We start from the raw sequence: 57,671 nt of genomic DNA, 5'->3' as shown, positions 1-57,671 counted from the left end.
GAGCCCCTCGCCGTTGTCGCCGGCCTGAGTGAACAGCTCGTAGGCGGGCTTGCCGGTCTTGGCGAGGATCGTCGCGCCATCCGCCTTCAGCTCCTCCCAGGTGATGGGCGGCGAGTCGGGGTCGAGACCGGCCTCCTCGAACAGCGTCTTGTTGTAGATGTAGCCGAGGTTGTTGGCTGAGACCGGTACCGAGACCTGCTTGCCGTCGATCGTGCCGAAGGAGGTCAGGGCGGGGTTGATGTCGGAGAGCACGTCGGCGGGCAGCAACGGGCCGAGGTCGGCAAGGGTGCCGATCTGGTTGATCTGCGGCACCCAGACCAGGTCGCCGATCGCGATGTCCGGCAACGTGTTCGAGGTGGCCGAGGCGCGCAGCTTGGTCAGGAAGTCGGCGTTGGGCACGTTCGAGGCCTTGATCACCACGCCCTCGTGGCTGGCGTTGTAGTCGTCCACCATGGCATCGAAGGTGTCGGCGTTCGTGCCATCCCAGTAATGCCAGACGGTCACCTCGACGTCGCCATCGCCCGAGCCGCCCCCGGCGGTGCAGCCGGTCAGGGCGAGCGCGGCGGCTGCGCCGATCGCGGCGAGCCTCAGTAGTGTGCGGTGCATCATTGCTCCCTCATGTGATTGTGGCCCTAGGGGGCCGTGGATTCCAGCTGTGGTGCTGGTGAACCCGTGCGGGCTCGGTCCGCCGACCGCGCCGCCGAGCCCAAGGGCACTCGGACGACGCTCAGCCAGGCGGCGCTATTCGCAGGAACGATCGTGCCGCTCCCGAAACTCTCCGAACCGAGCACCAGCTCGGCCCTCCACTCCCCCGGGACCGTCAGGTCGTGGTCGCCGAAGTTGACGACGCAGATCCCCGCACCGCGTCTGAGTGCAAGCAGCTCGGGATGCCCCGACTCCAGCCACTGCACCGACTTCTCCTCCCCGAACACCGCACGCCTGGCACTGATCGCCTTCCGGTACAGAGCCAGCGTGGATGCCTCGGACGCCGCCTGGCTGTTCGCCGCGTAGTCGCCGAACTCCGCGGGTTGCGGCAGCCAGGGGGCGGCGGTCGCATCGCTCGGGCTGAACCCGAAGGTCGGGGCGGTGGCATCCCACGGCATGGGCACGCGGCAGCCATCGCGACCGAGTTCCGCGCCACCCGAGCGCAGCCAGATGGGGTCCTGCCGCGCATCGTCCGGCAGGTCGAAGACCTCGGGCAGGCCGAGCTCCTCGCCCTGATAGAGGTATGCGGCCCCGGGGAGCGCGAGCTGCAGCATGATGGCCGCCTTCGCGCGCCGAACCCCGAGGTCGAGGTCGGCCGTGCCCTGTCGCCGGGCGGCCGCGATCATATCCGTCGGCAGCGGTGCGTCGAGGTGCTGCTCCTGCCCGTATCGGGTCGCGGTGCGATGCACGTCATGGTTCGACAGCGTCCAGGCGGGCGGCCCGCCGACCGCCGCCGCCTGGCCGAGCGCGCGCTCGATCGCGGCGGTCATCCGCGACGACTCCCAGGGCTGCACGAGCAGATCGAAGGTGAAGGCCTGGTGCAGTTCGTCAGGCACCAAGTACGCCGTCATGCTCTCGAGACTCGGCACCCAGATCTCGCCGACGAAGTACTTTTCGGGTTCGTTTTCGTCGCCGATGGCCCGCCAGCGGCGGTAGATGTCGTGCACCTCGGGCTGATCCCACATGCCGTAGTTGTGACCGTCACCGACGGCGTCTGGCATGTCGGCGGCCTTGAACAATCCGTGGGCGACATCGATGCGGAAGCCGTCGACACCGCGCTCGAACCAGAATCGCAGCACGCCGTCGAAGTACTCGACGACCTCCTGGTTGCGCCAGTTGAAGTCGGGCTGGCTGGAATCGAAGGCGTGGAAGTACCACTGCCCATCGGCGACCCGGGTCCAGGCAGGGCCGCCGAAGACGCTCTGCCAATTGTTCGGCGGGAGTTCGCCGGACTCCCCGCGGCCATCGCGGAACAGGAAGCGCTCGCGAGCCCGGCTCCCGGCGTCGGCGACGAGCGCTTCCTGGAACCAGGCGTGCTGATCGGAGCAGTGATTGGCGACCATGTCGAGCAGCAGCCGCATCCCGCGCGAGTGCGCTTCGGTGACGAGTCGCTCGAGATCTGCCACGCTGCCGTACGCCTCGTCGATGGCGTAGTAGTCGGCGATGTCGTACCCGTGGTCGCGCTGCGGCGACCGGTAGCACGGATTGAGCCAGAGCGCGTCGACGCCGAGGTCCTGCAGGTAGTCGAGCCTCGAGATGAGTCCGGCGAGGTCGCCGACCCCATCACCGTTGGCGTCGGCGAACGACCGCAGGTAGATCTGGTACACCACCGCGTCGTGCCACCACTGTGTGCTCATGCTCGCCTTCGAGTCAAAGTTTAGTTAACCGATACACTAAACAATCCGGATGAGGAATGCAAGTGTCGACAAGGCCCGCCCCGCGGATGCAGGACGGGCCTTGTCACGGGCTCAGCGCCCGCTCCCGGGCCGCGCGAATGATGCTTGCGGCCGCGCGACCGAGGTCTCCGTTCAGAAGGTCGGATAGATGTCTATGACATCCCCGCCCGTTCCCGTGTAGTTGCCGCCCGTCGACCAGGTCGCATCGTTGATGAGTGGCTTGAACTCGAAGGTCACCCCGTCGGGGATCCGCTCGAGTTCGAACTCCCACACGTCGGAGGCGACATTGCGCGCGGCCCTTCCCGCCGTCCAGCTGAACGGATAGGTGTCGCCACGAATCGCGATGTTGTTGCCGAGCCCGACGTTGTAGTGCACCCGAACCGTGGTGGTGTTGCGCGCCTCCGGCGAGTACGTCGCCGGCGATCCCGGCACGTAGACGGCGGTCTCGTGCTCCCCCAGGGTCACCGTGATCTGCTTGCCCGTGACGCCGCCCGAAACCACGGTCACCGTCTCGCTCGTGTCCATCGCGTTGGTGAGCACCGTGTTCACCGCGATCGTGCTCTCGGCTCGCAGCGGAATCGTGCGCGTCTGGTTGGTCCAGGAGTTGCTCGACAGGGTGATTGCTTCCGCCCCTGACGAGTCGTCGCGACGCGAGAAGCCGTACACGCTGGTGTCCGACCACATCTCGCGCTGCGTACCGACCTGCAACGCCGGGTACGCGGCCCGCATGGCCGTCAACTGCTGAATGTGGTTGTAGAGGTTGGAGTCCTCGTCGAAGCTGGACATGTCCTTGCGGTTGTCCTTATTGGCGATGGGATTCTCGGAGGCGTTGCCGTTGCCGTCATCCGCCTGCTCCGTGCCGTAGTAGATCACGGGGATGCCACGCGTCGTCATCATGAACGTGAGCGCCGACCGAAGCCGCTGGTAGTTGTCGTTCGCCCAGGTCAGGAATCGCGCCCGGTCGTGGTTGTCGATGAAGGTCTCCAACTTGTTCGCGTCGACGTACTTGTAGTCCTGGTCGAACAGGTCGCCAAGCGCGTTCATGTCCGTGTCGGCTGCAAAGGCACTCCGCACCGCGAAGAAGTAGGGGAAGTCCAGCTCGCCCCACTGATAATCCTGATACTCGGAGACGTAGTCGACATCGCCGACGAAGACCTCCCCGAATGTCGGAACCTCCATGGCGTCTTCGAAGTCCTCGAGCCAGGCCTTGGGCACCGAGCGCGCGGCATCCACCCGGATCCCATCGAAGCCCATGTCGACCCAGTCCTTATAGGTGTCGATCAGGTAGTTCGACACCGTCGAGTTGGACTGATCGAGATCGTCGAGCCCGCCCAGGTCGCACTGCTCAATCTGCGTCTGTGTCTCGAGTCCGTTGAAGAGGCAGTCGCCGTTGTGGTGGTAGTACGCCGAGTTGTCCAGCGGGCTGGCCGGCTTATAGGTGCTCGGCGAATACGTCGTCGCCGTGCCATTGAAGTAGTCCGCGGTGTGGTTGGGCACGACATCGAGGATCATCTTCAATCCGAGTCCATGGGCGGTGTCGATGAGGTCCTGAAGCTCCGCCGTGTCTCCGAAGTGCTCGTTGGGTGTCGCGAAGTCGCGCGTGAAGTAGCCGTGATAGCTCGCCTCGTTGTTATCCCGCGACAGCGGTTGCTGGTCGGAGACCGGCGAAAGCCAGATCGCTGTGACACCCAGATTCGCGATGTACTCAAGCTTCTCGGTCAGCCCCGCCCAGTCGCCGCCGTGGTAGAACCCGAGGTCGTCGGGGTCGTACTCGCCGTTGCTGGTGTCGTTGTTGCTCGAGTCGCCGTCGTAGAAGCGATCGACGAGCACCTGGTAGATGACGTCACCCTCCTCCAGGAGTCCCGGGGAGGGAGGCGGGTCGGCCTGTGCCGGAACGGCGACGGAGCCCAAGAGCATGACCGCCGCGGCCAGGAGTGCTGCGATCCATCGACCGGGGTGCCCGGAGGCAGCGTTCGGCTGGCGTTTTCTCTGCATAATCTGACTTCCTCGTCTGATCAGTGCACCCGGCCGCGTAGGTTCACACTTTAGTAAATCGATAAAACACCCTACGGCGAGCGCGCGTCAAGACGGCCAAATGGGGGACCGGCGGCCGCGCGCGGCTCGTCGTTCACTCGACGGACTCGGGCGAGGCTAGCGCCCCAGGAACTTCTGCAGGCTCGCGAGTTCTTCCTCGCTCGGGCCGCCGGGCTTCGATCCCAGGCCGAACCCCGAACCGGCCGCCGCCCCGCCGCCGAGCGGCTTGCCCGCCGCGAGCGCCGCATTCTCCGCCGCGCGCTTGGCGGGGTTGCCCGAGCGCGATCCCTTCTTCTTCGGCTGCTGCTTGCCGCCGCCGAACTTCTGACCGGGGATCGGCCCCATGCCGGGGATCTGCGGGGTGCCGCCCTTGGCGACGGTCTTCATCATCTTCGCGGCCTGCTCGAAACGGTTCACGAGCGCGTTGACCTCGGTCACGGTCGTGCCCGATCCCTTCGCGATGCGCAGCCTGCGAGAACCGTTGAGCAGCTTCGGCAGTTGCCGCTCCTGCCGGGTCATCGACTGGATGATGGCCTCGGTGCGCGTGATCTCCGACTCGTCGAAGTTGTCGAGCTGCTGACGCATGCCCTTCGCGCCCGGCAGCATGCCGAGCATCCCCTTGATGGAGCCCATGTTCTTGAGCTGCTGCATCTGGCCGAGGAAGTCCTCAAGGGTGAAGGTGTCGGTCGCGAACTTCTCCGCGACCTTGCGCGACTCCTCCTCGTCGAAGGTCTTCTGCGCCTGCTCGATGAGGGTGAGGATGTCGCCCAGGTCCAGGATGCGGCTGGCCATGCGATCCGGATGGAACGGCTCGAAGTCGTCGAGTCCCTCCCCCGTGGAGGCGAACATGATCGGTCGACCGGTCACGGAGGCGACCGAGAGCGCGGCGCCGCCACGGGCATCGCCGTCGAGCTTGGAGAGCACGACGCCGGTGAAGTCCACGCCGTCCTGGAAGGCGCGCGCGGTCTGCACCGCGTCCTGACCGATCATGGCGTCGATGACGAACAGCACCTCGTCGGGGTTGATCGACTTGCGGATGTCGGACGCCTGCTTCATGAGCTCGGCGTCGACGCCGAGGCGACCGGCGGTGTCGACGATGACGACGTCGTACTGGCGACGCTCGGCCTCCTTCACACCGTCCTTGGAGACCTTGACCGGGTTGCCCTTGCCGTTGCCCGGCTCCGGCGCCCACACCGGCACGCCCGCCTGCTCGCCGACCACCTGAAGCTGGGTGACGGCGTTGGGACGCTGCAGGTCGGCCGCCACGAGCAGCGGGGTGTGCCCCTCAGACTTGAGCCACTTCGCGAGCTTGCCCGCGAGCGTCGTCTTACCGGCGCCCTGGAGGCCCGCGAGCATGATGACGGTCGGCGGCTTCTTCGCGAACTCGAGCCGACGCTGCTGCCCACCCAGGATCGTGATGAGCTCGTCGTTGACGATCTGCACCACCTGCTGGGCCGGGTTCAGCGCCTTCGAGACCTCGTCACCGAGGGCGCGTTCGCGCACGCGACCGGTGAACTCCTTGACCACCTCGAGCGCGACGTCGGCGTCGAGCAGCGCGCGACGGATCTCGCGGACGGTGCCGTCGACATCCGCGGGGCTGAGCTTGCCCTTGCCGCGGAGGTTCTTGAAGGTCTCAGCGAGACGATCGGTGAGGTTTCCGAAGATGGCCATGGTGCGCCCAGTTTAGATCAGGCTGCCTGACGAGCTGTCAGGGCGGCCACCGCATTACGGTAGTGCCATGGCATTGATCATCACCATTGGCGACAACACCCCCGCCGTTCCCGACTCGGCGTTCGTCGCCCCGAACGCGACCCTCGTCGGGGATGTCACCCTCGGCGAGCGAGCGAGCGTGTTCTACGGCGCGGTGCTGCGCGCGGACACCGATCGCATCACGATCGGCGAGGGCACGAATCTGCAGGACAACGTCGTCATGCACGTCGACGACGGTGTTCCCGCGACGATCGGAGCCCGCGTGACCGTCGGCCACGGCGCGGTGCTGCACGGTTGCACGGTTGAAGACGATTGCCTCATCGGGATGAGCGCGACCGTCATGAATCACGCCGTGATCGGCACCGGTTCGCTTGTCGCCGCCGGGGCGCTCGTGACCGAGGGCACGATCGTGCCCCCGCGCTCACTCGTGGCGGGCGTGCCCGCAAAGGTGCGCCGGGAGCTCACCGACGATGAGTACGCCGCGGTGCTCGCCGGCGCGGCGCACTACCTCGAGATCTCCACGCTGCACCGCGACGCCTTCTAGCGCTCGGCCGTCGCCTGCGGCGCTAGTCGAGGAGGCCGCTCACGAACACGTGCGGGGTGAACCCCGTCAGGTCGCCGATGCCCTCGCCCTGCCCGACGAGCTTGATCGGGATGCCGGTGCGCTCCTGCACGGCGAGCACGAAGCCGCCCTTCGCCGAACCGTCGAGCTTGGTGAGCACGAGACCCGTGACACCGGCGTGCTCGATGAAGGCCTCCGCCTGGGCGAGTCCGTTCTGACCGGTGGTCGCATCGAGCACGAGCAGCACCTCGGCGATCTCGGTCTGCTTCTCAATGACGCGCTTGATCTTGCCGAGCTCGTCCATGAGCCCGCTCTTGGTCTGCAACCGACCGGCGGTGTCGATGAGCACGATGTCGATGCCCTCGCGTTGCGCCAGCTCGACGGTCTGGAAGGCGACGGATGCCGGGTCCTGCCCTTGAGCCTGCGGCCGCACGATCCGCGCTCCCCCACGTTCGGCCCACGTCGCCAACTGCTCGACGGCCGCCGCCCGGAACGTGTCCGCGGCCCCCACCACGACGCTGCGGCCGTAGTTGGTGAGGAACTTCGCGAACTTGCCGATCGTCGTGGTCTTGCCGACCCCGTTCACGCCGACGACGAGCACGACCGCGGGGCGCGCGGTGAGGTGCAGGGTGGGGTCGAGGCGGGCGAGGCGTTCCTCGAGGCTCTCGCGCAGCATCCGGCGCAGGTCGGCGGGGTCGGTGGTGCGGTACTTGGCGACGCTCGCGCGCAGCTCCGCGACGATGTCATCGGTGATGTCGGGGCCGAAGTCGGCCTTGATCAGGGCGTCTTCGAGGTCGTCCCAGGTGTCGTCGTCGATCGTCTTGCGCGTGAACATACCGCGCAACGCGTGCCCGAGCGACCATGGTTCAGCCATGCCTCAAGGTTATCGCCCGGGTCGGCCGGCATATGGCTCAGCCCTGCAGTTCGGATTCCTGCTCCTCCTCGATGCCCGTGCGCCGCCTGCGGCGCCGCGCGAGATAGTTGTCGACGCCCCAGATCGCGACGGCGACGACACCGAACGCGACGAACAGGCTGATCCAGCGCACGAAGTCGCCGGGGATGTCGCCCCAGCTGCCCGGCACCGTGAACAGCACGAACATGAAGGCGACCAGGCCGATCGCGTAGGCGATCGCCCACACCCACTTCTTCCACTTCATGAGCGTGGCGCCGTCGAGGCGCGCCAAGGGCAGCAGCGCGAGCGGCAGGGTCGAGATGCCTTCGATCGTGAGCCCGCTGAAGAACTCGGTGATGAAGACCGTGACCGCGTTGTCGCCCTTGATCGGGGTGAGCAGGCTGTAGCCGATCCAGCCGACCGCCGCGGCCACGAGACCGAAGGCCGAGCCGAGCAGGATGACGAGCGCGTCCCGCGAGAGGGCGAGCGTCATCCCGAACGCCAGACCGGCGACGAGGCCGAAGATCACGCCGGGGTTGAAGTCGAGCAGTCTCGCGACGATCACGGCGATGGCCACGACGATCAGCGACCCCCAGCGGAACTTGATGTACGGTCGCGCGTCGGGCTGCACCCGCCTCATCACGAGCTTGACGAGCGTCCAGACCCCGAGGTTGAACACCAGGAAGCCGAGCAGTCCGCTCAGCAGCACGCGCAGCGACATCAGGTTGAAGCCGAACGCCGGGTCCACGAAGCCGCCGATGACCGCCGCCGCGACGAAGCCGGGCCAGATCAGCCACCCGGGCGGACGACGACGCGGCTGCGTCGGGTCACCGGCGGCGGAGCGCCAGCACCGGCGCAGTGCCGCCGCGAGGGCGTCGTAGCGGGCTCCGATCACCGATCCGAGCAGCGAGCCCGGATACCCGACGATCAGCATGAGCATCACGGCCGAGCCGCCGAGCACGAGCCCCTGGGTGGGGGTGATCGCGGCATCCTGCATCGTCTTGAGGGTGCTGAGCACGCTCGGGTCGGCGATGCCGGTGGCGTCGTAGTCCTCGTTGACGAAGATGTCGATCAGGATGCTGGGGCCGGTCAGCGCCGGATCGTTCTCGCTGCCCACGCCGTCGGCATAGACCATCGAGACGATGTTGAGCCCGTTGCGGGCGTTCGAGAAGCGCGCGCTCGCCCATTGGGCATCCGGGCCCACGGCCGCCAGCCCGGTCGAGTCGACCTGCCCGGAGTCGCGCACGCCGTCGGCGTCGATGTAGCTGATCACGGGCGTCTCGATCCAGCCAGCGCGTTCGAACGCCTGGATCATCTCGACGTAGCGCTCGACGCTCGCATCGGTGGTCAGCAGCACGTACTGGGTCTGCTGGTCGCCGAAGCTCGTGAGCCGCGATGCGCAGTCAAACTCGAACCCGCGCAGCGGTGGCGGGAGGTACCGGGTCTCGACGGTGAAGAACTCGTAGCCGCCGCCGGCGAAGCGCGTGTCGGCGCAGGCCGCTTCGTCGGCGCGGGCCGGGGTGGTGGCGCTGAGCGCGAGCAGGGCGATGAGGGCGGCGACGACGGCGCTGACGAGGCGGGCGAGCCGTGGCATCCGGAGATGAGATTCGGTCACGCGCACACGTTAGCGAGCGCGGGGCGAGCGGCGCTAGCTCGCCCGTTCCGTGTTCACGCGCTGCCCGACGACGGCGCTGATGCCATCGGCGCGCATGCTCACGCCGTAGAGGGCATCGGCGATCTCCATCGTGCGCTTCTGGTGCGTGATCACGATGAGCTGGCTGGTGCGGCGCAGGTCTTCGAAGATGGTCAGCAGGCGCCCCAGGTTCGCGTCGTCGAGCGCCGCCTCCACCTCGTCCATGATGTAGAACGGGCTGGGGCGGGCCTTGAAGATGGCGATGAGCAGGGCGACCGCGGCGAGGCTGCGCTCACCGCCCGACAGCAGACTCAGCCGCTCGATCTTCTTGCCCGCGGGCTTCACGGTGACCTCGATGCCCGTGGTGAGCAGGTTCTCGGGGTCGGTGAGCTGGATACTGCCGGTGCCGCCCGGGAACAGCACCGGGAACACCTCGTTGAACGCCGCCTTCGTGTCGTCGAAGGCGTCGGAGAAGATGTGCTGCATCTTCTCGTCGAGCTCCTCGATGATCGTCAACAGGTCTTTGCGCGTGTTGGTGAGGTCGGTGAGCTGCTCGGTGAGGAACTTGTGGCGCTGCTCGAGCGCGTCGAACTCCTCCAGCGCGAGCGGGTTGACCCGACCCAGCTGCGCGAGCTTGCGCTCCGCCTTGGCCAGCCGCTCCTGCTGCTCGGCGCGTACGAAGGGCTTGCTCGGCATCCCCTCGCCGCCCTCGTGGCGGCCCGCTTCGCCCGCCTCTTCGCGCGCCGCTTCGCCCGCCGCTTCGCCCGCCGCTTCGCCCGCCGCTTCGCGCAACTCATGGTCTGCGGCATCCGACCCGCCATCGAGGGGGGCGGATGCCGGCGTGTCGGTGCCCGCCCCATGAGTTGCGAGAGGGGTGAGAGGGGCGGGGGTGGCGGCGTCGTCCGGCACCGGGACGGCGGGGCCGTATTCCGCCACGAGCACGTCCTCGACGAGACCGAGTTCCTCGCCGGCGCGTTCCAGCAGGGTCGAGAGGTGCAGCTTCTTCTCGTAGATCTGCATCTCGAGGCCGTGCACGTTCTCGCTGATCACCGCGAGCCGCTCCCGCAGGGCGCCTTCCTCACGACGCAGCGTCGCGAGCTCCTCGTTCTGGGCGCTGCGCTCGGCCTCCTTCGAGGCCAGTTCGACACGAGCCTGGGAGACGGATCGGTCGATCGAGTCGAGCACGGACGGCAGCGCCGCGATCACCCGGTTCGCCGCCGCGACCTGGCGGTTGCGGATCACGGTCAGGCGCGCCTGCTCGGCGGCCGCCTCGCGCTCCGCGACGAGCTGTTCGGCGAGCTGGTCGGCGCGCGCCCGTTCGGCGCGAACGCGCTCACGAATGGTCTCCAGCTGGATGCGCAGCTCGAGCTCCTTCGAGCGCGCGACCTCGACCTCCTCGAGCACCCCATCGCGTGCCGAGACGTCGAGCATGGGACGCGGGCGGGCTGCGGCCTCATCGTGCTCGGCCTTCGCCCGCTCGAGACCGACCTCGGCCTCGCGAACCTTCTCGGCGGTGACCTCGAGCCCCTGGGAGAGGCGCTCCCACTCCGCCTGCGCGGCCTCCAGCTGGATGCGGAATCGGCCGAGTTGCTCGGACTGGGCGGCGATGGCGGCGTCGTACTCGCGCAGCGCGGTGAGGGCGGTGGCGGCATCCGTCTTCGCGGTCTCGAGCGCGCCGCGCTTCTCGGCGAGCGCGAAACGGGTGCGCTCGATCTGGGTCGTGACGGTCGCGAGGCTCGCGGTGGCCGTGTCGCGCTCAGCGACGAGTTCCAGTCGGGAGCGCTTGGCGCCGGAGCCGCCGCGCAGCACGTACCGGGTGAGCACGTCGCCGGAGCGGGTGACGAACGTCGCATCGTCCGGGGCGTGCGAGAACGCGGCTCGCGCGGCCTCCAGGTCGTCGGCGATGAGCACGGACGCGAGCAGGCCCAGCACGCCGTCGGGGGCCGTGACGACCTCGGCGGCCGCCACGACGCCGGCGGCGGTGATCGCCGCGATCCTGGGCGCCTCGGCGATGACCACCTCGACGCGGCCGAAGTCCTTGCTCGCGGAGTGCGCGAGCGCATCGATCGCCGCGTCGCGGTCGTCGGCGAGCACGGCGTCGGCCAGTGAGCCGAGGGCCGCGGCGATGGCGGCCTCGTAGCCCGGCTGGATCTTCACGTGCTCGGCGACGAGGCCGCGGATGCCGGAGAGCTTGGCCGCGACGAGCGCACTCGATCCGTCCTTCTGGTCGACCGCGAGGCTCAGCGCGGAGCTGCGCGCGGCGAGCGCATCCCGTTCGCGCTCGGAGGCGTGCAGCTCGTCGCGCAGCGCCTCGATCTCGGCCTGCAGTGCGGTGACCCGCTCCTCGGCGGCCTCGTAGGCGGCGTCGAGCGACCCGTCGCCCTCCTCGCTCGTGGCGGCCTCCGCCTCGAGCGCCACGAACTCGGCGCGGGTGGCGTCACGCCGCTGCTCCGCCTGTTCGAGCGCGTTCTGCTGGCGCAGCAGCTCACCGCGCGCGCTCGCGAGCTTGGACTGGGCCACCTCCACGCGGGAGGCGAGACCGGCGAGCTCGAGGTCGTGTCGGGAGACGAGCGCGCTCTGCGCGGCGATCTCCTCGTCGAGCGAGTCGAGGGATGCCTTCGCCGTCGCCACGCCCGCGGCGGCGGCACCGAGCGCCTCCTCCGCCTGCGCGACGGTCGCCGCGAGCCGCTCGGCCTCGTCGCGCGCCTCCTGCACCGTGGCCTGGCTGATCGTGGCACCCGTGGCCGGCGAGTCGCTCTGCTGGCCGAGCAGGGCGAGCCGCTGGTTGGCGAGGGTGTAGAGCCCGCGCAGCCGTTCCTGGGCGGACTCCAGACCGAAGGCGACGCGACGGGCGACATCCACGGCATCCCCGACCTGGGCCTGCTCGAGCCGGCCCTCGCGCAGCTTGGCCTGATCGAGCTGCTCCTGCAGCACGATGCGCTCCGTCTTGCGCTCCGACTCGCTGCGGCTGAAGTCGGTGATGGCGGCGCGCAGTTCGACGACCTCGTCCGCGAGCAGGCGGGCGCGGGCATCCCGCACGATCGCGGCGATCGACGCGGCCTCCTTGGCGATCTCCGCCTGCGCGCCGAGGGGCTTGAGCTGGCGACGGATCTCCCCCGCGAGGTCGCTGAGGCGGGTGAGGTTCGCCTGCATCGCATCGAGCTTGCGGATGGTCTTCTCTTTGCGACGACGGTGCTTGAGGATGCCCGCGGCCTCCTCGATGAAGCCGCGCCGGTCCTCGGGGCTCGCGTGCAGCACCGCATCCAGCTGCCCCTGGCCCACGATCACGTGCATCTCCCGGCCGAGACCGCTGTCGGAGAGCAGCTCCTGCACGTCGAGCAGGCGGCATTGCTCGCCGTTGATCGCGTACTCGCTGCCGCCGTTGCGGAACAGCGTGCGGCTGATCGTGACCTCGGTGTACTCGATCGGCAGCGCGCCGTCGGAGTTGTCGATGGTGAGGATGACCTCGGCTCGGCCGAGCGGTCCCTTCGTGGCGGTGCCCGCGAAGATGACGTCTTCCATCTTGCCGCCGCGGAGGGTCTTGGCCCCCTGCTCGCCCATGACCCAGGCGAGGGCATCCACGACATTCGACTTGCCGGAGCCGTTGGGCCCGACCACGCACGTGACACCCTGCTCGAAGGCGAAGGTCGTCGGTTGCGCGAAGGACTTGAACCCCTTCAGGGTCAGGCTCTTCAGGTACACGGCGCTCCGCTCGACATCTTCGGGCTAGGGTACCCGACCGCACGGCCTTGACACGGGCGGCTGACCGCGGGCAGTCTGGTCGGCTGCCGAAACGGCGGCTCCCAGCATCCCACGAGGAGAGACCCGCCATGTCCGGCTTCACGATCGACGAGATCGCCATCCCGAACACCAGCGACGGCCCCGATGCCGCCGACTACGCGCGCGCCGTCGAGATCGGCAACACGGTCGACGCGATCGGCTATGGCACCACGGAGCTCGCATACGAGCCCGCGGAGGAGCTCACCTGGTTCCGAAACGAGCATCTGCCGAGACGGATGCTGGCGGCCCGCGTCGACGGCGACATCGTCGCCCGCGCGATCTACGAGACGAGCCTCGGCGACGGCGCGGACTCGGCGTGGCTGACCGTGCAGGTGCTGCCCGAGTTCCGCGGGCGCGGCATCGGCACGGCGCTGGCCGACGCCGTCGAGTCGCTCGCCCGCGCCGACGGCAAGGCGAAGGCGCTCGTGTACACCGCCGTGCCCGAGCAGACCGGGCCGAGGCTCACGCCGCCAACCGGCGTCGGGTCGATTCCCGCCGGCGCTCGCGACGTCGCCTTCCTGCAGTCGCGGGGATACGCCCTCGAGCAGGTGGAGCGGTTCAGTCGCCTCGAGCTGCCCGTGCCCGACCTACAGTCCAGACTCGAGGCCGCCCGGGAGCGCAGCGGCGCGGACTACCGGGTGGTGACGTGGATCGGTCGCACCCCCGAGGAATGGGTGGAGGATCTCGCGCTGCTGGGCACTCGGATGAGCACGGATGCGCCGACGGCCGGGCTCGACGAACCGGAGGACGTGTGGGACGCCGACCGCATCCGAGCGGCGGACGATCGCAACGAGCGCCTCGACCCGCGCGAGCGTCTCACCGCGGGTGCGGTGCACGTGCCGAGCGGCCGGCTCGTGGCCTTCACGATCCTGTCGGTGCCCAGGCAGTCGCATCGCGCGGTGGCGCAGTACGCGACACTCGTGCTGCGCGAACACCGCGGGCATGCGCTCGGCATGCTCGTGAAGGTCGGCAACCTGGAGCAGCTCGCGCGGCTTCGGCCGGGGCATCCCTCGGTCACGACCTTCAACGCCGAGGAGAACCGGCACATGCTCGACGTGAACGAGTCCCTGGGCTTCGTCGCACGCGGCGCGGAGAGCGCCTGGCGAAAGGACCTGGCATGAGCTTCACGATCGACGAGCTCACGATCCCGACGAGCATCGATGCGCCCGGCGGCGACGCGTTCGCCGAGATGGTGCACGTGCGCAACGCGATTGAGGCGCACAGCTTCGGCGGCGACGACCTCGTCTACGAGCCCGAGGAACTGTTGCCGGGCTGGCTCGACCCCTACGAGCCGAAGCGGCTCTTCGTCGCGCGGGTCGACGGACGCATCGTCGCGCGCGCGATCCACGAGATCCAGACCGAGGCGGCGACGGATGTCTCGTGGCTGAGCGTGGAGGTGCTGCCCGAGTTCCGCGGCCGCGGCATCGGCTCGGCGCTGTACGACGCGGTGGTCGCGGTCGCGACCGGACTCGAGCGCACGACCCTGCAGGCCTACGCGATGGCCCGCCAGCAGCCCGGCGACCGCCTCGAGGCGCCAACGGGGTTCGGGTCGGTGCCGCTCGCCGACCCGGGCGTGCGGTTTCTGCTCGCCCGCGGGTGGAGCCTCGAACAGGTGGAGCGATCGAGCAGGCTCGCACTGCCGGTCGTCGACCTCGCGGAGCGCGTCGAGGCGGCGGCGGCATCCGGGCCCGACTATCGCGTGCACACCTGGGTCGGAGCGACGCCGAAGCACTGGCTCGAGGACATCGCGATGCTCGCGACGCGCATGAGCACGGATGCCCCGAGCGCCGGACTCGACGCGACCGAAGACATCTGGACGGTCGAGCGCGTGCTCGACGACGAAGCACGGCAGGCCGAGAGTCCGCGACGTCAGTTCATCGCGGCGGTCGAGCATGTGCCGAGCGGTCGACTCGCGGGCTTCACCGAACTGAGCGTGCCGCCGCAGCCGAACCGCGCCGTCGCCCAAGGGGACACGATCGTGCTCAGCGAGCATCGTGGCCACCGCCTCGGGATGCTGCTGAAGGTCGCGAACATCGCCCACCTGGAGCGCCTGGAGCCCGGTCACCCCTCCATCACGACCTTCAACGCGGAGGAGAACCGCCACATGCTCTCGGTGAACGAAGCCGTCGGGTTCGTCGCGGTCGGCTACGAGGGGGCGTGGAAGAAGACGCTGACCTGACCCGCTCCGCCCCACTGAGGGGTGGGGTGAGGGTGTGGCTAGCGCAGACGCTGGCAGTGCGCGCAGAAGTGCGAGCCGCGGTTCATGAACGACTCGCGCACGATCGGCCGGCCGCAGCGCGGGCACGCCTTGCCCTGCTGTCCGTAGGCGTTGAGCGAATGCGCGAAGTAGCCGGACTGGCCGTTCACGTTGAGGTATTGCGCATCGAAGCTCGTGCCGCCCTCGGCGAGGGCCCGGTCGAGCACCAACCGCACCTCGGCGAGCAGGGCCTGAGCGCGGCGGCGGGAGAGCGTGGCCGTGGGCTGCTCGTAGTGCACGCGTGCGGCCCAAAGTGCCTCGTCGGCGTAGATGTTGCCGATGCCGCTCACGAGGCTCTGGTCGAGCAGGGCACGCTTGATGGACGTGTGCTTGCGCGCGAGCCGCGCGAAGAACAATCGCTCATCGAACCGCGGGTCGATCGGGTCGCGGGCGATGTGCGCAACCTGCGAAGGGATGAGCTCGTCGGGATGATCCGCCGCCGGCACGAGACGGTCGATGGCCATCGAGCCGAAGATGCGCTGGTCGACGAAGTTCAGCCGCAGGGCCCCGTGGGCGGGGTGTTCGAGGTCGATGCGGATGCGGGTGCGCGCGTCATCCACACCCGGCTCACGCAGCAGCACCTGACCGGACATGCCGAGGTGCACGACGACGGCTTCCTCCGATTCCGCGATGGGAATCCACAGGAACTTGCCGCGCCGCTGCGGCCCGAGCAGGCGCGAGCCCGTCAGTCGCGCCTCGAAGTCGCCGCCGAGATGACGCCGCAGCGAGCGCACGTCGAGCACCTCCACGGATGCCACGGTCGCCCCATCGACGGCCGGTGCGAGTCCGCGGCGCACCACCTCGACCTCGGGAAGCTCGGGCACGGCGCTATTTCGGCTGCTGCAGCAGGGTCCACGCCTCGAGCGCGGCCGCCATCTCGGCCTGCTTCTTGCTCGAGCCCTCGCCGGTGGCCACGGGCGCGTCGCCGAGCAGCACGCTGGCGGTGAACCGCTTGGAGTGGTCGGGCCCGCTGTCGGTCACGTGGTAGCTGGGCATGCCACGACCGAGGCGCACGGCGAGCTCCTGCAGGCTCGTCTTCGGGTCCATCGCGGCGCCGAAGCGGCTGGGGTCGGAGAGCAGGGGTTCCACGAGCCGCAGCACGAGGTCGGTGGCGACATCCCCGCCCTGGTCGAGGTAGGTGGCGCCGATGATCGCCTCGACGGTGTCGGCGAGGATGGAGGACTTGTCGCGGCCCCCGGTGAGCTCCTCGCCCTTGCCGAGGCGGATGTGCTCGCCGAGCCCGATCGTGCGGGCGATCTCGGCGAGCGCGAGGGAGGAGACCAGGGATGCCCGCCGCTTGGCGAGCTCGCCCTCGGCTACATCGGGGTGATCGTGGTACAGCCGCACCGTCACCGCCTGGCCGAGGATCGAATCGCCGAGGAACTCGAGGCGTTCGTTGTGGGCGAGGCCGCCGTGCTCGTAGGCGTACGAGCGGTGCGTCAGGGCAAGCTGAAGCAGCTCGGGGTCGACAACGACCCCAAGCGCTGCTGAGAGGGTCGAGTCGTCGCTCACGGCGCTACCGGAGTCGAGGATTCATTCGGTGTCGCCTGCAAGGCGAACCCAAAAACACTAAACGTCGGCGACCTTGCGGCCCTTGTACTCCATGTACAGGGGCGTGCCGGCGGAGTCCTCGACGACCTTCGCGCGGTGCGGGAGGCTGTAGGTGACCTTGCCGTTCTCGATCGTCTTGACGAGCGTGGGGGCGTCAGCCTTCCACTGGGCGCGGCGCATGCGGGTGGAGGCCCGCGACATCTTGCGCTTGGGAACTGCCATGGCTCTATCTCTTCTCTGTGCTGGAGTCTTCGGCGTCAGGCAGTTCGAGTCCGGCAAGGGCCGCCCACCGTGGATCGGCGGGAGCCTCGTGCTCGTGACCCGGATTGTCCAGCAACCGCGCCCCGCATTCGGGGCACAGGCCTGGGCAATCGTCCTGGCACACGGGTTGGAACGGCAGTGAAAGAACCACCGCATCCCTGACCACGGGTTCGAGGTCGACGTGATCGTCGTGAACCTCGTAGTCGAAAGCTTCGTCAAGAGAATACGCGAAAAGCTCCTGGAATTCGACCCGGAGCCGCTGGGCGACGGGCGTGAGGCACCGCACGCACTCCCCTTCAGCGGTGCCGGTGACCACACCGGAGACGAGAATGCCGTCGTGCAGCGACTCGAGTCGCGCATCGATGTGCAGCGTCGAACCCGCGCGCACGCCGATCACGGCGTTGCCGAATCCCTCCGGCACGACGATGTCGAGCTGCTTCTCACGCATCTCGCCCGGGCGGTGCATGAGGTCGTACACGGGGATCGTGTACGGGGTCTTGGTGAAGTGCGGCACGATGGTCGATTCTACCCGCCGGGGCGTGCGGCCGCCGGGTCGACGGCTACTCCGCGACGGCGATGAGCCCCATCTCGGCGGGCGAGGCGAGCAGCGGATGCCTCGGCACCACGCGCACCGTGTAGCCGAAGCTCCCCGACCGAGCCAGCGGCACCGTGCCGGCGAACACCACGGGCTGCCCCGGCTCGGACGCGAGCTCGAGCGGCACGTGCTGCACCTCGTCGAGCACGTCGCCCTCGGAGGCGCGACCGTACGCGACCTCCACCGCGATGTCGTCGGGGCCGAGGCCGTCGAGGGCGACGGTGGCGCGCAGATGCAGTTCGTCGCCGACCTGGGGCACGGCATCCACCCCGCCGGACTCGACGTGCGCGACGTGCACCGCCGGCCACGCGGCGATCACCTTGGCCTTCCACGCGGCGAGCTCGCGCGCCGGCGCGTACTGGTGGGCACTGATCGCGCGTTCGGCGTCGGCGGCCGGTCGGTAGAGACGCTCGACGTACTCGGTGACCATGCGGTCGGCGGAGAGCGCCGGCGACAGCGTCGCGAGCGTGTGGCGGATCGAGTCGATCCAGCGGTGCGGAACGCCGTCGTCGCCGCGGTCGTAGAACCGTGGCGCGATCTGGTGCTCGATCAGGTCGTAGAGGCTCTCCGCCTCGAGCTTGTCGCGCTCGGCGCCGTCACCGGCGGAGTCGGCGGAGGGAATGGCCCAACCGTTCTCCTCGTCGTAGAACTCGGCCCACCAGCCGTCGAGGATCGACAGGTTCAGCGAACCGTTGAGCGCGGCCTTCATGCCCGAGGTGCCGCAGGCCTCAAGCGGGCGAAGCGGGTTGTTGAGCCAGACGTCGGTGCCGGGGTAGAGCAGCTTCGCCATCGCGATCTCGTAGTTCGGTAGGAACACGATGCGCTCGCGCACCTCGGGCTCGGCCGCGAATTCCACCAGCCGCTGGATGAGGCGCTTGCCCTCGTCGTCGGCGGGATGCGACTTGCCGGCGATCACGAGCTGGATCGGCCGCTCGGGGTGCAGCAGCAGCGCGCGCAGCCGCTCCGGGTCGTGCAGCATGAGCGTGAGGCGCTTGTACGTGGGCACGCGGCGGGCGAAGCCGATCGTCAGCACGTTCGGGTCGAGCAGGCTCGAGAACCAGGCCGGGTCGCCGACGCCGGGGTTCTGCTCCTGCCAGGCGAGCGAGACCCGACGGCGCGCCTCGGTGACCAGCTGCGCACGCATTCGGCCGCGCGCGGCCCAGAGCTCGGCATCCGTGAGCTCGGGCGACGACCAGTCGACCACGGTCGTCTCGCTCGAACCGAAGGTGCGCTGCGCGAGGGCGAGCATCTCCGGGTCGGTCCAGGTGGGGGCGTGCACACCGTTGGTGATCGAGGTGATCGGCACGTCGTCTGCGTCGAACCCCGGCCACAGCGCGCCGAACATCTCGCGGGAGACCTCGCCGTGCAGCTTCGAGACGCCGTTCGCCCGCTCGGCGAGCCGCAATCCCATCACGGCCATGTTGAACTTCGTCGGGTCGCCGCCCTGGTAGTTCTCGACCCCGAGTGCGACGACGTCCGCGGCATCCACGCCGGGCAGCAGATCGCCGGAGAAGTAGCGGGTGATCATCTCCAGCTCGAAGCGATCGATGCCCGCGGGCACCGGCGTGTGGGTGGTGAAGACGGTGCCCGCACGCACGACCTGCAGGGCCTCGGCGAACGAAAGTCCGTCGCCGATGAGATCGCTGACGCGCTCGAGCCCCTGGAATCCGGCGTGACCCTCGTTGGTGTGGAAGACCTCGGGTTCCGGCGCCCCGGTGAGCTCGACATAGGTCTTGATCGCCCGCACCCCGCCGATGCCGAGCAGCAGCTCCTGCAGCAGCCGGTGCTCGCCCCCGCCGCCGTAGAGCCGGTCGGTGACGGTGCGCAGCGACTCGTCGTTCTCCGGGATGTCGGTGTCGAGCAGCAACAGCGTGATGCGCCCCACGCGCACCTGCCAGATGCGCGCGTACAGGGCGGATCCGTCGGGCAGCGCGAGTGCGACCCGCGCCGCGGTGCCGTCCGGATGGCGCAGCACGGTGAGCGGCAGGCCGTCCGGGTCGAGCACCGGGTAGCTCTCGAGCTGCCAGCCGTCGCGCGAGATGGACTGCCGGAAGTACCCGGAGCGATAGAACAGCCCGACGCCGAGGATCGGCACGCCGAGGTCGCTGGCGGCCTTGAGGTGATCGCCCGCGAGGATTCCGAGGCCGCCCGAGTATTGCGGCAGGGCCGCGGCGATACCGAACTCCGGCGAGAAGTAGGCGATCGAGGCCGGCGCGCCCTCCAACGTCTGGTACCAGCGCGGCGCACTCAGATACTCGTGCAGCTCGGCGAGCAACTCGTCGGCGGCCCGTACGAAGGCGGCGTCCGCCGCGAGCTCGGCGAGGCGCTCCGGGCCGACGGCCCCCAGCAGCGCGATCGGGTCGTGACGGCAGTCCTCCCAGCGCTGGGGATCGATCGATCGGAACAGCTGCCGCGTCGGCTCGTGCCACGAGCGGCGGAGGTTCATGGAGAGCTCGTCCAGCGGGGCGAGCGCGGCGGGGAGCACCGTGCGGACCGTGAACCTTCGGATGGCCTTCATCTCTCCGACACTAGGCCAGGGACATTACGCCGCGGTAAAACGCACGCTAGGCGGTAACGTCGAAATCGTGGCTACCGAGTACGCGCCGAAGCTGGGTCGCATCCCGATCCGATTCCTGACGCCGCAGCAACCCGAGAACCGGTGGCCGGCCAAGGCCTACGTCGGCGAGGTGGTGCCCTTCGGTGCGACCGTGTTCCGCGAGGGGCACGACGCGATCGGCGTCGAGATGCTGCTGACCGACCCGCTCGGCGTGCAGACCGTGCACCGGATGTCGCCGGTCGCGCCCGGCACGGACCGTTGGCAGGCGCTCGCGGTGCTCCACACCCCCGGTGAGTGGACCTGGCAGGTGCGGGCCTTCGCGGACGAGTGGGCGACCTGGCATCACAACGCCGCCATCAAGATCCCGGCCGGCATCGACGTCGAGCTCATGCTGGAGATCGGTGCCCAACTGCTCGCGCGCGCGCCGCGCCGCGCGATCGTGCAGCGGGCCGCGGCGGTGCTCGCGTCGCCGGTGAGCGCGGCCGAACGCTGGGCGGTGCTGAACGACCCGAAGCTCACCGAGGCGATCGAGACCAAGCCGGTGGCCAGCCTCGACACGTTCAGCGAGACCCTCAGCCTGCGGGTGGAGCGCGAACGGGCGGGCGTCGGCAGCTGGTACGAGTTCTTCCCGCGCAGCGAGGGCGCCAAGCGGGCCAAGGACGGCACCTGGACCTCCGGCACCTTCCGCACCGCGGCCAAGCGGCTGCCCGGCGTGGCGGCGATGGGTTTCGATGTGCTCTACCTTCCGCCGATCCATCCGATCGGGGTCACCGGTCGCAAGGGTCCCAACAACACGCTCACGGTGGGCCCGCAGGATCCCGGCTCGCCGTGGGCGATCGGCGCGTCAGCCGGAGGGCACGACGCGATCCACCCCGACCTCGGCGACGAGAAGGACTTCGCGTTCTTCCTCGGCGCCGCCGCGCGGGCCGGCATCGAGATCGCGATCGACCTGGCCCTGCAGGCCTCCCCCGACCACCCGTGGGTGCGGGAGCATCCCGAATGGTTCACCAGGCTGCCGGATGGCACGATCGCCTACGCCGAGAACCCGCCGAAGAAGTACCAGGACATCTACCCGGTCAACTTCGACAACGACCCGGCCGGTATCCGCGCCGAGGTGCTGCGCATCATCCGGCTCTGGATCTCGCGCGGCGTGCGCATCTTCCGGGTGGACAATCCGCACACCAAGCCCCTGCAGTTCTGGGAGCTCGTGCTGCACGAGATCAACGGCGAGTTCCCCGACGTGGTCTTCCTGGCCGAGGCGTTCACGCGGCCCGCGATGCTGCACTCGCTCGCGCAGGTGGGCTTCCAGCAGTCCTACACGTACTTCACGTGGCGCAACACCAAGCTCGAACTCGAGGAGTTCCTCACCGGGCTCTCCAGTCAGACGGACGCCTTCCTGCGGCCGAATCTGTTCGTGAACACGCCCGACATCCTCACCGAGTACCTGCAGTTCGGTGGCGTGCCGGCGTACAAGGTGCGCGCCGCCATCGCCGCCACCGCCAGCCCGTCCTGGGGTGTGTACGCCGGCTACGAGCTGTTCGAGCACGTCGCGCGCCCGGGCTCCGAGGAGAACATCGACAACGAGAAGTACGAGTACAAGCAGCGCGACTGGGTCGCGGCCGAGAAGGCGGGAACCTCGCTGGCGCCGTACCTGACCAGGCTCAATGCGATCCGTGCCGCCCACCCGGCCCTGCGCCAGCTTCGCAACCTCAGCGTGCACTGGAGCGACGACGACTCGATCCTCGTCTACAGCAAGGTGCTCGACGCCCGGTTCAACGGCGGCACGACGGACGCCGTGATCGTCATCGCCAATGTCGATCCCCACTCCGTGCGCGAGACGGTCGTGCATCTCGACCTGACCGTGCTCGGGCTCGAGCCCGATGCGCACTTCGAGGTCGTCGACCTCGTCACGGGCATCCGCTACGACTGGGGCCGCGACACCTACGTGCGGCTCGACGCGTTCACCGAACCGGTGCACATCATGCACGTGCACTACCCGAGAGGTCACTGATGACGCTGCCCGAGCTGCACCCGGATCATGTCGCAGCACTGGCGGCGGGCGCGCATCCGCGTCCGCACGACACACTCGGGCAGCATCCGGTCGGTGAGCACTGGGTGTATCGCGTGCTGCGCCCGCTCGCGTCCGCGGTCACCGTGGTGCGGGCGGACGGTTCTCGCGTGCCGCTGGTGCATCTCGCGAACGGGCTGTGGCAGGGCGTCGCCCCCGCACCCGCGCAGGCCTACACCGTGGAGGCGGAGTACGACGCTGCCCCGAGCTGGGTGGCGGACGACCCCTACCGCTTCGTGCCGACAGTGGGCGAGATCGACCTGTACCTGTGGGGCGAGGGTCGTCACGAGCAGCTCTGGCAGGTGCTCGGCGCCCACTGCCGTCCGCACGAAGACGTCGACGGCACCGCCTTCTCGGTGTGGGCGCCGCACGCCCGCGCCGCGCGCGTGATCGGCGACTTCAACGGCTGGAACGGCGTCGGCCACGCCATGCGCCGCCTCGACGACAACGGCGTCTGGGAGCTCTTCGTGCCCGCGCTCGAACCCGGCACCGCCTACAAGTTCGAGCTGCTCACCGCCGCCGGCGAGTGGGTGAAGCGTGCGGACCCGATGGCGCGCTACACCGAGGTGCCGCCGGCCACGGCATCCCGCGTCGGACAGTCGCTCTACACCTGGGGCGACGACGACTGGATGACCCGGCGAGCGCAGACCGACCCGCACAACTCCCCCATGTCCGTGTACGAGCTGCACGTGGGCTCGTGGCGCCCGGGACTCGACTACCGCAGCCTCGCCGACGAGCTCATCGCCTACCTCGAGCTCACGGGGTTCACGCACGTCGAGTTCATGCCGCTCGCCGAGCATCCCTTCGGCGGCTCCTGGGGATACCAGGTCACCGGGTACTACGCGCCGACCAGCCGGTTCGGGCATCCCGACGACCTCAAGTACCTCATCGACCGGCTGCACGGCGCCGGCTACGGCGTGCTCATGGACTGGGTGCCCGGGCACTTTCCGAAGGACGAGTGGGCGCTCGCGCGCTTCGACGGTCAGCCGCTCTACGAGCACTCCGATCCGCGCCGCGGCGAGCAGCTCGACTGGGGCACCCTGATCTTCGACTTCGGGCAGTCCCAGGTGCGCAACTTCCTGGTCGCGAACGCCCTGTACTGGCTGGAGGAGTTCCACATCGACGGGCTTCGGGTGGATGCCGTGGCATCCATGCTCTACCTCGACTACTCGCGCAAGGAGGGCGAATGGCTGCCGAACCAGTACGGCGGGCGCGAGAACCTCGAGGCGATCGCGTTCCTGCAGGAGGTCAACGCGACCGCCTACAAGCGCAACCCCGGCATCGTGATGATCGCCGAGGAGTCCACGAGCTGGCCGGGCGTGACCAAGCCGACCTCGCAATCCGGGCTCGGATTCGGCCTGAAGTGGAACATGGGCTGGATGCACGACTCCCTGCAGTACATGGCCGAAGACCCCATGTACCGCTCGTACCACCACAACGACATCACGTTCTCGTTCTTCTACGCGTTCAGCGAGAACTTCATGCTGCCGATCAGCCACGACGAGGTCGTGCACGGCAAGGGATCGCTGCTGCACAAGATGCCGGGCGACCAGTGGCAGAAGCTCGCGAACGTGCGGGCCTACCTGAGCTTCATGTGGGCGCATCCGGGCAAGCAGCTGCTGTTCATGGGCAGCGAGTTCGGGCAACCCTCGGAGTGGAGCGAGGAACGCGGGCTCGACTGGTGGATTCTCGACCAGCCGGTGCACCAGGGGCTGCAGGCGCTCGTGGGGCAGCTGAACCGGGTGTACCGCGACACCCCGGCGCTGTGGGAACAGGACAACACCGCTGCGGGGTTCGAGTGGCTCGACGGCGGCAACGCCGCGCAGAACGTGCTCGCCTTCCTGCGCTGGTCGGCGTCGGGCGCGCCGCTCGTGGGCCTGTTCAACTTCAGCGGCAACCCGGTGGGACCGTACCGGGTCGGTCTGCCCTTCGCCGGCACCTGGCGTGAGGTCGTCAACACGGATGCCGTGGAGTTCGGCGGGTCCGGCGTCGGCAACTACGGCGCGGTCGAGGCCAGCACCGAGGGATTCCACGGCCGCCCGGCCTCGGTGGAGCTGACGCTGCCCCCGCTCGCCGGCCTGTGGCTCACGCCGGCCTGACCCGAGGGATCGCGCGGCTCAGGACGCGTCGTCGTCGAGGCGCTTGGCGAGCACCGTGCCGGGCTTCACCCGGAACATCCCGGCCACGAGCGAACGCGAGCCGGGGTTCTGCGGGGCGACGGAGGCCGGGCGCAGCACCTCCAGCGTGCGGGCGTGGCGCAGAGCGAAGCCCGCGACGTCGTAGAGCGTGGAGTAGCCCGCCGCCGCCTCGGCGCGCATCGCGCGGGTGACGCGCCGCCCGACGACGATCGAGGCGACGAGACCGGCGGCGAAGAGCACGAGCAGCACCGCGCCGATCGCGATGACCGGCACCCGCAGTGCCTGCAGCAGAAGTCCGACGGCGATCGGCACCGCGACGGCCAGCAGATTCAGCAGCCGACGCCGCACGTCGAGCCACCCCGCGGATGGACCGGGCACCACCGCGGGATCGGTCACTAGTAGAGCAGGCCCGTGAGCCTGCGGCGAGCGGTGACCACCCGCGGATCCTCGGCTCCGGCGATCTCGAAGTAGTCGAGCAGCCGCGTGCGCACGGTGTTCTTGGCGGCCTGGTCGAGCCGCGGGAACAGGTCGAGCAGACGACCGAAGGCGTCATCGAGGTGGCCCCCGGCGACATCGAGGTCGGCGACCGCGAGCTGGGCGGCGACGTCGTCCGGCGCGTCGGCGGCGGCACTGCGCAGGGTGGCGGCGTCCGCGCCTTCGAGCCGCGCGAGCAGCGAGACCTGCGCGAGGCCGGCCACCGCGAGCGCGTCGCGCGGGTTCTGAGCGATCGCGGTCTGGTACTCCTTGATCGCGGTGGCGAAGTCGCCGGCCGCGATCGCGTCGTACGCCTCCTGGTGGTGCGGCGGCAGCGGCTCCTCCACGGGCTCGGCCGGCTCGCCGTCCTCGTCGGAGACCGTGAGGCGACCGGTGATACCGTTCTGGGCGGCGACCTGCAGCACCTGATCGAGCACGCCGCGCAGTTCCTCCGCGGGGGGCATCCCCGCGAACAGCTGCAGCGGGCGCCCGCCGATCACCGCGGCGACCGTCGGCACCTGCTGCACCTGGAAGGCCTGCACCAGCTGCGGGTTGCGGGTTGCGTCGACCGTGGCCAGGGCCAGCCGGCCACCGTACTCGCGCACGAGTGCGCCGAGGGATGCCTCGATCCCCTGCCCCACGAACTCGACGAGCACGGGCACGGTCTGCGACAGGTCGAGCACCTGCGTGAACGAGGCGTCGTCCGCCTCGCGCACGATGCCGCCGCGGGCGGCCGCCTCGACCGCACCTGCGGGCGGGGCCGGCGGGCGCACGAGCGAGGAGAGGTCCACTGCGCCGCGCAGGTTCGCGCCGCCGAGAGGGGCGTTGGTCATCCGATCTCCGAAGCCTTGACGAGGCCCTGGCTGTAGCCGAGCAATACGATCTTGCCACCACCGCCGGCCGGCGGCACGTAGAACAGCAGCTGGTCGCTGTAGGTCGCGATGACGCCCTTCGTGCTCACCGCGACGCCGGACAGCGCCTTGACCGAGCCGGACGGGTTGACGGCCGCGCCGGCCTCGGTCGGACGCACGCTGGTGGTCTCGTAGAGGTTGACGGCGATGAGCGCACCGGCGTCGATGGTGGCGAGCACGATCGGGTCCGCCTCGCCGATCGCGTGCCCGAAGGTCACCGCGGCGGTCGTCGGCAGACTGGCGATGATCTCGTTCTTCTTCGCCAGGCCGACCGCGTCGCGCAGGCTGTCGCCCTCGGCCTCGAAGTCGAGGTACGACGTGCTCTCCACGTCCTTCTCCAGGATGTCGGCGTAGGCGAGTGCGACCTCGGTGGGTGCCACGCGCAGCAGCGGGCTGTCCGGCTGCAGTCGCGCGGTGCCGATGTCCGCCGGCGCGACCTCCGGCAGCACGGCGGCGGGCTCCAGGGTGATGGCGTAGCTCACCTTGTAGTTCTCGCGCGCGGTCGGCTGCTCGAGGAAGAGCGCGACGGGGGCGACGGTCTGGTCATCCTCGTTCTGGATGATGGCCAGCACCGTGCGGGGCCAGCCGTCGTTCTGCTGCGGCAGCACCAGCTTCACGGGCCCGGCGGGGATGGCGGGCAGGGCCGCGATGCCGGCGTCCGCGGCGCGGATCGAATAGTTCGCCAGACGCAGTTCGAGCGCCGCGCCATCCATGCGGGTGGCCAGCAGATCGCCGTTGCTCGCGGCGTCCGCCTCGGTCACGACCTCGGAGATGCGCTCCACGATCCGCGCCACCTGACCCTCGGTCGCGGCCGGCGGGTCCACCTCGCTGCCGGGCTCGAAGCTCGGGCTCGGGCTCGGCGTGGTCGCGGTGCGGTCCGCCTGCGGCCAGAACTCGGCGCTGCAGCCGGTGAGCGCGAGCGCGCCGACCAGCACCGTCGCGGCGGCCATGCTGGGCCGCACGGCACGTCGCCCCGAACCGGACTTGTCGACCGGCTTGCGCGCCGGCTTGTACCGGGGCTTGCGGGGAACCTTCGGCAGCGACTTGCGGCGCGGCCCGCCGGCTCGACGCATGTGATTGATGCCGAGCAGCAGGAATGCGAGGCCGAGCAGCAGCAGCACCGCGCCCCCGACGATGAGCGGGCCGGACCACGGCGTGGAGTTGTCGAGCGGCCAGGTGATCGACACCTTCGTCGGCGCCGGTGCGATGCCGTCGGAGACCGCGAGGAACGACACGTTCGCAGGAACGTTGATGACCGTGGTGAGGGATTCGCCGCCCTGATACTCGTCGAACCACAGGTCCGAGCCGATGGGGCTCGGCACCTCGTCCTCGGTGCCGCGCACCCGCTCGCTCGTCAGCTCGCCGTTCTCGTCGAGCGTGATCAGGGTGTAGCTCGCGTCGCCGATCCAGCCGAGCACGTCCACCGTGCGTCCGTAGGCTCCGGTCACCTGCTCCGCCCCGCCGATCGTCACGGTCTGCCGGCCGACGAACGCGTTCAGGGCGCTGCCGTCGATGACCGTGACCGGGGCATCCTGCTCGACCGTCGTGGCGAGCACGACCTTGTCCGGGGCTGCCAGGAAGGTGCGCTGCGCGATGCCGAAGACGAGCATGACGGCCGCGAGGGTGAAGCTGATGATGGCGAGAACGATCCGCACGTGGACTACTCCTTTCGTGTTGCCGGGCCGCAAGGCTCTCGACGCCCTCCGTCGCGAACCGCGACTGCTCGCACTAGGGACGAGGTGAAGGGGCTCCCGACGGGCGGGAGTGCAACAACAAAGACGTTCAAGAGTAGCGGATGCCGCTCCACCGCACTGGGAACCGCCTGGGAGCTCGGTGAATCCCCGCCCCGGCCACGGATCGAGAAGGCGATCCCGGAGGCCACATCGCGCCGCTAAACTAGCCCAATTCCCCCTGAGCTCGAGGAGAGTCATGGCTGCTGACGACGTCGATTTCGGCACCGAGATGCGCGGCTACAAGAAGGAGGAAGTCGATCGTGCGCTGCAGCAGCTGCGCTCCGAACTCATCCGGGCGAACGCCGATCGCGCCGAGGCCGCCAAGGAGGTCAAGCGCCTCCTCGCGGTGAACGAAGACCTGCAGGCCGAGCTCGACGAGACGGGCAGCCCCACCTACGCCGGACTCGGCACGAAGCTCGAGAACACGCTGCGCGTGGCGGAGGAGCAGTCGACGCGGCTCATCAGCCAGGCGGACATCGACGCCGAGCGCATGCGCACCGAGACCCAGGCCGAGGTCACCGCGATCAAGGCGCAGGCGACCGCCGAGGCGCAGCGTGTGCTCGACGACGCGAACCTGCTCGCGGGCAAGACGCTCGCCGATGCGCGCGACGAGTCGGCATCCACGCTCGCCCGCGCGCGCGCCGAGGCCGAGACCCTGCACCAGGATGCCCTGCGCGAGGCCGCGGCGCTGCGTGCTGCCGTCGCAACCGAGGCCGCCGAGACCCGGGCCACCGCGGAACGCGAGGCCGCGGCGCTGCGCGCCGAGGCGGAGCGCGAGGTCGCCGAGCTGAAGGTCACCGCCACGCGCGAGGCCACGGCCGCGCGCGAGGCCGCCGCCGAGCTCGCGCGCGACTCCGAGCTCGGTCGCGCCGAGTACGAGAACGAGAACGCGCGACTGCGCGCCGATCTCGCGCGCGACCTGGAGCAGGGTCGCACCGACCTCGCGCGAGAGATGGACAGCGGTCGCGCCGAGCTCGCGGCCGAGATCGCCGCAGCCCGGGAGAACCTCGCCAACGAGATCGCGGCCGCACGCGAACGGCATGAGAACGAGACCCGCGCGGCACAGGAGCAGCTCGCCGTCGACACCGAGACGGCGCGCGCCAAGCACGAGGCCGACGTCGAGGCCGCGTACGCGGCGCTCGCGGCGGAGACCGAGGCGACCCGCGCCGCACTCGCCGCAGAGATCGCGGGGGCACGCGCCGAGTTCGATGCCGAGATGAAGGCGGCGCGCAACGCGCTCGCCTCGGACACGGCGGAGGCCCGCGCCAGCCTGAACCGCGACATCGCCGAGCAGCGCGCAGCGCTGAACGCCGAGATCACGGAGCGCAGGGCCGCGCTCGAGACCGAGATCACCGAGGCGCGCGCCAAGCTGCAGTTCGACACCGAGAAGCAGACCTCCGACCTCGCGCGCGACATCGAGCGGCAACGCGCCGAGCTCGCGAGCGAGACGGAGTCCACTCGCGCAGCGCTCGCCCACCAGGCGGACGAGACCCGCAGCCGCCTGGCCCGCGACGCCGAGCAGGCGCGTGCGGACCTCGAAGTGGAGCTCACCCGACGCCGGGATGAGGCGGAGCAGCAGTTCCTGGCCAAGCACCAGGAGGCCACCGCCCAGACGCAGCGCTACCTGGACGAGGCCCAGGCACAGCTCGCCGAGGCGACACGCCAGGCGGAGACCGCCCGTCGGGAGGCCGAGACGCTCACGACGACGTCGAAGGCCGAGGCCCGCACGCTGAGGGAGACCTCGGAGGCGCACGCGAAGGAGGTGCTCGAGAGCGCCGACGCGCGATCGCGATCGCTGATCGCGGATGCGGAGCGGCGTGCACACGAGCTCGTGTCCGAGGCGGAGGAACGCCTGGCGAAGATTAGGATTGAGCGCGACACCGTGGCGGGGTACTTCGAGAACCTTCGCGGCGTGCTGCAGGAGGCCGAGAAGGTCGCCGCCGAGAACTGACGACGCGTTTCGACGAGACCAGGGGCACCCCGTGAAGATCCAGAACCCGTTCCGCGTCGGCCTGTTGGGCGGGCTCGGCGTGATCGTCGCCGTCGCGATCGGCGCCACCATCGGCAGCCTTGCGACGGTGCTCACCTACGTCGGCGCGGCGCTGTTCCTGGCCCTCGGGCTCGATCCGCTCGTGTCGTGGCTGGAGGGGCGCAAGTTCCCGCGCTGGGCCGCGATCGTCACCGTGCTGGTCGCCGTGATCGGGGTCGCCACCGGGCTCGTGTTCGCGATCATCCCGGTGATCGTCGAGCAGGTGAACACCGCCATCGAGACGGTGCCGGGACTGATCTCGGACTTCAACGACGGCACCCTCTATGAGCAGATCGCGACAGCCCTGCCGTGGCTGCCACTGGATGACGTCATCGCCGGCGCCCAGGACTGGATCAAGAACCTCGATTTCACGTCGATCGGCGGCGGGGTGCTGGCGGTCGGCGCGACGATCGCGACCGGGGCGACCGGCGCGGTCATCGTGCTCATCCTCACGATCTACTTCGTGTCGTCCCTGTCGACGATCAAGCGGGGGATCTACCAGCTCGTTCCGGCCTCGCGACGTGAGACCTTCATCCACCTCGCCGAGCAGGTCGCGACCTCGGTGGGCCGCTACGTGATCGGCCAGGCAGGGCTCGCCCTCGTCAATGGGGTGCTCTCGTTCATCTTCCTCACCCTCGTGCTGCCGCTGCTGGGCATGCCGGTGAGCTACTCCGCGCTGCTGGCCTTCATCGCCTTCCTCGGGTCGCTGATCCCCCTGGTGGGCACGATCTCCGGCTCGATCGTCATCACGCTGCTGGTGCTGCTGTTCGACGGCGCGCCCACCGTGATCTGGGTCGGCGTCTACTACCTCGCCTACATGCAGCTCGAGGCCTACGTGCTGAACCCGCGGATCATGGCCTCGGCGGTCAAGGTGCCCGGCGCGATCGTCGTGATCGCGGTGTTCGCGGGCGGCAGCCTGCTCGGCATCCTCGGCGCGCTGATCGCGATCCCCGTCGCCGCCGCGATCCTGCTCATCATCAATCAGGTCGTCGTGCCGCGTCAGGCCGAACTGTAGCCCGACGCCCGATCAACCCCAGGTGCGCGGCAGCGGCAGCACTCCGGGGTTCAGCCGCGCGACGATCTCCGTGAGCACGCGGTAGACCTGGTCTTCGCCGACCCACAGGTGCTTGCCGCCTTCGACGGCGACGAACTCGGTCTGCGGCACCAGCGCGAACCGCTTCGCCGCCTCCGCCGGGCGCAGGTAGTCGTCGAGTTCCGGGATGATCGCCACCAACCGCTTGCCGCTGCCCGCCCACGCTGCCAGCTCCTCGTCGGTGGTGCGGCGCAGCGGCGGCGAGAGCAGGATCGCACCCTCGATCGGATGCCGCAGCCCGTACTCGAGCGCGATCTCGGTGCCGAACGACCACCCGAGCAGCCACGGGTGCGGAAGTCCGCGCTCGGCGACGAAGCCCATCGCCGCCGCGAGGTCGTGCTGCTCGTCCACGCCGAAGCCGAACTCGCCGCCCGAGGTGCCGCGCGGCGAGGTGACCCCTCGGAAGTTGAAGCGCAGCACCGCGAGATCGGCCAGCGCCGGAAGGCGGGCGGCCGCCTTGCGGATGATGTGCGAATCCATGAACCCGCCCCCGGTCGGCAGCGGGTGCAGGCACACGAGCGTGGCGACGGGTGTCGCGGTCTGCGGAAGCGCGAGCTCGCCGACGAGCACGTGGCCGTCGCTCGTGGTGAACTCGACGTCCTCGCGAATCGCGGGCAGCACGGTGCCGCCGCGGATCTCCTCGCTCATGCTCTGATCCTCCAACAGTGGGTGTGCCAGTGCCGACGTGCGGCGAGGGCGTCGGCCTCCCCCATGATGCCGTCGGCACGCCAGGCGACGAGGTGGGCGACGCCGGTCGCGATCTCGAGTCCGCATCCGGGGCAGGTGTAGGACTTCACGGCGCTGGGCGCCGCCAAAGGCTGCACCTTCCAGTCGCCGTCGCGCTTCGACTGGGTGTGCAGGCTTCCGGCCAGCACGCGAGTGAGGTCGAGCGGCTCCTCGTCCCGCCGAGCGTCACGACGACGGTTCGAGCGGGGCATGCACCCAGCTTACGATCCGCCCGGGTCATCGAGCTGCTCGAGGCGGGTCTCCTCGAGGTCGAGCATCGACTGGGCCCGGTCGAGCACGCGGGAGGAGTAGCTGCCTTCGGCGCGCGCCTCCAGTAGGGCGTCGCGCTGCGCCTGCAGCGCCTCCCAACGCAGGGCACGGTACTGGCGCTGCGGGGACTTCTCGTCCGAGCCGAGGTCACGGGCGTGCTCGCGCGCCACCTCCGCCGACATCAGCGTCTCGGCACGTGCCCGCTCGAGCACCTCGGGATCGACCTCGCTCTGCCTGAGCTCGGCGCAGTCGAGCGCGGCGATGCCGGCGACGCCGAGCTCGTCGAGCAGTTCCGCCAGCTCGCGGCTCTCGGCGGCCCTGCCGGTGCCCCGGATGCCGATGGTGCGGATGAGCAGCGGGAGGGTGCCGCCCTGCACGATCAGTGTGGTGACCGCGACGGTGAAGGCGATGAGCACCAGCTGGGGACGGAAAGGGGTGTCGTCCGGCAGGGTCTGGGCGGCGGCAAGGGTGACGACGCCGCGCATCCCAGACCAGCCGAGCACCACGCCGCCGCGCCAGTCGAGTCCCTCGGCCTTGAGCTGCTTGATGTCCGCCTGACGTCGGCGCAGCATGCGCTCGGCGCGCTCGGTGCGACGCGCCGTCTGCGGTTGCTGCTCGGTGCGCCTGGTGCCCTGACGCAACCGGAGGCCGGCGAGCATGTCGGCGATCCGGGATGTTCGCGCGTCGGCCCGCGCATCCTGCGAACGCAGGAAGGTCACGAGCGGCCCCACGAAGATGAAGCGGATCACGAGCACCACGAGCGTCATGAGCAGGCCGATGAGCACGGCGTGCACGGCGCTGAGATCCTCGCTGCGCACCTGACCGACCAGGAATGTGACCTGGATGCCGATCAGCAGGAAGACGCCGTTCTCCAGCACGAACTGCACCGTGCGCCAGTTCAACCGCTCCGAGATGCGCGACCGCGCGGAGAACGCGACCGCGCTGCGGTGACCGGAGTACAGCCCGGCCACGACCACGGCGATCACTCCGCTGGCCCCGAGCGCCTCGGCGGGCAGGTAGGCGACGAACGGCACGGCGAAGGAGACCGCGGTGTCGAGCACCGGGTCTTTGAGCCTGGATCGGATGAACACGGCCACGATGCCCACGGCGAAGCCCACCGCGATGGCGGTGAGCACGTCGAAGAAGAACTCGCCGACCGATCCCCAGAACGTGGTCGCCGCGGCCACCGCCGCGATCGCGGAGCGCAGCAGCACGAGCGCCGTGGCGTCGTTGACGAGCGACTCGCCCTCGAGGATGGTGACGAGCCGGTGCGGCAGACCGAGCTTCTTCGCGATCGCGGTCGCCGCGACCGCATCGGTCGGACTGATGACCGCGCCGATCGCGAGCGCGGCGGGAAAGCTCAAGCCGTCGAAGATCAGGAACAGCACCCAGCCGCTGAGGAACGCCGTCGCGACGACGAGACCGACGCTGAGTACGGAGATGCTCGTGAAGTTGCGCCGGAAGTCCACGACCGGCACGTTCAACGCGGACGCATAGAGGATCGGCGGCAGCAGACCGACGAGCACGAGTTCGTGCGGGATGTCGACGGGCGCACCGGGGATGAAGCTGAACCCGACGCCGGCGACGATGAGGATCAGCGGAGCGGCGATGCCGAGGCGCTTGCTGAACGCGCCGGCCGCGACGATCGTGATGAGGCCGACGATGCCGAACAGCGCGAGGCGCACGATCTCGCCGACGCTCTGCTCCATGCAGCCAGCATAGGGATCATCCCTAGTACCAGCCGATCTCCTCCGAGTGCGCCCAGGCGCCGCAGGGCGTTCCGTACCGGCCGGAGATGTAGCCGAGCCCCCAAGTGATCTGGGTCGCCGGGTTCGTCGCCCAGTCGGCGCCTGCGGAGGCCATCTTCTCGCCGGGCAGCGCCTGCGGGATGCCGTACGCGCCACTCGAGGCGTTGTGCGCGTAAACGTTCCAGTGCGACTCGCGATTCCACAGCGCCACCAGGCAGCTGTACTCGTCGTCGCCCCAGCCCATCGACTGCAGCATCGCGTAGGCGATGGCCTGTGCCGTTCCCGGATCCGGCACGCCGGCGGCGGGCACCGAGGGGGTCACGACCACGGGCGCAGGCTCGCTGATCGAGAAGGTGTCGCGTCCCACGGCGTTCGAGTACTCCCCATCCACCCGCAGGGACTGGGCGGCGACCTCCACGGCCACACCGGAGACGTTCACGGCGTAGGCGTCGGAGTACGGCGGCGCCAGGGTCACGAGCAGGAAGGCGAAGGTGACGAAACTCGCGAAGAACGGCAGCGACCACGGCGTGCGCACGTGGCGGCCGGAGACGTCGCCGCCCTCACTCCTGCGCTGCGCGCGGAGCTCGACGAGCCGCGATTGATTCCTCACAGTTGGCCAATCGTACCGGATGCACCCTGCAGCGCCCAGGGAGGGCTCAGCGCACCGCGAGCATCACGTCGATCACGGCGTCGAGCAGCAGGTCGACCTGGGTCTCGTTGTAGCCGCGCCTGGCGGGCCGGAACACCACGGAACGCACCTGCTCGACACTCATCGGCTTGCCGTGCTGAAAGTAGCCCGTGAGGCGCTCGGCGAAGGCATCGACGTCTTTGACGTGGTAGCCGTAGGTGAGCGGTCCGACCCGGGAGAAGCGCTGGCCGACCGGGCGGGCGAGTCGGTCGAGAATCGCCTGCGCCGAGCTGCGGGCCTTGCCGTACCACGCGGACTCCCCCACCTCCGCGAGGGCGCGCTCTCGCTCGCGGGCGGCGAAGGCGTCCTCGAGGCGCTCGAGCGCGGCATCCACGTGCGACGTCGAATAGCCAGCGCGCTGCATGGAGAACGCCATCCTGCGGATCGAATCGGCATCGAGCACCCCGGGCTGGCGCGGGTCGGCCGTGTAGGCGCGTCGGGCCTCCTCGAGGAAGTCCTCGACCTGGTCGATGTTGTAGCCGGGCTTCTTGCGGGCGCGCGGGAAAGTTGTGCTCACCGCTCCATTGTGCCGCAGTACGGCTGGACTTCCGCTCAGGTGAAGAGCAGGAAGAGTCCGTAGGCGGCCGCGCCCGACAGCAACGACGAGTCGACGCGGTCGAGGAAGCCGCCGTGCCCGGGCAGCCAGGTGCTGATGTCCTTGATGCCCAGATCGCGCTTGATGAGCGATTCGGCGAGGTCACCGGTCGTCGCGGTCACGACGAGCACGAGCGCGAGGATCACGCCGACCCACCACGGCTGCTGCAGCATGAAGATGGCCAGCAGGATGCCCGCGATCAGCGCCGCGGCGACCGAGCCCGCGAAACCCTCCCAGGTCTTCTTCGGGCTGATCACCGGCGCCATCGGATGCTTGCCGAAGGCCAACCCGGAGGCGTACGCCCCCGTGTCCACCGAGACGACCACGATGAGGAAGGCCAGGGTCCAGAACTGGCCGCCGTCCTGCGCGGTCAGCAGCACCGTGAAACTGGCCATGAAGCCGATATAGACAAGGATGAACACCCCGGCGCCGAGGTCGCGCAGCAGGGCCGCGGGCGACACGCGCATGCTCGGTCGGATCATCTCGGCGAGTCGCCAGAGGCTCACGAGCGCGATCGCAGCGAGCGTGACGAGCCAGTGCCCGGCATCCTGCCAATAGAAGGCCGCCGGAACGATGGCGATGGCGGCCGCGATGGTGGGCACGCGTGGCACGTCACGGCCGGTGGAGCGCAGTGCCGTCGCGAGCTCGTAGGTCGCGAAGCCGATGAGCGCCGCGGCGAAGATCATGTAGAGCTCTTTGATGACGAGCAGACTCACCAGCAGGGCGCCGCCGAGCAGCAGCCCGACCAGGATCGCGCGCAACAACGGGCGGCCGGTGCGAGCGTTGATGGCCTCGTTGGTGGCGCGCACCTGGGCCTCGAAATCGCTGGCCATCAGACCTCGAGCAATTCGGCTTCCTTGCGCTTGAGGGCCTCGTCGATGGCGTCGACGTGGGCCTTGGTCGCGGCATCCAGGTCCTTCTCCGCGCGCGCGATCTCGTCCTCGCCGACCTCCTTGAGGCTGTCGAGGTCGTCCTTGGCCTTGCGGCGGATGTTGCGGAGGGCGACACGGGCCTGCTCGGCCTTGTCGCGCACGATCTTCACGAACTCCTTGCGGCGCTCCTCGTTGAGCTCGGGCAGGGTCGCGCGGATCACGTTGCCGTCGTTGCCGACGCTCGCCCCCAGGTTCGTCGCGGCGACGAGCGCCTTCTCGATGTCCTTCAGCGCCACCTTGTCATAGGGCGTGATCAGGAGCGTGCGCGCCTCCTGATTGGCCATGGATGCCAGCTGCCCGAGCGGGGTCGGGGTGCCGTAGTAGTCGACGAGCACCTTCTGGAACAGGGCGGGGTTGGCACGGCCGGTGCGCACGGTCGCGAAGTCGTCTTTGGCGACCTCCACGGCCTTCTGCATCTTGTCTTTGGCCTCGGCCAGAACGTCGCTGATCACGGCTCTCCTTACGTCCATGTCGAGTGTAGTGCGGGTCAGCCGAGCGCCAGTAGCGCGACCCCGGCGAGCACGACCGTGGCGCCGACGAGGCGCTGCACGGGGTGCGGCTCGCGGAACAGCAGCCAGCCGGCGAGCCCGACCAACACCACGCTGATCTCGCGGGCCGGCGCGATGATGGACACATCCGCGAGTTGGAATGCGATGAGGATCAGCACGTACGCGAGCGGTCCGAGCGCACCGAACAGCAGCACCGCCACCGGATGCGCACGCACGAACGCCACGGTCTCCCGGCGCCTGCGCAGCGCCGGCACGGCCAGCAGCACGAGTTGCACGACCACGCTGCCCCAGTAGTAGCCGATGGGCGGCATCGCGTGCACGGTGACGGCCGCAGCATCCCACAGCGTGTACACGGCGATGATCACCCCGACCACGAGGCCGTAGAGGATGCCCGCCCGGTTCGCCCGGGCATGCTCGGCCCCGCCCGCCAGCCCGATGACCACCACGCCGATGACCACGACCGCACCGCCGAGCAGCGCGACCCACCCCGGACGCTCGCCGAGCAGCAGGATCGCGAGCACCACCGACAGCGCGGGCCCGGTGCCGCGGGCGAGCGGATAGACCACCGAGACGTCGCCGAGCCGGTATCCGCGCTGGAGCGCGAAGAAGTAGACGATCTGCAGCACCCCACTGACCGCGGCGAGCGGCAGCCAGGCGAGCAGGTCCGCGCCGGACTCCAACAGGGAGGTGATGCCGAACGGTGCGTAGAGCACCGCGCTGACGACCACGCCGGCCCAGATGAAGCCGGGTCCGGTCGCGCCGGTGCGTTTGACGGTGATGTTCCAGGTGGCGTGCGCGACGGCGGCGACACCGACGAGCAGTGCGACGAGCAAGGTCAGGCGTGCACGAGGGTGCCGATGCGTTCCCCGCGCAGGGCCTTGGTCACGTTGCCGGCGGGCTCCATGCCGAAGACGACCATGGGCATCCCGTTGTCCATGCACAGGCTGAACGCGGTGGAGTCGACCACCTTGAGGCCCTGCACCAGCGCCTCCTGGTAGGTGACCTCATCGAGGCGGGATGCATCGGAGTTCTTGCGCGGGTCGTCGTCGTAGACGCCGTCGACGCCGTTCTTGGCGACGAGCACCACGTCGGCGCCGATCTCGAGGGCGCGCTGCGCGGCGACCGTGTCGGTGGAGAAGTAGGGCAGCCCGGCGCCGGCGCCGAAGATCACGACGCGGCCCTTCTCGAGGTGCCGCTCGGCGCGGCGCGGGATGTAGGGCTCGGCGACCTGCGTCATCGAGATCGCGGACTGCACGCGCGTGGCGGCCCCCGCCTGCTCGAGGAAGTCCTGCAGGGCGAGGGCGTTCATCACGGTGCCGAGCATGCCCATGTAGTCGGCGCGGCCGCGATCCATGCCGCGCTGGCTGAGCTCGGCGCCGCGGAAGAAGTTGCCGCCGCCGACGACGATCGCGACCTCCACACCCTCGGCGGATGCCACGGCGATCTCCTTCGCGATCGCCGCGACCACATCGGGGTTGACCCCGAGGGAACCACCGCCGAACGCCTCTCCGGAGAGCTTGAGCATTACACGGCGGGGCTTGTCTTCGGTCACGGTTCCCAGGGTACCGCGCGGCAACCTCATCCTCGGGCAGCGTGCTCTCCACCAATGCGGAGGACGGCGCGCCGGGCATCCCGCGCCGGGAGCGAGCCGCCGGCGTGTCGTCCTCCGCATTGGTGGAGCGGGCAGGCGGGATGCACGAAGGGCCCCGGGAAAACCCGGGGCCCTTCGTGACGGTGGTGGCTAGGCGCCGACCTTGAACCGGGCGAACCCGGTCACGGTGAGGCCGGCATCCGCGAGCACCTTGCCGATGGTGAGCTTGTTGTCGCGCGCGTAGTCCTGCTCGAGCAGGGCGACCTGCTTGAAGTAGGCGCCGATGCGACCCTCGACGATCTTCGGCAGAGCCGCCTCGGGCTTGCCCTCGCCGCGGCTGATCTCCTCGACGATGCGACGCTCGTTCTCGACGTCGATCGGCGGCACGTCCTCACGGGAGAGGTACTGCGGGTCGGCGAACGAGATGTGCTGGGCCACGCCGCGCGCGGTCTCGGCGTCGTCACCCGTGTAGGCGACGATGACACCGATCTGCGGGGGCAGGTCCTTGGAAGTGCGGTGCAGGTAGACCTCGAACTTGTCACCCGGGATGCGCACGATGCGACGCAGCTCGAGCTTCTCGCCGATGACGGCGGCCTCGTCGTCGATCACGCTGCCGACCGTGCCGCCGTCGAGCGGCACCGCGAGCGCGGCATCCACGGTCTCGGCGCCGGAGTCGGCGAGGGCGGCGAGCACCTTGTCGCCGAGGGCGATGAACTTCTCGTTCTTCGCCACGAAGTCGGTCTCGCACGCGAGCTCGATCATCGTGGTCGCGGTCGCGCTGTGCACGGCCGCGATCAGGCCCTCGCTGGTGGAGCGGTCGGCGCGCTTCGCGTTGCCCTTGGCTCCCTTGAGGCGCAGGATCTCCACGGCCTTCTCGATGTCGCCACCGGCCTCGGTGAGGGCGTTCTTGGTGTCGACCATGCCCGTGCCGAGGCGCTCGCGCAGGGCCTTGATGTCGGCGAGGCTGACGTCTGCCATGTTCTTCGGTCCTTACTTCTTGGCCGCGGGCTTGGCCGCAGCAGGCTTCTTCTCGTCTTCGGTGGCCGCGGCTTCGATCTTCGCCTCGGTCTCCGCGTCCGACTCGACGTGGTGCTCGGGAACGATGGTCGCGTCGGCGGCGGCCTCGTGCTCGGCGACGACGGCATCCGCGTCGTTCTCCTCGACGGGAACCTCGGCCGCGACGACCTCGGCGACCGCGGCCTCATCGGGCGTGGTGGAGCCGATGAGTCCGTCGACGGCCTCGATCTGCTCGGCCTCGGAGACGGGGGTCTCGCTCGCGGCGAGGAGTTCCGCCTCCCACGCGGCGAGCGGCTCGACCTCAACGCCGGCCTCGGGCTTCTGGTGGCGCTGGATGAGGCCCTCGGCCGCGGCATCCGCGATGATGCGGGTGAGCAGGCCGACGGAGCGGATCGCGTCGTCGTTGCCCGGAATCGGGTACTGCACCTCGTCGGGGTCGCAGTTGGAGTCGAGGATGGCGATCACCGGGATGCCGAGCTTGTGCGCCTCGTCGATGGCGAGGTGCTCCTTCTTGGTGTCCACGACCCACACCGCCGACGGCGTCTTGGTGAGGTTGCGGATTCCACCGAGCGACTTGTGCAGCTTGTCGAGCTCGCGCTTCTTGATGAGCAGTTCCTTCTTCGTGAAGCCGCTCTTGGCGGTGTCCTCGAAGTCGAGCTCCTCGAGCTCCTTCATGCGCGCGAGGCGCTTGGAGACGGTGGAGAAGTTGGTGAGCAGACCGCCGAGCCAGCGCTGGTTGACGTAGGGCTGGCCGACGCGGGTCGCCTGCTCGGCGATCGTGTTCTGGGCCTGCTTCTTGGTGCCGACGAACAGGATGGTGCCGCCGTGCGCGACGGTCTCCTTGACGTAGTCGTAGGTCTTGTCGATGTAGGCCAGCGACTGCTGGAGGTCGATGATGTGGCTGCCCGAGCGCTCGGTGAGGATGAAGCGCTTCATCTTCGGGTTCCAACGGCGGGTCTGGTGCCCGAAGTGCACACCGCTGTCGAGCAGCTGGCGAATGGTGACGACGGCCATGGCCGTACTCCTTCTTCTCAGTTGTTCTCCGCCGCCGGTCGGCCGCGGAACCTGGTGCCCGGGCACAGACTCCGCCCCGCTTCGCAGGGACTGATGGAGTGTGGGCCTGGTTCGCTCGATGAGCTACGGGCACGCGTAGTCACCCGGTTGCCCGGATGCTGTCCCCAATGGTAGCACCAGCGCCCGGGTTCTCCACCGCCCCGTCCCCGCCCGCCCGCGGGGACGACCGTCGCGCGATCGTGGAGGGATGCGACGCGCCATCGCCCTCCTGAGCCTCCTGCTGCTCCCGCTCGCCGTGCCCGACCCGAGCTGGGCGTGGCCGGTGGCACCGCCGCACGAGATCGTGCGCCCCTACATCGCACCGGCCACCCCCTACGGCTCCGGTCACCGCGGCATCGATGTGCGCGCACCCGGCGGCACGGTGTTCGCGCCCGCCGCCGGGGTGGTGCACTTCGCCGGGGTGGTGGTGGACCGTCCGGTGCTCTCGATCCGGCATCCGGGCGGCCTCATCTCCAGCTACGAGCCGGTCACCTCGACGCTGACGGCGGGTGCCCCGGTGCGGCGCGGCGAGGCGATCGGCTCCGTGGTGCCCGGGCACTGCGCATCCCCGTGCCTGCACTTCGGCGTGCGCCTCGACGGGGAGTACGTCAATCCGCTGCGCCTGCTGGGCGGGCTGCCGTTCTCCGTGCTGCTGCCGACCCGCTAGTGCTGCACGCCGTTGCCGGTGGTGCGCACGACCGCGCCGACCGAGGCGACCCGGCTCGGCCACCAGAAGCGCTCCCCCGTGATGAAGGCCAGTGACGGCACAATCACGGTGCGCACGAGCAGGGTGTCGAGCAGCACGCCGATGCACACGATGATGCCGATCTGCGTGAGCGTGATCAGCGGCAGCACCCCGAGCACCGCGAACACGGCCGCGAGCAGGATGCCGGCGCTCGTGATCACGCCGCCCGTCGACGACAACGCGCGGATCATGCCCTCCTTGGTGCCGTGCGCGACGGTCTCCTCGCGCGCGCGGGTGACGAGGAAGATGTTGTAGTCCACACCCAGGGCCACCAGGAACAGGAAGCTGAACAGCACCACGTTGGTGTCGATCGCCGGGAAGCCGAACACGCTCTCGAACAGCAGCCAGCTCGCGCCGAGGCTCGCGAAGAAGCTCGCGACGACCGTGGCCAGCAGCAACAGGGGCGCGACGAGTGCGCGCAGCAGGATCACGAGCACGAGGAAGACGAGGGCGAGGATGAGCGGGATCACCAGATCCTGATCGGCCTGCTGGGCGCGGGCCACGTCGAGGGACTGCGCGTCGAGCCCGCCCACGATCGCGTCGGCACCGTCGATCGACGACAGCTCCGCCCGCAGCGCGTCGATCGCGGCGAAGGACTCCGAGGTCTCCGCTGCCGCGTCGAGCACGACGTTCACCTGGGTGATCTCGCCGTCGGTCTCGCCGACCGTGGCCGAGACGACGCCGTCGACGGATGCCGCGGCATCCGCCACCTCATCGGCGTAGGCCGCGTTCGTGATGACCGCCGCCGGGGAACCGCTGCCCGCGGAGAAGGCGTCCGCGATGATCTCCTGCCCCACGACCGCCTCCGGCACCGCGGTGAAGCGCTCGGTCTGCGCGAGGCCGACCTTGATCTGCGTCGTGCCGAGCGCGAGGGCGCCGAGCACGAGGGCGCCGACGATGGCCACGACCACCGGCTTGCGGGAGACGAGCGTGCCGAGTTTGCGCCACACGCCGCGCTCGGCGGAGCCCTCCGTGCCGAATCTGGGCACGACAGGCCAGAACAGGCCGCGACCGAACTGCACGAGGGCGGCGGGCAGCACGAAGAGCGCGAAGAGCATGGCGATCACGACACCGGTGGCGCAGGCGATGCCGAGCGCACGGTTGCCCTCGAGCTGCGCGAAGACCAGCGTGAGCAGGGCGAGCACGACCGTGCTGCCGCTCGCGATGATCGCAGGTCCCGCACCGCGCAGCGCCCTGGACATCGCCTCGCGGCGATCCTCCACCAGGCGCAACTCGTCGCGGTAGCGGGCGATGAGCAGCAGCGCGTAGTTCGTGCCGGCGCCGAAGACCAGTACCGAGAGGATGCCGGTGACCGAGGCATCCAGGGCGATGCCGGCGAGGGCGGCGACCCGGGCCGCGACGATGCCCGACAGGCCGTCCGCGAGGCCGACCACGGTCAGCGGCACGAGCCACAGCCACGGGCTGCGGTAGGTGATCAGCAGCAACACGGCCACGACGATCACCGTGGTCAGCAACAGCGTGAAGTCCGCGCCCTTGAAGACAGCGGCGACATCCACCGCGAAGCCCTCGGCTCCGGTGAGCAGGGCCGTGAGACCGGAGGGCAGGTCGGCGTTGGCGGTGGCGCGCAGCTCGGCGGCGCGGTCGGCTTGGGCCGTGACATCCGACTCCGCCTCCAGCGGCACGACCACGAGCGCAGCCGTGCCGTCGTCGGAGATGGTGGGCGGCGGCACGAAGCCCTCGGTGCTGAACTCCGCGAGATCGGCGGATGCCGCGGCCACCGCGTCGAGGTCGGCCTCGGTCAGCTCGTCACCATCGCGGCTGAAGACGAGCAGCGCGCTCGTGGAGTCGGCGCCGGGCAGGTTCTCCTGGGCCGCGGCGACGAGCTCGGACTCGGCGGATGCCGGCAGCCCGACGCCGGGCGCGGTCTCCTTCTCGGAGCCCGAGCCGAGTGCGAAGACGGCCGCGGCGGCGAGCAGTGCGACGGCGAGCACGATCCACGACGTGCGGCGGCCGGCGATGAAACGGGTGAGGCGGTGCATGGGCATCCTTCGCGCTGCGGTCCAAATTAGCTAGATGATCGAACTACTAACCAATCGAAGAACATAGCGGTAAACTCGTGTCCGTGCAAAGTGCCGAGATGGAGCCCGCGGAATCGCCGCGATCGTTCCGCGTGCACCGCGCGAGCGAACTCGTACGCGAGTTCATCGAAGTCAACGCGCGATACTCCGTGCAGCTCGGACGGGAGCTCGAGGTCAACCCCACCGACCTGCAGGCCATGCAGCACCTCATCACGAGCGGCCCCATGAGTCCCACCGAGCTCGCGCGACGACTGGACATCAGCACGGCCGCCGCGACCGCCGTCGTGGACCGCCTGGTGGCGGTCGGGCACGCGACGCGCGAGCAGCATCCCAGCGACCGGCGCAGCATCGTCGTCGTGCCGCGCCCGGAGTCCGTGGACCGCGCGATGGCCGCGCTCATGCCGATGATCCTCGGGATCGATCGGGTGCTCGACGGCTTCGACGCCGAACAGCAGGCGACCATCACCGAGTACCTGCAACGCATCGTGGACGCGTACCGCGCCCGACTCGAGCCCTGAACCCGACGGGTGGGTGCGCCCGTCCGGGCCGCACCATCCGCGCCCGCACTCTCTGTGCGCAACTCATGGGGAGGCGGCTCGACACGCCGCGCGGCCCGGCGTGTCGTCCCCCAGGACAGCAGGTGCCATGAGTTGCGCAACCGCATGCGAAGAGGGCGGCCGCGGGGCGGAGGGGCGGATGCGGGCGGCTGCTGCGGGGGGAGGGGGCGGCTGCGAGCGGGCTAGGCGCGCGGGTGCGCGATGCGGTAGCTCTCCTTGAGCCGCTCAGTCGAGACGTGGGTGTAGAGCTGGGTCGTGCCCAGGCTCGCGTGACCGAGCATCTCCTGCACGGCGCGCAGGTCCGCTCCCCCGTCGAGCAAGTGCGTCGCCGCCGTGTGGCGCAGCGTGTGCGGGCCGGCCGGACCGGTGCCGGGGATCGTGGCCAACAGCCCCGAGATCAGCTCGTACACTGCGCGGTTGGCCAGTCGCGCGCCCTTCGCCCCGACGAACAGGGCCTCGCCCTCGGCGGGCAGCGCGGGGCGACCCCGCTCGAGCCAGCCCACGATCGCGCGGCGTGCCGGGATGCCGAACGGCACGACCCGCTCCTTCGACCCCTTGCCCAGCACCCGCACCGTCTGGCGGCCCAGGTCGACGTCGCGGATCGCGAGCCCCGTGAGTTCGCTCACGCGCAGGGCGGATGCGTAGAGCAGCTCCACGATGGCGAGGTCGCGCAACCCGATCGGATCGCCGGTCTCCGCGCGGTCCGCCACCCGGGTCAGGATCGAGGCCATCTGCTCGCGCGTGAGCACGCGGGGCAGGTGGTGGTCGGACTTGGGCGCCTTGAGGCGGGTCGCGGCATCCGTCGCGGTCGCGTTCGTGCGGGCGAGCCAGCTGGTGAGGGCGCGGGCGGCGGCGGCGCGACGCGCGAGTGTGGACTTGGCCAGGCCCTCCTGCGAGGCTCGCCAGAGCCAATCGCGCAGCAGTTCCAGGTCGAGATCGCCCGGCTCCACCGCCCCACGGGCCGACGCGAAGTCGGCGAGCTGCGTCAGATCCGAACGGTAGGAGCGCACCGTGTGCGCGCTGAAGCCGCGCTCCGCCGCCAAGTGCTCGGCGAAGACGTCGACGGTGCGGTGCAGGTCCACGGCCCCATCGTCGCGCGCGAGCACGGTCAGCGTCGGCGCGACGCGCTCACTGCCCCGAAGAGGCCACCTCGCCGGCGTTGAAGCTCGAGTTCTTCGCCGAGAAGGTCTCGAGGCGCTGCTCGGGCGTCATCGCCTCGATCTGCGCCCACGCATCCGCGGAGAATCCGGAGATCTCCACGGTGTCGCCGACCGGGATCACCGAGTGCACGATCTGCTCGTCGTAGACGTGCACGACGTTCACCGACTGGCCGAAGTCGACGCCCGACAGCAACCGGTTCTCGGCGCTCAGATCGAGTGTGTAGCACGTCGCCGAGGCGACCGAGACGGGGATGCCGACGAAGGTCGAGTGCGTCGAGTAGTGCAGGTGCCCCGCGAGGATGCCACGCACATCCGTACCGCGAATCACCTCCGCCAGGCGCACCTGCCGTTGCAGCTCGAGCATGCCCATCGCCTCGAGCAGCGGAGTCGGGATGGGCGGGTGATGCACCGCGAGCAGCGTGCCGTGCTTCGCGGGGCTCGCGAGCACGTCGGCGAGCCAGTCCAGCTGGTCGTCGCTGACGTCGCCGTGGTGGTAGCCGGGCACCGTGGTGTCGAAGGAGATGATGCGCAGGCCGTTCACGTCGTAGACACGGTCTTGCGGGGCATCCGATTCCTGATCGAAGAGCAGACGCGAGTAGTCGGCGCGCTCATCGTGGTTGCCCATCACCCAGATCACCTGTGCGCCCATGCGCGCGGCCACGGGCTCGACGAGTTCGCGCAGGCGCAGATAGGCGTCGGGTTCGCCGAGGTCGGCGAGATCGCCGGTGAACACGATGGCCTCGGGCTTGGCGGACGAGCGCTCGAGCTGGTGCAGGGCCTGACCGAGGTGGTGGATGGTGTCCACCTTGCCGTACAGCGGCCGACCGCCGCCGAGCAGGTGGGTGTCGCTGAAGTGGGCGATGGTGTGCGATGGCGCCGGATACTGGCCGAGTTGGATCACGGCTCAACCCTAGGCGAGGGAGGTGACCGGCAGGTGACCTATTCGCGTTCTCGCGGGCGGCGCACCCAGCCGAGCCAGGCCATCACGAGCGCGCCCGCGAGCAGTCCCCACAGCGCCGAGCCGATGCCGAGCACGACCACGCCGGAGACGACCACGAGGAAGGTCACGATCGCGGGGACCCGATGCTCGGGCTCTTCGAGTGCATTGGTGATGCTCGTGATGAGCGCGCCGAGCACCGCCAGGCCGGCGACCGCGATCACGAGGATGGTGGGTGCCGCCCCGATGAGCGCGGTCGCGATGCCGGCGCCCATGCCCAACGGCACGTAGAGCAGCCCGTTGGTGAGGGTGCCGATCCAGCGCCGGTTGCGGTCCTCCCCGCCCTCGGGGCCGGCCATGATCGCTGCGGTGATCGCGCCGAGGTTGATGGAGTGCCCGCCCGCGAGCGCCCCGGCGCCCGAGCCGAGACCGATCGCGACGAAGGCGAAGCGCGGCGGCACGGTGTAGCCGTAGGTGGACATCACGGCGAATCCGGGGATGTTCTGTCCGGCCATCGTCGCGATGAACAGCGGCAGACCGACGCTGAGGATCGTGAACGGGTCGAAGGTCGGGGCGACGAAGGTCAGTTGAGGGGCGATGCTCGCCTCGCCGAGCCAGTCGGTGCCCGCGGCGATCAGGATGGCGACGATCGCGACGAGCATCGCGGCCGGCACCGCCCAGCGCGGAGCGAGCCGGAACAGCACCAGCCAGACGAGCACGATGGGCGCCGCGAACAACGGCATCGTGGCGACGGCCTCGACGGGGGCGAGGCAGATCGGCAGCAGCACGCCGGCGAGCATCGCGCTCGCGAGAGTTCTCGGGATGCGGGTGATCGCACGTCCGAGCGCCGGCACCAGTCCGCACAGCAGCATGAGGGCGGCGGAGACCAGGAACGCCCCGACCACATCGGAGAATCGAAGCTCGTGGCTGCCCGCGGCGAGCAGCACTGCGGCGCCCGGGGTCGACCACGCGATGGCCAGTGGCATGCGCAGCCACAGCGCTGCCGTGACGCTCGTGATCGCGATCGCCAGGCACACGGCGAACAGCCCCGACGCGGCCTCGGCCGGCGAGGCGCCGACGGCCTGCAGGCCGGCGATCACGAGCGCGAACGAGCTCGCGAACCCCGAGATGGCAGCGATGAACCCGGCCGATATCGGCTGGAGGACGGATGTGGATGCGATTGCTCCAGCCTAGAACCCGCAGCGGGCGGGCTCCGCCCGCCACTCGCGCAGGGCTGGCCCGGTCAGGGGGCGGGCGGGAGCGCGCGGTCGAGCGCGGCGAGGGCGGCGGCATCCCGGCTGATGCCGTCGGCGGACGCGGCGGCCGTCAAGCGCTCGGCCAGCGCCGGGGAGAGTGTGAGGTTCAGCCTCTGGGTCGCGGCCCCGTGCCGCAGCACGAGTCCGAGGATCGGCAGCACGATGGTGCCGAGCACGTCGAGGATCGCGATGACCCCGAACGCGCGCCAGTAGTCCTGGTTGTCGCCGGGGATGTCGCCGTCGGTGAGGATCGGCAGCCAGATCATCACGGCGACCACCGCGACGAACAGCAGCGTGAGCGCGAGGCCGACACGCACCGCACGCTGTCGGCGCGCGGCGAGCAGGAGCAGCAGGTTCGCCTGCGCCAGGCTCGCGGCGAGCACCGCCAGCACGCCCAGCGCCTTGAACCAGTCGCCCTGCGCGTCGGGCTCGATGCCCTCGGCCCAGATCAGCACGAGCGCCGGCACGAGCGCGACCGTGCTCGCGGCGATGCCGACGTAGCCGACCCATCGCACGGTGCGCCCGACGATGGCGAGATGACACAGCGCGGTGATGCTGAACGCGGCGACCGCGAGCGTCGTCAGCAGCACCTTGGCCTGCGTCTCGCCGAACTCCCGGGCGAGCAGCGCGACGATGCCGAGGGCGGCGGCGATCGCGAGCGAGCCGATCACGACCACGATCGCGGCGCGGCGCACCCCGCGAATGACGGACGGGGCGGCCTGGGCTGCGTCGCTCATGGGGTCATGCTAGTCCCCGGGTGCGAAGACGGCCTCCATCCGCGGCCACGCCTCGGCGCGCACGTAGACGGGCAGTTCGTCGATCGGCACGGCGCGGGAGTGCACGCGACCGCCGGCGATGCGCTCGCCGGTGAAGGCATCCACCCAGTCGCCTGCGGGCAGGTACACATCCCATGCCGCTGCTCCCGGCTCGAGCACCGGGGCGACGAGCAGGTCGGGGCCGAGCATCCACTGCAGCGGATGACGCCAGACCTCGGGATCGGCAGGGTGGTCGAAGAACAGCGGCCGCATGAGCGGCGAGCTCGTCGCGATCGCCGCGCGGGCCGCCTCGGCGAGGTAGGGCACGAGCCGCTCGCGCAGCGCCACGAACCGGCGGAAGACCGGGATGACCCGCTCGTCCCCCGTGCGCTGCGCGATGTTCCACGGCGTGCGGTCGCGTGAGGGGCTGCGATGGTGGTTGAACTCCGAGTGGTACTGCATGATCGGCACGAACGCGGCCGCCGCCGCGGAGCGCAGGTACAGCTCCGCATCCGGGATGTCGCCCGAGAACCCGGCGAAGTCCCACCCCCAGTAGACGACACCGCTGGATGCCGCGGACAGCCCCGCGAACATCGACCAGCGCAACGCCTCCCAGGTCGAGTTCTCGTCGCCCGCCCAGAACGCGCCGTGCGCCTGGCTGCCCGTGTAGCCGGCACGGCTGAAGGTTACCGGCGCCTTGCCCGCCGAGCGCAGCAGGTCGCCGAAGGCCTTGGCGTACGCGACCGGGAAGGTGTTGTTGCCCTCGTCGCCGCCGCGACCGTCCAGGTAGCGCAGGTCGCGTCCCCAGGCGTGCTCCCCGCCGTCCGTCTTGAAGCCGTCGACGCCGAGCTCCTCCACGAGGTAGCGGCGGCGGTCGGTCCACCACGCCGCGGCGCGCTCGTCGGTGAGGTCGGGCATGAGTCCCAGCGGAAACCACCAACCGCGGTTGCGGTACGGGCGCAGCGAGCCGTCGGGGGCGTGCTCCTGGATGAGCATGCCTTCCCTGATCGCCTGTTCGGCATCCAGTCGCGCTTGCCCGGACGGGTGGGGCCGCATCTTGATGAGCGGGATCTGCCACAGCAACAGCCGGATGTCGCGGGCGTGCAGCTCGTCGATCATGCCCTTGGGGTCTGGCCAGGGGCCGTCCGCCGGGAAGGTGAAGTCGGCGAGGCGGTGCGGCTGCTCGCTCGGGGTGTACTCGGCGCCGCGCCACGCGGTGAACGTGCTCTCGTCGCTCCACGCCTCGATCACCACGGAGCCGACCGGAATGTCGTGGTCGCGGTGCGCGTCCACCTGTCGCATCACCTCGGCCTGCGTGTTCCACTCGTTGCCGCTCGCCCACAGCCGGAACACCCAGTCGGGCAGTTCCTCGGGCCGTCCCGCCTCCGCGAGGAAGGCGTCCAGCACCGCGGTCGGGTCGCCCCGGAAGATGCCGAGGTCGATCGCGCCGTCGGGGCCGGTCTCGGCCTCGATCCACAGCCGCTCGGGTTCGTGCTCGCCGATGTCGAACCAGACGCGCCTCGCCGTGCGCACGTGAAAGCCCCAGCCCTCGCCGCCGACGACGTGGGCGAACGGCATCGGCAGGTACGTCTTGCGTTCGGCGCCCTGGCTCTTGTACTGCTCGAAGACCACCGAGTCGAGGCTCGTGCCGCGGTGGTCGAGCGCGTCGAAGCGCTCGCCGAAGCCGGCGACGTGCTCCCCCGGCGCCAGCGGCAGGGCGAAGCGCGCGCGCACGATGCGCTCACCATCGTCGAGCACCGAGACCGAGCCGGGCAGCGCCCCGACGATGTCGTCGGATGCCCGCCAGCTCGCCACGCGGAAGTCGAACCATCGCGTGCGTTCCCCCGCCGCGACGAAGCGATACCGCACGCTCTGGCCGGGGAGCAGGTCGTCGAGCGTCGCCGACCAGCCGTTGGCCGCCCGCGCGAGGCGTGCCTGCGCGGAGGCGAGGTGGCCACCGTCGACGGCCTGACCGCGCGATCGCCGGGCCTCGGGCGCGAGGTCGACCTCACGGGTGCCCGCACCGTCGACGGAGTACTCGAGCACGACGCCCGCGATGCCCGGCGAGGTGCGCACCCCGAGTCGCACGGGTGCGCCCGCGACCGGGTCGACGGGCTCGCGCTGATCGGTGTCGGCGGAGTACGGATGCCCCGAGCCGAACGGGCGGTGCCGGATCACTCGACCACCCCCAGCTCGACGGCCAGCCGCAGGTACATGGCGTGGGTCCACAGCAGCGGCGTCGCGACAGTACCCCACCGCTCGACCCACTCGGCGCGCATGTGCGGAGCGAGCAGATGCGTGTCGACCTGCTCGGGCATCGTGCCGTCCGGCAACGCTGTGGCGGCCGCCCATCGCAGTTCGGCCAGGGCCGCCGCGCGGTCGCCGGCCGCCGCCTGGGCGAGGCCGAGCATGCAGCTCAAGAGCGGCCACTGGCCACCACCGTAGAAGGTGTCCGCAAGATAGCGGTGCACGCCACCATCGACGGAGAGGGAGCGCTCGATCGCGTCGAGCGTCTGCGCCCCGAGCGGCTCGGTCGGCGGGAAGACGGAGAGGGGCGCGAGCAGGGCGAGCAGGCTCGCGTCGACCTCGGTCGCGCCGAGCCACTTGACGAGATGTCCGTCGGCGGTGCCGGAGGCGCGGATGAGGGAGTGGATCTGCTCGGAGGCCGCGCTGGCCGCGGCGGTGCGTGCGGCATCCAGCACCCCGGCACCGGCGACCGAGGTCAAGCCGGCCGCGATGCAGCCGAGCGTGGAGACATGCACCCGCTCGGGGTTCTCCTCCCACCAGTCGAAGCAGGGACGCTGCCAGGAGCTCACGAGGTAGTCGACGGAGAGCTCGAAGCCCTCCCGCCAGCGCTCCAACGGGATGCCGTGCCGCCGACCATGGGCGACCGCCGCCCACAGCCACGTGCCGTAGCCGTCCAGCTGGAAGTCCCACCAGTCGTCGTCGCCGGCTTCGCCGTCGAGTGTGAACCGGGTCGCGAGCATCTGATCGTCCGCAACGGGGGTGCCCGCCTCGGCGGCGGCGACGATCTCCACGACCTGGGCCCGTCGCTCGACGAGGATGCGAGTGCACCAGTCGAAGAATCGCCCAGCGGACTCGACGCCTCCACCCGCTGAGACGCCATCGGCGATGAAGGCACCGTCACGGAACCAGGAGTACCCGCGGTACGCCGAGAAGGTCGGACTCGCCGGGTACGCGCCGGATTCGTGCTGGAGCGATTGGATCGTCGCGAGACTGCTCGTCGCGAGGGCGGCGAGCTGGGCAGGCGTCCAGTCGGTGGCGGTGGTCATGCCGTCGAGGTCCTTCGTGTGTGGTGGTGGAAGTCAGGTGCAGGGGTGGGTCCCGGCGTCGCGAGGACGCCGGGACCCGTCGTGCTATCCGCCGATGACGGCGTTGATGCGCTCCTCGGCGGATGCGAGAGCCTCCTCGACGGTCTTGCGACCGGCCTGGGCCTCGACGAGCTCCTCGCCGATGATGTCCTGCATCTCGGTCTGGCCGTTCGCGACCACGGGCGGCAGCGCGATGCCGTCGAGCGAGTCGAAGACCGCCTGGCGGTTCGCGGGCTTGCCCTTGTCGAGGTACGTGGCGAGCTGCGCCTCATCCGAGATGGGCGGCAGTTCCCAGCCGGCGTCGAGGCGGGTCTGCACCATGACGTCGGAGGAGGTCAGGAACTCGGCCCACTTGGTCGCCGCCTCGATGTGCTCGGAGGTCGCGGAGACGCCGACGGCGTTGGAGAACACGGCGCTGGCCTGCACGGTGTTGCCGGGCTCGACGGCGATGTCCCAGTTGAACGGCACGTCGGCGACCGAGCCGAACACCCAGATGCCGGTGTGCAGCATCGCGAGCTTGCCATCCTTGAACAGGTTGGTGTCGAAGTCGGCGGTGCCCTGGCCCTGCTCGATCGTCGGCATCACGGTGCCGCTCTTGTTCACGAGCCATTCGGCGGCCTCGATGCCTTCGGGGGTGTTGAAGGCGACGGCGGTCTTGTCGTCGTTGAGGAACTGGCCGCCGTTCTGTGCGAGCACCTTGTAGTACTCGTAGAAGCTGATCGGCTGGTGGTCGCCCCAGACACCGGCGGCCTGGTCGGTCAGCGCCTCGGCCGCGGCCTTCTCATCGGCCCACGTCCAGTCGCTGTTCGGGTACTCGAGCCCGGCAGCGTCGAACAGGTCGGCGTTGTAGTAGAGCACGACATCCGAGAAGGAGCTCGGCAAGGCGTACGAGGTGCCGTCGGTCGAGTACGCCTCGAGCAGCGACTGGCGGTACGCCTCCGGGTTGGCGACCTCGAGCGGGGCGAGCACGCCGTTGGCCTGGTAGGCGGCGTAGTTGGAGTACTCGATGTCGAACACGTCGGAGACGGTTCCGGCCGCGAGGTCGGTCTGCAGCGCGGTGCCGTAGTCGCCGTAGGGCAGCGTCGTGACCTCGACCGTGATGTCGGGGTTCTCCGCCTCGAACGCGTCGACGATGGCCTGGAGGTTCTCCTCGTTGCCGTCGTTCGAGATGAAGTTGGTGTACGTGATCGTGACCGGGCCGTCGTCGGCCTGGGTCGTGCAACCGGTGAGAACGAGGGCGGCGATGCCCACGATCCCGGCGGTGGCCAGCAGTGTGCGATTCATGGTGCGGTATCTCCTTCGATGGTGGTTGTGGTGCTGTGTTCCTCGGCTGCGGGGCTCACTTGATCCCCGAGCTGGCCACGCCCTGGATGACGTACTTCTGGGCGAAGATGTAGAGCGCGAGCATCGGCAGGATGCTCACGACGGAGCCGGCCATGATGATGTCCCACTCGGTGGTGTACTGCCCCTGGAGCCCCGCGAGCGCGATGGGCAGGGTCTGCAACTCGGGCTTGCGCAGCACAACGAGCGGCCAGAGGAAGCTGTTCCAGCTGCCCATGAACGCGAAGACCGTCAGGGTCGCGAGCGCCGGGCGGATGTTGGGGAGCACGATGGTCCAGAAGATGCGGAAGTGGCCGGCACCATCGAGCGTCGCCGCTTCGTCGAGCTCCCGAGGCACCTGGTTGATGGCCTGCCGCAGCAGGAAGATGCCGAACGCGCTCGCAAAGGTCGGCAGCAGGGCACCGAGGTAGGTGTTCAGCAGCCCGAAGGTCTTCAGCTCGACGAACAGCGGAACGATGAGCACCTGCAGCGGGATCATCATGGTGGCCAGGTACACGGCGAAGACGGCGCCGCGACCCCGGAACGGCAGGCGGCTGAAGGCGTAGGCCGCCGTCGAGCTGGTGACCAGCTGCACGAGCGTCGTCGCGATCGCGAGCCCGAGGCTGTTCAGGATGACCCGACCGAACGGCCGCTCCGCGAACAGCCGCGCGTACGCCTCGAGCGAGGGGTTCTCCGGGAAGAGCGCGGGAGTGACCGTGAGTCCGACCCCGGGGCTGATCGAGGTGATGATCGTCCACAGGAACGGGAAGAACATCGCGATCGCGCCGAGCACGACGATGACGTGGAGTGCGATCCACCCCAGGCGGCGTCTACCCATAGTTCACCCACCGACGCTGGCCGCGCACCTGCACGAGCGTGACGGCGAGGATGACGATGAAGAGCATCCACGACAGTGCGGCCGCCTCCCCCGCCTGTCCGTAGCGGAAGGTCAGGTCGTAGATGCGCTGCACCACGACCTCGCTCGCGCCGTTCGGGCCACCGCCGGTCATCGCGTACACCTGGTCGAAGACCTGGAAGCCGTTGATGAGCGAGATGACGAGCACGAAGAAGGTCGACGGCGACAACAGGGGCAGCGTCACGCTGAACAGCCGACGCCACCAGCCCGCACCATCCATCTTCGCCGCGTCGTAAAGGTCGGGGTCGATCGCCTGCAGTCCCGCGAGCAGGATGACCATGACGAAGCCGAGGTCTTTCCACGCCGAGGCGATGATGATCGACGGCATCGCCCAGAGCGGGTCGGTCCACCACCCGGGGCCTTCGATCCCGACTGCGGCGAGCGCGCTGTTGACGATGCCGTTGCTGGGGTTGAGCAGCCAGCGCCACACGAGGGCGACGACGATCCAGCTCGTGACGACCGGCAGGAAGTACACGCCGCGCAGGAACGACCGCCCCTTGAGCGCCGTGTTGAGCGCGAGGGCGAGCGCGAGACCGCCGAGATAGACCAGCGGCAGGTAGCCGACGATGTAGAAGACGGTGTGCAGGAACACCTCGCCGGTCGTGGGATCGCTGAGCAGGGTGGCGAAATTCTCGAGGCCGACGAAACGCATCGGCGCGATGAGGTTCCACTCGTTGAGGCTCACCCACGCTGCGGCGATCATGGGCCCGAGCACGAAGAGCGTGAGCGGGATGGCGCTCGGCAGCAGGAATGCGAGCACGGTGAGCGCGTAGCGGGCGCGCGTGCCGGCGCGGCGCACCGGGCGAACAGGGGCGGGCGCGGATCGGTCGACGAGACTCGTCTGCAGGGTCGAGACGCTCACGGTGTGTCCTGCGGGCTCGATTGCTCGACCAGTCGCTCTCGCACCAGTCGACCCTGATCCCCGGCGAGGCCGTCGGAGTCGAACGGGGTGGCGAGCACGATCGCCGCGGCACCCTGCGCCCAACTCTCGTCCTGCCAGGTCTCCACGGCCACCGGGATGCCGCGGCGCGAAGAGATCAGCGCCGCACGCAAGGCCGGCTCGAACCCGAACGACCAGTGCTTCCATGCCGCGGTGCCCTCGCCGAGCACGATCACGATCTCCGGGTCGAGGGTGTGGATGATGCCCGCCAGCGCCCGGCCCAGCAGGTGCCCCGCCTCGCTGAAGATGGCCGTGGCGCTCGGGTTGCCCGCATCCGCCTCGGCTCTCAGGGCCGCCATCCCGCTCGTGGGGCCGATCACGCCGCGCTCGCGCGCCTGCGCCACGAGCGATGCCTCCCCGATGAAGGACTCGAGGCAGCCGCGATTGCCGCAGCTGCACAGCGGCCCGGTCTCCGCGACCGGGATGTGACCGATCTCGCCCGCTCCACCCGCGTTGCCGCGCAACACGACACCGTCGACGACGATGCCCGCTCCGACGCCGGTGCCGATGGTGACGACGAGGAAGTTCTCGTGCTGTCGGCCCACCCCGTAGAGACGCTCGGCCACGGCGAGGGCGTTCACGTTGTTCTCGACCAGCACGGGCAGCGAGAACTCCCGGCGCAGGGTCGCCCCGATGGGCACCTGCTGCCAGCCGAGCTGCGAGGAGTCGACGAGACCGTTGCCCTGCCGGTCGACGCTGCCGGGCACGCCGACGCCGATGCCGAGCAGCGGCTCGTTCGAGCCCCCCGCGATGAAGCGGCGAAGCAGCGCGGTGAGGTCCCCGAGCAGGGTGGTGGCGGAGGCGTCAAAGGGCTCACTGGCCGACCGGCGCACGGCCCCGTCGATTCCCACCTCGACGAAGGCCACGTGGTCGGCGACGACCTTCACGCCGACCGCACGGCCCGCGGATGACACGAGCCCCAGCATCCGCGCCGGCCGTCCGCCCTGCGATGGAGAGTGGTCCAGCTCGACCAGGAGGCCGTCGGCGATGAGGTCTTTCGTGAGGGCAGTCATGAGCGCCGGAGACACGTTGAGGGCCCGGGCGAGGTCGGCGCGCGAGGCCGGACCCTGTGCACCGAGGAAGGCGAGAATGGCCGACCGATTCACATCGGTTCGTGCTGCGGGGCGAGACGCCATTGACCCTTGCTCCTTCGTGAACACTCTTTGTTCAGAACTAAATAAACTCTAGAATGAAGTCACGCCCACTGTCAACGTCGCTGGAGGCGATCGTGACCACATCACCCGAGTTCCTGGCCTTCCTCGATGAGTTGACCGAGACCGCGCGCCGCTCCCCCGCAGTGGTCGGCCTCGTCGCCTTCGGCTCCACGGCGCACCGTGTGAGGGCCGACGAGTGGTCCGATCACGACTTCGCCTGGCTCACGGAGACCGGCGTGGAAGAGCGCTACCGCGCGAGCCTTTCCTGGTTGCCGAACGCCGCGTCGATCGCACTCTCGGTCGTCGAACATCACGGGGGCGTCAAGGTGATCTACGACAATGGCCACCGGCTCGAGTTCGGCATCGCCGATGTGCGCTCCTTCGCCACCTGGGCCGGGGCGCCCATCGAGGTGCTCGTCGGTGACGAGACCGTGCACGCCGCCGCCGCTGCCGTGGCCGCCAGCCGCCCTGAGGGCGAGGTGGATGCCGCCCGCGAGATCCGCCTCTTCCTCACCCAGGTGCACTCCGGCCTCGGTCGCGCTCGGCGAGGCGAGACGCTCAGCGCATCCGGTCTCGTGCGCTTCGAAGCGGTCAACCACCTCGCGCGAGCCATCGCCGCGCGACTGCCCGGCGACGCAACCCGCCTGGACCCGCTCGACCCGCGCCGACGCTTCGAGGTCGTGCACCCGGGCATCGGCGAGACGCTCGAGCGCACCGTGCGCCTCCCGGTCGACGATGCTGCGCGCGCCCTCCTCGATCTGGCCGAACGCGAGCTCGCGCACGGCTGGTCGGAGTTCCCGCGCGCGGGCTTCGACATCCTGCGCCGTCAGCTCGAACGGCAGTGACTCACCAGCGGTTGCGCACGTCTTCCGCCCAGCCCACCACGCCGTCGACGCGCACCCGCTCGCCGTCGTCGGCGGCCATCCACCCCGACCAGTGCCCGAAGCACTGATCGGTGCGGGTGGAGATGATGCCGAGCGCGGTGCGCGAGGCCTTGTCGTGGAAGGGCTGGAAGCTCAGGTCGGCGAGCTCGCCACGCACACTCCAGGGGGCGAGCCAGTCGGCGGCATCGAAGTGCCAGCTGAGCTCCTCCGAGATCTTGTGCAGCCTGCCATCGACGAAGAGCGCGTTCTCGGTGGAGCCGCTGCCGACCGTCCACTGCCCGCCGACCTGCACGCCGATGCGGTGACCGTCGACGATGCCGCTGCCGGCACCCCAGTTCCAGCGCACGTCGTAGGGCCAGCGGCCGCGTCCGTGGTCGAGCACCGCCCAGGCCTCGCCCGCGGTGCCGCCGACGGGATAGGTGGCGCCGTCGACGGTGAGCGTCCCGGTCGTGGGGCGGGCGACATCCTTCACCGTGTACTGGAATCGCGTCGGCGACCACGGCACGACCACGCCGAGGCTCTCCTGCCCCGCCGGGGTCGCCGCGACCAGGTCGGCCTCCACCCCGGGGATGCGCACCCGCAGCCTGGTGCCGTCGGCGAGCTCGTCGATGTCGATCTCGAGGTCCTTGACCCGCACCGACGACGGGCCGGTGGCAAGGCTGGGCGGCAGCACGGTGCCGCGCGCGAACGGGGCGATCACCACGCGCTGGTGCTCCGCCCCGGTCTCCCGGTCGAAGACCCACACCTCGGAGACGCCCGCGTAGTCGATCGAGGAGACCGTGAGCGAGACGATGTGCCTCGGCGTGATGACCGACCAGTACTCCCACCGCTTGTTGCGACCCCAGCCGTGCCGGCCGCCGATGCCCGCGGTGTCGTGGATGGGATGCCGCGTCCACCCCACCGCGGAGGGGTTCAGCCGCCCCCGCGCGTCGGTGAGCGACACCGCCGTCGTGAGCTCCCGCTCGATGATCATGCTCCGACCCCGAACGCGGCCGCGAGCTCGGCGTTCAACTCGCGCATGCGCTGCGGGTCGAGCTTGAGCACCTCCCGGTCGTAGCTGATCACGCCGTTCACCTCGTCCTCCACATCGCTCAACTGGGTGTACACGAACGCCGCGAGCCCGGCCCGCACCGCGGGCTCGAGCTCCCGGCGCCAGAGCTTCTCGATCGCGGCACGGAACGCCGCCGCATCCCGGAACCGCTTGTATCCGAACTCGCGCTCGCTGAAGCGGTGCCCCGGAATCGGCAGGCTGTAGCCGCCGAACTCCGTCAGCGCCACCGCGCGCCCGCGCACCCGGCGCCGCGAGGGCATGCGGAACCGGCGGAAGTACACGTGCAGGCTCGCGAGGTCGCCGCCACCCTGGTCGTGCCAGCCGCTGACGTGATCGATGGGACGGCTCGGGTCGAGCTCGCGCACCTCGCGGGCGATGTCGAGGGAGTCGAACTGCCCCCAGCCCTCGTTCTGCGGCACCCAGAGCACCACCGAGGGCGCATCCCGCAGCAGGTCGACGGTGCGCCGCGTGGCCTCACGGAACGCGGCCCGATCCGCGGCGTCGTCGCGCGCGAACCAGCGACGGTGCTTGCGGTCGTCGAGGCGCCACCAGGGCAGGAACGCGGGCACCGTGATGAGGGACGGACGGTACTTGCCCCCGCCGTTGACCATGTCCTGCCACACCAGCATGCCGAGCCGGTCGCAGTGGTGGTACCAGCGGGCCGGCTCGATCTTGATGTGCTTGCGCAACATGGTGAACCCGAGATCGCGAGCGGTCTGGATGTCGTGGATCATCGCCGCGTCCGAGGGCGGGGTGAGCAGGCCGTCGGGCCAGTAGCCCTGGTCCAGGAGTCCGGCGTGCAGGATGGGGGCGCCGTTGAGGGTGAGCCGTCGCATC

At 69.8% G+C, this 57,671-nt stretch carries 49 protein-coding genes (2 of these 49 only partly in view); 10 read left to right on the top strand and 39 right to left on the bottom strand.

Annotated elements, in window-relative coordinates; genetic code table 11:
* The 4 genes from PYV02_RS06350 to ffh all read right to left on the bottom strand — a co-directional run.
* Nucleotides 1–606, bottom strand: partial view of an ABC transporter substrate-binding protein gene (locus PYV02_RS06350; RefSeq protein ID WP_275757305.1) — the beginning only. Its footprint begins 660 nt before the window's first position; 606 of the gene's 1,266 nt are visible here — the first part of the coding sequence; it begins with the start codon at nucleotides 604–606; its stop codon lies off the left edge, out of view.
* Between the two features lie 26 nt (nucleotides 607–632).
* Entirely contained in the window at nucleotides 633–2,342 is a 1,710-nt protein-coding gene (locus tag PYV02_RS06345; protein WP_275757303.1) for a glycoside hydrolase family 13 protein, read from the bottom strand.
* Nucleotides 2,343–2,513: 171 nt separating this feature from the next.
* The gene (locus tag PYV02_RS06340) at nucleotides 2,514–4,376 is read right to left on the bottom strand and encodes an alpha-amylase family glycosyl hydrolase (RefSeq protein ID WP_275757301.1); all 1,863 of its coding nucleotides are present in this window, start codon (nucleotides 4,374–4,376) and stop codon (nucleotides 2,514–2,516) included.
* A gap of 156 nt (nucleotides 4,377–4,532) precedes the next feature.
* Nucleotides 4,533–6,086 (bottom strand): signal recognition particle protein, encoded by a 1,554-nt coding sequence (gene ffh / locus PYV02_RS06335; RefSeq protein WP_275757299.1) that lies wholly within the window; start codon nucleotides 6,084–6,086, stop codon nucleotides 4,533–4,535.
* Between the two features lie 67 nt (nucleotides 6,087–6,153).
* Here ffh and PYV02_RS06330 point away from each other — a divergent pair, with 67 nt between their 5' ends.
* Entirely contained in the window at nucleotides 6,154–6,669 is a 516-nt protein-coding gene (locus tag PYV02_RS06330) for a gamma carbonic anhydrase family protein (RefSeq protein ID WP_275757297.1), read from the top strand.
* 22 nt (nucleotides 6,670–6,691) lie between these two features.
* Here PYV02_RS06330 and ftsY read toward each other — a convergent pair whose 3' ends face one another.
* Genes ftsY through PYV02_RS06315 form a run of 3 tightly spaced genes read right to left on the bottom strand, consistent with a single transcriptional unit; the run spans nucleotide 6,692 to nucleotide 12,914 of the window.
* On the bottom strand, nucleotides 6,692–7,561 hold the full coding sequence (ftsY, locus tag PYV02_RS06325; RefSeq protein ID WP_275757295.1) for a signal recognition particle-docking protein FtsY: 870 nt from the start codon (nucleotides 7,559–7,561) through the stop codon (nucleotides 6,692–6,694).
* A gap of 37 nt (nucleotides 7,562–7,598) precedes the next feature.
* Complete coding sequence (locus tag PYV02_RS06320) at nucleotides 7,599–9,194, bottom strand: hypothetical protein (protein WP_275757293.1); 1,596 nt, start codon at nucleotides 9,192–9,194, stop codon at nucleotides 7,599–7,601.
* Between the two features lie 33 nt (nucleotides 9,195–9,227).
* On the bottom strand, nucleotides 9,228–12,914 hold the full coding sequence (locus PYV02_RS06315) for an AAA family ATPase (protein WP_275757291.1): 3,687 nt from the start codon (nucleotides 12,912–12,914) through the stop codon (nucleotides 9,228–9,230).
* 128 nt (nucleotides 12,915–13,042) lie between these two features.
* On the opposite strand from PYV02_RS06315, the gene PYV02_RS06310 reads away from it, so the two are divergent.
* Together PYV02_RS06310 and PYV02_RS06305 are read left to right on the top strand one after the other, a co-directional pair.
* Complete coding sequence (locus tag PYV02_RS06310) at nucleotides 13,043–14,113, top strand: GNAT family N-acetyltransferase (protein WP_275757289.1); 1,071 nt, start codon at nucleotides 13,043–13,045, stop codon at nucleotides 14,111–14,113.
* Nucleotides 14,110–15,171 carry a GNAT family N-acetyltransferase gene (locus tag PYV02_RS06305; protein ID WP_275757287.1) on the top strand — a complete coding sequence of 354 codons (1,062 nt, stop codon included), beginning with the start codon at nucleotides 14,110–14,112 and terminating at the stop codon, nucleotides 15,169–15,171. Before PYV02_RS06310 ends, PYV02_RS06305 begins: the two co-directional genes overlap by 4 nt.
* A gap of 38 nt (nucleotides 15,172–15,209) precedes the next feature.
* Here PYV02_RS06305 and mutM read toward each other — a convergent pair whose 3' ends face one another.
* The 5 genes from mutM to glgP all read right to left on the bottom strand — a co-directional run bounded on the left by mutM (nucleotide 15,210) and on the right by glgP (nucleotide 20,174).
* A complete protein-coding gene (gene mutM / locus PYV02_RS06300) occupies nucleotides 15,210–16,073 on the bottom strand; it encodes a bifunctional DNA-formamidopyrimidine glycosylase/DNA-(apurinic or apyrimidinic site) lyase (RefSeq protein WP_275757285.1) in 864 nt (287 codons plus the stop codon).
* Nucleotides 16,074–16,077: 4 nt separating this feature from the next.
* Entirely contained in the window at nucleotides 16,078–16,761 is a 684-nt protein-coding gene (gene rnc / locus PYV02_RS06295) for a ribonuclease III (protein WP_275757283.1), read from the bottom strand.
* Between the two features lie 57 nt (nucleotides 16,762–16,818).
* Nucleotides 16,819–17,022 carry a 50S ribosomal protein L32 gene (gene rpmF, locus PYV02_RS06290; protein WP_275757281.1) on the bottom strand — a complete coding sequence of 68 codons (204 nt, stop codon included), beginning with the start codon at nucleotides 17,020–17,022 and terminating at the stop codon, nucleotides 16,819–16,821.
* Between the two features lie 4 nt (nucleotides 17,023–17,026).
* A complete protein-coding gene (locus PYV02_RS06285; protein WP_275757277.1) occupies nucleotides 17,027–17,539 on the bottom strand; it encodes a YceD family protein in 513 nt (170 codons plus the stop codon).
* A gap of 82 nt (nucleotides 17,540–17,621) precedes the next feature.
* A complete protein-coding gene (gene glgP / locus PYV02_RS06280; RefSeq protein ID WP_275757275.1) occupies nucleotides 17,622–20,174 on the bottom strand; it encodes an alpha-glucan family phosphorylase in 2,553 nt (850 codons plus the stop codon).
* Between the two features lie 67 nt (nucleotides 20,175–20,241).
* On the opposite strand from glgP, the gene PYV02_RS06275 reads away from it, so the two are divergent.
* Nucleotides 20,242–22,224 carry an alpha-1,4-glucan--maltose-1-phosphate maltosyltransferase gene (locus tag PYV02_RS06275; protein ID WP_420833597.1) on the top strand — a complete coding sequence of 661 codons (1,983 nt, stop codon included), beginning with the start codon at nucleotides 20,242–20,244 and terminating at the stop codon, nucleotides 22,222–22,224.
* Entirely contained in the window at nucleotides 22,224–24,380 is a 2,157-nt protein-coding gene (glgB, locus tag PYV02_RS06270; RefSeq protein ID WP_275757273.1) for a 1,4-alpha-glucan branching protein GlgB, read from the top strand. Before PYV02_RS06275 ends, glgB begins: the two co-directional genes overlap by 1 nt.
* An 18-nt stretch (nucleotides 24,381–24,398) precedes the next feature.
* Here glgB and PYV02_RS06265 read toward each other — a convergent pair whose 3' ends face one another.
* Genes PYV02_RS06265 through PYV02_RS06255 form a run of 3 tightly spaced genes read right to left on the bottom strand, consistent with a single transcriptional unit; the run spans nucleotide 24,399 to nucleotide 27,459 of the window.
* Nucleotides 24,399–24,815, bottom strand: a complete 417-nt coding sequence (locus PYV02_RS06265) for a hypothetical protein (protein WP_275757272.1) — start codon at nucleotides 24,813–24,815, stop codon at nucleotides 24,399–24,401.
* Nucleotides 24,815–25,726 (bottom strand): co-chaperone YbbN, encoded by a 912-nt coding sequence (locus tag PYV02_RS06260; protein ID WP_275757270.1) that lies wholly within the window; start codon nucleotides 25,724–25,726, stop codon nucleotides 24,815–24,817. Before PYV02_RS06260 ends, PYV02_RS06265 begins: the two co-directional genes overlap by 1 nt.
* Nucleotides 25,723–27,459: a DUF8094 domain-containing protein gene (locus PYV02_RS06255; protein WP_275757268.1), complete on the bottom strand. Its 1,737-nt coding sequence runs from the start codon at nucleotides 27,457–27,459 to the stop codon at nucleotides 25,723–25,725. Before PYV02_RS06255 ends, PYV02_RS06260 begins: the two co-directional genes overlap by 4 nt.
* A gap of 274 nt (nucleotides 27,460–27,733) precedes the next feature.
* Between PYV02_RS06255 and PYV02_RS06250 the strand changes: the two genes are divergently transcribed.
* Together PYV02_RS06250 and PYV02_RS06245 are read left to right on the top strand one after the other, a co-directional pair.
* The gene (locus PYV02_RS06250) at nucleotides 27,734–29,488 is read left to right on the top strand and encodes a DivIVA domain-containing protein (RefSeq protein WP_275757266.1); all 1,755 of its coding nucleotides are present in this window, start codon (nucleotides 27,734–27,736) and stop codon (nucleotides 29,486–29,488) included.
* Between the two features lie 31 nt (nucleotides 29,489–29,519).
* Entirely contained in the window at nucleotides 29,520–30,581 is a 1,062-nt protein-coding gene (locus PYV02_RS06245; protein WP_275757264.1) for an AI-2E family transporter, read from the top strand.
* Nucleotides 30,582–30,593: 12 nt separating this feature from the next.
* Here the strand turns inward: PYV02_RS06245 and PYV02_RS06240 are convergent, their stop codons facing one another.
* From PYV02_RS06240 to rpsB, 11 genes are all read right to left on the bottom strand, one after another.
* Nucleotides 30,594–31,307, bottom strand: a complete 714-nt coding sequence (locus tag PYV02_RS06240) for an alpha/beta hydrolase (protein ID WP_275757262.1) — start codon at nucleotides 31,305–31,307, stop codon at nucleotides 30,594–30,596.
* Nucleotides 31,304–31,597 carry a hypothetical protein gene (locus PYV02_RS06235; RefSeq protein ID WP_275757260.1) on the bottom strand — a complete coding sequence of 98 codons (294 nt, stop codon included), beginning with the start codon at nucleotides 31,595–31,597 and terminating at the stop codon, nucleotides 31,304–31,306. The genes PYV02_RS06240 and PYV02_RS06235 overlap by 4 nt, the downstream gene beginning before the upstream one ends.
* A gap of 9 nt (nucleotides 31,598–31,606) precedes the next feature.
* Nucleotides 31,607–33,364: a cation:proton antiporter gene (locus PYV02_RS06230; RefSeq protein WP_275757258.1), complete on the bottom strand. Its 1,758-nt coding sequence runs from the start codon at nucleotides 33,362–33,364 to the stop codon at nucleotides 31,607–31,609.
* Nucleotides 33,365–33,386: 22 nt separating this feature from the next.
* Nucleotides 33,387–34,013 carry an aggregation-promoting factor C-terminal-like domain-containing protein gene (locus PYV02_RS06225; protein WP_275757257.1) on the bottom strand — a complete coding sequence of 209 codons (627 nt, stop codon included), beginning with the start codon at nucleotides 34,011–34,013 and terminating at the stop codon, nucleotides 33,387–33,389.
* A gap of 46 nt (nucleotides 34,014–34,059) precedes the next feature.
* Nucleotides 34,060–34,608, bottom strand: a complete 549-nt coding sequence (locus tag PYV02_RS06220) for a DivIVA domain-containing protein (RefSeq protein WP_275757255.1) — start codon at nucleotides 34,606–34,608, stop codon at nucleotides 34,060–34,062.
* A gap of 35 nt (nucleotides 34,609–34,643) precedes the next feature.
* On the bottom strand, nucleotides 34,644–35,519 hold the full coding sequence (locus tag PYV02_RS06215) for a phosphatidate cytidylyltransferase (RefSeq protein ID WP_275757253.1): 876 nt from the start codon (nucleotides 35,517–35,519) through the stop codon (nucleotides 34,644–34,646).
* Complete coding sequence (frr, locus tag PYV02_RS06210; RefSeq protein ID WP_275757251.1) at nucleotides 35,519–36,070, bottom strand: ribosome recycling factor; 552 nt, start codon at nucleotides 36,068–36,070, stop codon at nucleotides 35,519–35,521. Before frr ends, PYV02_RS06215 begins: the two co-directional genes overlap by 1 nt.
* A 35-nt stretch (nucleotides 36,071–36,105) precedes the next feature.
* A complete protein-coding gene (locus tag PYV02_RS06205; protein WP_275757249.1) occupies nucleotides 36,106–36,960 on the bottom strand; it encodes a DMT family transporter in 855 nt (284 codons plus the stop codon).
* A 2-nt stretch (nucleotides 36,961–36,962) separates the two neighbouring features.
* Nucleotides 36,963–37,709, bottom strand: coding sequence for a UMP kinase (pyrH, locus tag PYV02_RS06200; protein WP_275757247.1), 747 nt, complete (start codon nucleotides 37,707–37,709; stop codon nucleotides 36,963–36,965).
* A gap of 159 nt (nucleotides 37,710–37,868) precedes the next feature.
* A complete protein-coding gene (gene tsf, locus PYV02_RS06195; RefSeq protein ID WP_275757245.1) occupies nucleotides 37,869–38,696 on the bottom strand; it encodes a translation elongation factor Ts in 828 nt (275 codons plus the stop codon).
* A 12-nt stretch (nucleotides 38,697–38,708) separates the two neighbouring features.
* Nucleotides 38,709–39,749: a 30S ribosomal protein S2 gene (gene rpsB, locus PYV02_RS06190; protein ID WP_275757243.1), complete on the bottom strand. Its 1,041-nt coding sequence runs from the start codon at nucleotides 39,747–39,749 to the stop codon at nucleotides 38,709–38,711.
* Nucleotides 39,750–39,996: 247 nt separating this feature from the next.
* On the opposite strand from rpsB, the gene PYV02_RS06185 reads away from it, so the two are divergent.
* Complete coding sequence (locus PYV02_RS06185; RefSeq protein WP_275757242.1) at nucleotides 39,997–40,455, top strand: M23 family metallopeptidase; 459 nt, start codon at nucleotides 39,997–39,999, stop codon at nucleotides 40,453–40,455.
* Here PYV02_RS06185 and PYV02_RS06180 read toward each other — a convergent pair.
* Complete coding sequence (locus PYV02_RS06180; RefSeq protein ID WP_275757240.1) at nucleotides 40,452–42,533, bottom strand: MMPL family transporter; 2,082 nt, start codon at nucleotides 42,531–42,533, stop codon at nucleotides 40,452–40,454. The genes PYV02_RS06185 and PYV02_RS06180 overlap by 4 nt on opposite strands.
* Nucleotides 42,534–42,631: 98 nt before the next feature.
* On the opposite strand from PYV02_RS06180, the gene PYV02_RS06175 reads away from it, so the two are divergent.
* Nucleotides 42,632–43,090: a MarR family winged helix-turn-helix transcriptional regulator gene (locus PYV02_RS06175; protein WP_275757239.1), complete on the top strand. Its 459-nt coding sequence runs from the start codon at nucleotides 42,632–42,634 to the stop codon at nucleotides 43,088–43,090.
* A gap of 221 nt (nucleotides 43,091–43,311) precedes the next feature.
* Here the strand turns inward: PYV02_RS06175 and PYV02_RS06170 are convergent, their stop codons facing one another.
* From PYV02_RS06170 to PYV02_RS06125, 10 genes are all read right to left on the bottom strand, one after another.
* The gene (locus tag PYV02_RS06170; protein WP_275757237.1) at nucleotides 43,312–44,211 is read right to left on the bottom strand and encodes a tyrosine recombinase XerC; all 900 of its coding nucleotides are present in this window, start codon (nucleotides 44,209–44,211) and stop codon (nucleotides 43,312–43,314) included.
* A gap of 46 nt (nucleotides 44,212–44,257) precedes the next feature.
* Nucleotides 44,258–45,190, bottom strand: a complete 933-nt coding sequence (locus PYV02_RS06165; RefSeq protein ID WP_275757235.1) for a phosphodiesterase — start codon at nucleotides 45,188–45,190, stop codon at nucleotides 44,258–44,260.
* Between the two features lie 38 nt (nucleotides 45,191–45,228).
* Nucleotides 45,229–46,380, bottom strand: a complete 1,152-nt coding sequence (locus tag PYV02_RS06160) for a benzoate/H(+) symporter BenE family transporter (RefSeq protein WP_275757945.1) — start codon at nucleotides 46,378–46,380, stop codon at nucleotides 45,229–45,231.
* 89 nt (nucleotides 46,381–46,469) lie between these two features.
* Nucleotides 46,470–47,219 carry a hypothetical protein gene (locus PYV02_RS06155; protein ID WP_275757233.1) on the bottom strand — a complete coding sequence of 250 codons (750 nt, stop codon included), beginning with the start codon at nucleotides 47,217–47,219 and terminating at the stop codon, nucleotides 46,470–46,472.
* A gap of 9 nt (nucleotides 47,220–47,228) precedes the next feature.
* Nucleotides 47,229–49,415 (bottom strand): glycoside hydrolase family 31 protein, encoded by a 2,187-nt coding sequence (locus PYV02_RS06150; protein WP_275757231.1) that lies wholly within the window; start codon nucleotides 49,413–49,415, stop codon nucleotides 47,229–47,231.
* On the bottom strand, nucleotides 49,412–50,530 hold the full coding sequence (locus PYV02_RS06145) for a glycoside hydrolase family 15 protein (protein WP_275757229.1): 1,119 nt from the start codon (nucleotides 50,528–50,530) through the stop codon (nucleotides 49,412–49,414). Before PYV02_RS06145 ends, PYV02_RS06150 begins: the two co-directional genes overlap by 4 nt.
* Before the next feature lie 84 nt (nucleotides 50,531–50,614).
* Nucleotides 50,615–51,853, bottom strand: a complete 1,239-nt coding sequence (locus PYV02_RS06140; protein ID WP_275757227.1) for an ABC transporter substrate-binding protein — start codon at nucleotides 51,851–51,853, stop codon at nucleotides 50,615–50,617.
* A 55-nt stretch (nucleotides 51,854–51,908) separates the two neighbouring features.
* A complete protein-coding gene (locus PYV02_RS06135) occupies nucleotides 51,909–52,727 on the bottom strand; it encodes a carbohydrate ABC transporter permease (RefSeq protein WP_275757225.1) in 819 nt (272 codons plus the stop codon).
* The gene (locus PYV02_RS06130; protein WP_275757223.1) at nucleotides 52,720–53,667 is read right to left on the bottom strand and encodes a carbohydrate ABC transporter permease; all 948 of its coding nucleotides are present in this window, start codon (nucleotides 53,665–53,667) and stop codon (nucleotides 52,720–52,722) included. Before PYV02_RS06130 ends, PYV02_RS06135 begins: the two co-directional genes overlap by 8 nt.
* Nucleotides 53,664–54,758 carry an ROK family protein gene (locus PYV02_RS06125; RefSeq protein ID WP_275757221.1) on the bottom strand — a complete coding sequence of 365 codons (1,095 nt, stop codon included), beginning with the start codon at nucleotides 54,756–54,758 and terminating at the stop codon, nucleotides 53,664–53,666. The genes PYV02_RS06130 and PYV02_RS06125 overlap by 4 nt, the downstream gene beginning before the upstream one ends.
* A gap of 215 nt (nucleotides 54,759–54,973) precedes the next feature.
* Between PYV02_RS06125 and PYV02_RS06120 the strand changes: the two genes are divergently transcribed.
* On the top strand, nucleotides 54,974–55,744 hold the full coding sequence (locus PYV02_RS06120) for a hypothetical protein (protein WP_275757219.1): 771 nt from the start codon (nucleotides 54,974–54,976) through the stop codon (nucleotides 55,742–55,744).
* Nucleotide 55,745: 1 nt separating this feature from the next.
* Here PYV02_RS06120 and PYV02_RS06115 read toward each other — a convergent pair whose 3' ends face one another.
* Complete coding sequence (locus PYV02_RS06115) at nucleotides 55,746–56,756, bottom strand: DUF2804 domain-containing protein (protein ID WP_275757217.1); 1,011 nt, start codon at nucleotides 56,754–56,756, stop codon at nucleotides 55,746–55,748.
* Nucleotides 56,753–57,671, bottom strand: the 3' portion of a protein-coding gene (locus PYV02_RS06110; RefSeq protein WP_275757215.1) for a glycoside hydrolase family 2 protein. It continues 842 nt past the right edge of the window; 919 of the gene's 1,761 nt are visible here — the last part of the coding sequence; the start codon falls outside the window, past its right edge; it ends in the stop codon at nucleotides 56,753–56,755. Before PYV02_RS06110 ends, PYV02_RS06115 begins: the two co-directional genes overlap by 4 nt.

This window comes from Antiquaquibacter metalliresistens (assembly GCF_029211225.1).
In the GTDB taxonomy this organism is placed as follows: domain Bacteria; phylum Actinomycetota; class Actinomycetes; order Actinomycetales; family Microbacteriaceae; genus Rhodoglobus; species Rhodoglobus metalliresistens.
Note: the sequence above shows the minus strand (reverse complement) of the source record. Positions and strands in the feature narration are given on the sequence as shown.

Excerpts from the sequence above, each read along its gene's own strand:
- PYV02_RS06345 (WP_275757303.1), bottom strand. The coding sequence starts at position 2,342 with ATGAGCACACAGTGGTGGCACGACGCGGTGGTGTACCAGATCTACCTG.
- PYV02_RS06340 (WP_275757301.1), bottom strand. The coding sequence starts at position 4,376 with ATGCAGAGAAAACGCCAGCCGAACGCTGCCTCCGGGCACCCCGGTCGA.
- ffh (WP_275757299.1), bottom strand. The coding sequence starts at position 6,086 with ATGGCCATCTTCGGAAACCTCACCGATCGTCTCGCTGAGACCTTCAAG.
- PYV02_RS06330 (WP_275757297.1), top strand. The coding sequence starts at position 6,154 with ATGGCATTGATCATCACCATTGGCGACAACACCCCCGCCGTTCCCGAC.
- ftsY (WP_275757295.1), bottom strand. The coding sequence starts at position 7,561 with ATGGCTGAACCATGGTCGCTCGGGCACGCGTTGCGCGGTATGTTCACG.
- PYV02_RS06310 (WP_275757289.1), top strand. The coding sequence starts at position 13,043 with ATGTCCGGCTTCACGATCGACGAGATCGCCATCCCGAACACCAGCGAC.
- PYV02_RS06305 (WP_275757287.1), top strand. The coding sequence starts at position 14,110 with ATGAGCTTCACGATCGACGAGCTCACGATCCCGACGAGCATCGATGCG.
- rpmF (WP_275757281.1), bottom strand. The coding sequence starts at position 17,022 with ATGGCAGTTCCCAAGCGCAAGATGTCGCGGGCCTCCACCCGCATGCGC.
- glgP (WP_275757275.1), bottom strand. The coding sequence starts at position 20,174 with ATGAAGGCCATCCGAAGGTTCACGGTCCGCACGGTGCTCCCCGCCGCG.
- glgB (WP_275757273.1), top strand. The coding sequence starts at position 22,224 with ATGACGCTGCCCGAGCTGCACCCGGATCATGTCGCAGCACTGGCGGCG.
- PYV02_RS06260 (WP_275757270.1), bottom strand. The coding sequence starts at position 25,726 with ATGACCAACGCCCCTCTCGGCGGCGCGAACCTGCGCGGCGCAGTGGAC.
- PYV02_RS06250 (WP_275757266.1), top strand. The coding sequence starts at position 27,734 with ATGGCTGCTGACGACGTCGATTTCGGCACCGAGATGCGCGGCTACAAG.
- PYV02_RS06240 (WP_275757262.1), bottom strand. The coding sequence starts at position 31,307 with ATGAGCGAGGAGATCCGCGGCGGCACCGTGCTGCCCGCGATTCGCGAG.
- PYV02_RS06235 (WP_275757260.1), bottom strand. The coding sequence starts at position 31,597 with ATGCCCCGCTCGAACCGTCGTCGTGACGCTCGGCGGGACGAGGAGCCG.
- PYV02_RS06230 (WP_275757258.1), bottom strand. The coding sequence starts at position 33,364 with ATGGAGCAGAGCGTCGGCGAGATCGTGCGCCTCGCGCTGTTCGGCATC.
- PYV02_RS06215 (WP_275757253.1), bottom strand. The coding sequence starts at position 35,519 with ATGGCCAGCGATTTCGAGGCCCAGGTGCGCGCCACCAACGAGGCCATC.
- pyrH (WP_275757247.1), bottom strand. The coding sequence starts at position 37,709 with ATGAGGTTGCCGCGCGGTACCCTGGGAACCGTGACCGAAGACAAGCCC.
- tsf (WP_275757245.1), bottom strand. The coding sequence starts at position 38,696 with ATGGCAGACGTCAGCCTCGCCGACATCAAGGCCCTGCGCGAGCGCCTC.
- rpsB (WP_275757243.1), bottom strand. The coding sequence starts at position 39,749 with ATGGCCGTCGTCACCATTCGCCAGCTGCTCGACAGCGGTGTGCACTTC.
- PYV02_RS06185 (WP_275757242.1), top strand. The coding sequence starts at position 39,997 with ATGCGACGCGCCATCGCCCTCCTGAGCCTCCTGCTGCTCCCGCTCGCC.
- PYV02_RS06180 (WP_275757240.1), bottom strand. The coding sequence starts at position 42,533 with ATGCACCGCCTCACCCGTTTCATCGCCGGCCGCCGCACGTCGTGGATC.
- PYV02_RS06175 (WP_275757239.1), top strand. The coding sequence starts at position 42,632 with ATGGAGCCCGCGGAATCGCCGCGATCGTTCCGCGTGCACCGCGCGAGC.
- PYV02_RS06155 (WP_275757233.1), bottom strand. The coding sequence starts at position 47,219 with ATGAGCGACGCAGCCCAGGCCGCCCCGTCCGTCATTCGCGGGGTGCGC.
- PYV02_RS06145 (WP_275757229.1), bottom strand. The coding sequence starts at position 50,530 with ATGACCACCGCCACCGACTGGACGCCTGCCCAGCTCGCCGCCCTCGCG.
- PYV02_RS06140 (WP_275757227.1), bottom strand. The coding sequence starts at position 51,853 with ATGAATCGCACACTGCTGGCCACCGCCGGGATCGTGGGCATCGCCGCC.
- PYV02_RS06135 (WP_275757225.1), bottom strand. The coding sequence starts at position 52,727 with ATGGGTAGACGCCGCCTGGGGTGGATCGCACTCCACGTCATCGTCGTG.
- PYV02_RS06125 (WP_275757221.1), bottom strand. The coding sequence starts at position 54,758 with ATGACTGCCCTCACGAAAGACCTCATCGCCGACGGCCTCCTGGTCGAG.
- PYV02_RS06115 (WP_275757217.1), bottom strand. The coding sequence starts at position 56,756 with ATGATCATCGAGCGGGAGCTCACGACGGCGGTGTCGCTCACCGACGCG.